We start from the raw sequence: 57,671 nt of genomic DNA, 5'->3' as shown, positions 1-57,671 counted from the left end.
CTTCTGGATACTCTCGGGGATCTTTTTGAAAAGCGGATTAAAGTAATACTTCATCTCGTACGCGTTTGCTCCGCAAAGGATGATCCTTCCTCCCGCGGATACGCTTCCAAGTGATCCGTCCTCGGTCACAACCTGGATGTCGGAAACCTCTTCACCTGTTTCGGCATTTGTAATTTTTCCTGTTTCCTTATTTATGATAAGGCGTCTGCCTTTTGTTTTATCGGCATTCAAAGTATCGGAATGAAGTTTCTCCTCATCACCGGGGCGCGCCTCGTCGTTGTATATGTTTCTTGTTTCTTTTTCGTCTTTCATGTTTACTCTCCGCCCTCAAACTCCTCGAGTTTCGGCTTTACTCTCTTGTTCTTTTCATAGATGATGCGAAGTCCCTGGATCAGAAGGTTCGGATCGTAAATATCGATCTCGTCACATTCCTCGGAAATGAGTCGTCCAAGTCCGCCTGTTGCGACAACCTTGACGTTTTCCAGTTTTGACTCGCGCTTCATCTCATTAATAATATACTTGGCCTGTCCTATCTGTCCGTAAACAAGTCCTGCCTGCATGGAACTGATAGTCTCCTGCGCAAGGATGCTGTCAGGCTTCTTGATCTCAATCTCGGGAAGCTTAGCTGTATCCTGCCAGAGTGCCTTGGCGGAGATTCTTATTCCGGGACTTACGACACCTGCGATAAAATCGCCATTTTCCGTTATAAGTACGTAAGTGGTGGCTGTTCCGAAATCCACAACAATTGCAGGTCCGCCATACATCTCATACGCAGCAACCGCGCCTACCACCAGATCGGGTCCTATCTCTGCAGGATTCTTTGTAAGTATTTTAATGCCTGTCTTGATTCCGGGCCCCACAATGTAAGGCTGCTTTCCCAGATATTTGATCATGGCATTCACCAGCGCATGCATCACATTAGGAACTACGCTGGAAACAATTACTCCGCTGATCTCTTCTTTATTTATCCCATTGTTTCGAAGCATCGCTATGATGTTGTTACCGTACTCATCCGAAGTATGCGCCGTCTGGGACATCATTCGAAAAGATCCTACGATTTTCTTTCCTTTTAAAACACCGAATGCAATATTTGTATTTCCTACATCAACCGCTAAAAGCATATTCACCTCCGCAGCACCAGCTGCCAATACTTTATACTTCTATAGTTTCTTGCACAACGGAATTTATACATATCCATAAAGGCCGCGAACACTGACTTCCCCGGCATTTATCGTTTCTCTTCTTCCATCTGCCAGACTTATCAAAAGAGACCCGTCATCGGTAATCCCTTCTGCCACAGCTTCATACTCACCCTTTGGATCAAGTATCTTTACTTCCTTGCCAATATTTATAAGTCGTTTTTCGTAGCTGTCCTTAAGTGCCGAGAGGTTCTGTCTTTCCACATACTTCTCATAATTGTCCTCAAAGCACTTCATACAACAGGCAACAAGCTTGGACCTGTCCGTCTCTTTTCCTGTCTCTGAAAAAATCGAGCCGGCGGTATCCCTTATCTCCTCCGGGAAAAGCTCTATGGGCTGATTAACATTTATTCCCACACCTATTACAACAAAGTAGTCCTTCTGATCCAGCATCTGGTGAAGTTCCGTAAGAATGCCGCAGATCTTCCTCTTATTAAGCACGATATCATTAGGCCACTTTATAAAGGTGCGTTTCGCATCCTCGCTAATTCCGCCATCACTGACAAGCTTATCAATCGCTTCCGATATGGAAAGCGCCATAACCAGCGTAAGCCCTGCTGCCTTATTCATCGGAATCCCGGGTCTTATCATAAGGCTCATGAAAATGTTGTAGCCCTCGGGACTGACCCAACTTCTGCCGCGGCTTCCTCGCCCGGCGTCCTGTCTGTCGGCCACCGCAAGAAATCCTGACTCACGCCCTTCCATTCCTGCTGCCTTGGCAACGTTATTTGTGGAATCAATCACAGGAAAAAATTCTGCATCCCTTGCTATCCACTCTGTATTTAAGGAACCACGAATTCGTTCCAAATTCATATATTAACTCTCGATTCTGCCTGTTATATTGTAGCGTACATTACCGCCTTGATAGTGTGCATGCGGTTCTCGGCTTCCTCAAAAACTATGGACTGTGAGGACTCGAAAACTTCATCCGTTACTTCCATCTCATCAAGGCCGAAGCGCTCCTTAATCTTTTTGCCGATACCTGTACCAAGATCATGGAAAGCAGGAAGACAGTGCATGAATACTGCCTGCTCGCCCGCATTTTTCATAATGTCGCTTGTAACAGCATAGGCCCTAAGATCATTTATTCTCTCTTCCCAGATCTCATCGGGCTCACCCATTGATACCCAGACATCTGTAGCGATGACGTCAGCACCCTTGGTTGCCTCCATCGGATCTTCAATCTGCTCTATAACCGCGCCGGTCTTAGCTGCAATCTCTTTGCAGGTCTTAACAAGTTCTTCATTCTGCCAGTATTTCTTAGGCGCACAGGTTGTAAAGTGCATACCCATCTTTGCACATGCAACCATAAGAGAATTGCCTGTGTTATATCTCGCATCTCCGAGGTATACCATGTGAATTCCTTTGAGCTTTCCGAAGTGTTCGCGGATCGTCAAAAGATCTGCCAGCATCTGAGTCGGATGGAATTCATTTGTAAGTCCGTTCCACACCGGTACCTTGGAATACTTTGCAAGTTCTTCTACGATTGTCTGCTCGAAGCCGCGATACTCTATTCCATCATACATGCTCGCAAGAACACGCGCTGTATCAGCGATGCTTTCCTTCTTACCAATCTGTGAACCTGTGGGATCAAGGTAGGTCGTTCCCATACCAAGATCGTGAGCTGCAACCTCAAAAGAACATCTCGTACGTGTGCTGGTCTTCTCAAAGATAAGAGCAACGTTTTTTCCACGATATTCATCATGAAGCTCGCCGTTTTTCTTCTTGCGCTTAAGGTCAGCTGCAAGATCGAGAAGATACTCTATCTCTTCGGGTTCAAAATCAAGTAACTTTAGAAAATCTCTTCCGTGTAAATTCACTGCCATGGTATGTACTCCTCCTGCTATATATTTTCTTTTCCTTTTTCATAGGAAAAGCCCAACTGCAGAATCAATCTACAATCAGGCTTTATTTTATCATAAAAACATATTATTGAGTACTGATTACCAGAATACGTGAGCTCCGATAATCTGTCCGTCGTGTCCGCCCGCACGTCTGAAGTGAAGTGCAGTACCACAGGTAGTCTCACCTGCAAGTGCCGCCTGCGCAGCCTGTACACAGCTGTCAGGAATATTTCCTGCGTAAACTCTGTCTACAGTTCCGTTAAGAGCCGGTGTAAACTGACCGGAAGCATATATAACTCCGGAAATTGTGCTCGCATATGCGCTGCTCTTTACACGGTTCATAACAACTGCGCCTACAGCAACCTTACCCTCATAAGATTGATTCCCCGCTTCACAGTATATAAGCGCTGCCAAAAGTCTTGCTTCATCTGCCCCCGCAGAAACAGCACCTGTATTCTGTGTAAGCTTCGCCTTCGCTTTCTTGGCCTCCTCTTCGGCCTTCCGCTTGGCTTCCTCTTCTTCCCTCTTCTGAATAGCGGCCATGGTCTCACCTTCGTCGATTCTGAAATCAGTATCAACATATTCGGCCTGCACATAGCCTGTCTCATCGTTGTAGTCAACGGCAATCCAACCATTGCCAAGATCTTCTACCATATCCACAAAACTGTTATTTGTAATAACACCAAGTACTTCGGCATTTTCATCTGCCTCTGCGCGGATACGAAGTGCATCGCAGTTACTTGTTACAAGCTGTACACCAACTTCCTCTGCGAGTTCCTCTGCTTCTTCGTCAAATAGAAGATATTCGTCATTAGCCCAGCCAACAAGATCTCCTGACTGAAGCTTAGTCCATCCATCCTTTTGCTCGATAATCTTACCGCCGCAGTCCTTATAAAGAACTCCGACCTTCTCAGAGCTGTCATCAGGTGAAATGCGAATGTTCATTACCTGATTAACATTTGCCATAACAAGTTTAGAGGAATCCTCTTCTTCCTGTTCCTGTTCCTCTTCGTCCTCAGCATCTTCTGCCGCTTTATCATTTATATCCTCAGCGACATCATGAGCCTTAGCTCTCTCCTCATCGGAAACCTCAGCTACTTCAGTAGGATTGAGTAAGTTACCAACACCCACATCGTTGCTGTTCAATATATTTGTAGTCCTTGCCTGTACGGTCTTGCAGTTGGAAGTTCCCAGCATGATGATCATCATTGTGACAGCCAGGATTCCACGCATTAACGTGCCTGCTTTTTTCATGTTATTTTTGCTTCCTTTTTAAAATTATTACAAATTGTTAAAACAAAATACTCCACGATTGTAACAAATGAGTGTTATTTTGTCAAATTTTTACACAAATTGTCTAAAAAAAGACTCCCCTAATAATCGGGGAGTCTATGCGGATTCTTCATGTTAATAAATATTTCATATTTTATCGAGCACTTAATTATCCGAATTTCGTATTCAATTTACAATTCTTTGCTGCGCTCAGTAGCTGCCTGGACTGCGTTCATGACAATTCCGCGAAAGCCCATTTCTTCCATAACTTTCACTGCCTCTATGGTTGTACCGGCAGGTGAACACACCATGTCCTTGAGCTCACCCGGATGCTTTCCAGTCTCCAGCACCATCTTCGCACTTCCAAGTACAGCCTGTGCAGCAAATTCATAGGCTTGCTTCCTCGGCATACCTCCAAGTACAGCTGCATCGGCCATTGCCTCTATGAAAAGGAAAACATATGCAGGAGATGAGCCGCTTACACCGGTCACAACATCCATAAGGTTCTCTGTTACTACGTTTGCGGTACCGCAGCTTCTCAAAAGGTCCAAAGCAAGGTTTAAATCGCTATCACTGCACAAATTGTTGGGACATACAGCGGCGCACCCCTCACCTACAAGCGCGGGAGTGTTGGGCATAACTCTTATTGTCTTAACGGGTTTTTCAAATTCCTTTGCAATCCATTCAAGACTTTTGCCCGCAGCTATACTGATAATAAGCTTGTTTTCATCAATCTCATCCATGATGTCAGCAATTGCTACCTTTAAAAACTGCGGTTTAACGGCAAGAAGGATTACATCCGCTTCCCTTGCGACATCAGCATTGTTGTCCTTAGTCTGTATTCCGAATTTTCTGGCAGCGCTGTCCCTTGCAGCCTCCATAGGATCTGATCCGATTATGTCCTGAGGGTCGAAGATTCCCTTGGAGATTATTCCGCCCATGAGTGCCTTTGCCATGTTTCCGAGTCCGATAAAACCTAATACCATAACTGCTCCTCCTATTTCTTTTCTGTAAATTATTATTTTGTAAAGTCCTACTGTCTTCTCTGCCTTGCCGCTTCGAAAGTCAGAATCGCTGCGGAGGTTGCCGCATTCATCGATTCCACCCTACCCAGCATGGGTATCAGAACATACTCAGATGCCGCATCTGCAGCTTCCTTTGTAAGCCCGTTACCTTCATTTCCTATCAAAAAAGCGGACGCTCCCTTATAGCTTATCTCATCATAGTTCTTTGTACCCTTCAGATGAGCAGCATAACTTGTAACGTTGTACTTTTCCCGAAGTTCCTTCACTGTGTCCGGGATAGAATCCACATATATAAAGGGGACTCTCAGGATGGCACCCATTGTGGATCTGACAACCTTCGGATTATAGACATCCGCCATGTCGCTGCTCATTATTATTCCGGTAACGCCAGCCCCTTCACCCGTCCTGAACATATTGCCAAGATTCCCGGGATCCTGAATATTCTCAAGAATAAGAAGAAGCGGTGTCTCTCCCAGGAGATCCTTAAGCTCCCACCTTTTTTCCTTAACAACCGCAAGTACGCCCTGAGGAGTCTGTGTGTCAGCCATCTTCCTCATGACATCATCCGAAACCTCTTCAAAGCTCACTCCGTCATCCTGCTGAATATTCCTGATGAGCGTCTTATCTTCAGGTGAAAGATTCTCCAGGAAATGCCCGGTTACGTACACCTCTCTCATAGCTTCAAGAGGGACTTCCCTGAGCATGCGGATTCCTTCTATTAAGAATACGCCGTCCTTGCGACGGGCTTTTGATTTCTTGCTGTATTCTGCTATCTGTTTAACGCGGGTGTTGTTTGTACTTGTAAGCATGGGGACCTCATCCGGCGCTTCGCGCCACCTTCTCCAGAGGAGAAGGCACTGGTTTTTAATAAAAAGCCTTCCCGGGTTGGGAAGGCTTTTATTTCTTCAAAGCCTGTATGGCTTTAAGTTTCTATTATAATATCTTACTGATCTCGAACTGATACTCAGGAATGGACTTCTTCATTGCAAGAGCCTCGTCGATATCGTAATCAACGAACTGTCCGTTTCTGTATGCAACTACGCGGTTTGTCTTACCTGCTGTAAGAATGTCTGCTGCGTAGCATCCCATCATGGAAGCATATACACGGTCTTTACAGGTCGGGCTACCACCACGCTGCATGTAACCAAGGATAGAAGCTCTGGTCTCAAGACCTGTAGCAGCCTCGATACGACGTGCCATTGATGCTGAGTGTCCGATACCCTCTGCATTGATGATGATGTGGTGAGTCTTACCTTTCTTACGGTTATCAATGATGTTATCAATGATTCTCTGCTCATTGTAATCGTATTTCTCAGGAAGTAGGATGTCATCAGCGCCGTTAGCGATTGCGCACCAAAGTGCGATATAGCCTGCATGACGTCCCATAACCTCAACGATACTTACTCGCTCGTGAGATGAGGATGTATCTCTGATCTTGTCGATAGCATCCATTGCTGTGTTAATAGCTGTATCAAAACCGATAGTATAATCGGTACATGCAATATCAAGGTCGATTGTGCCGGGAAGTCCGATTGTGTTGATTCCCTGAGCTGAAAGCTTCTGTGCACCTCTGTAGGATCCGTCACCACCGATTACAACCATTCCGTCGATGCCATGCTTTCTGCAGATCTCAGCACCTTTCTTCTGGCCTTCCTCAGTTGTGAACTCCATACATCTTGCAGTTCCAAGGATTGTACCGCCTCGCTGAATGATATCAGCTACGCTTCTGCGATCCATATCAAAAATTTCTTCATTAAGAAGTCCCATGTAGCCCTTCTTAACACCCTTAACCTTCAGTCCGTTTGCAAGAGCCTTACGAACAACCGCACGAATAGCGGCATTCATTCCTGGCGCATCACCACCGCTTGTAAGAACTCCGATAGTTTTAATTTCTTTTGCCATATCAGGTTGTACCTCGTTATTGATAAATCTTTGTCACTTTTACGATTTATATATTAGCGCAATTTTCGGCAATCTGCAATTACGTTCCCCCATAAATTTAGCAATTTTTCATAATTTTTTTGAGGGTGGGGACCACCTGGGTGTGATTCTAAAATTGAACGTTTTCGTCTGCGTCGTTATTTTCTAAAACCAAATAAAACACGGATACAGACTTTATACCACTCTAATGTTATCCGTGCCAAACTGTGAGGTGAGGATGGCGAGGGTGTCTTCATTTGCGTTTACTTTGAGTGAAGTAGGCAGTTTCTTTATTTGTTTGGTGTCCTTGAGGTAGACTGCTACCTGGTCTTTGGCGCCGGGGCTTTTGACGGTGGAGAGGAGGGTGTCTTCGAGGAGTTTTGCTTTGGTCTCGTAGTCCTCCTTATTGGAAAACTGAACCCAGAGGGTGCGGGGCACTTCATCAAAGAGTTGAATTTTGGATGCAATGAGTTTTGCATTCTTTTCTTCTTCAGCGCTGACGCGTCCCTGGATGAATACCTTGGCATCTTCATTAAGCCTTCCCTGGTTGCCCTCGTAGGTCTTGGGGAATACGATTACTTCTATACTTCCCACGAGATCTTCTATTGTAAGAAAGGCCATAAGCTGATCCTTCTTAGTGTACTTCGTGGTCTTGGCTGAAATAATTCCTCCGATGGTTACAGTGGAGTTATCCCTTACAACGGTTTCGCCTGTCTCCTCATCAAAATAGAAATCCGTCGTCTTTGCAGTGATATGCTTTTTCCAAAATCCCTCGTACTCTTCAAGCGGGTGTCCGGAAACATAGACATCAAGGACTTCCTTCTCAAATTCGAGAAGCATATCTTTGGGGTATTCACCTACATCCGGCAGTTTTATCTCAAACTGTTCCTTCACCTCCTGAGGTGCGAGGTCGAAGAGCGACATCTGTCCTGCGAAGGTGTTCTTGCTCTTGTTGTGAAGCTGATCAAGAAGCGGTCCGAAGACACACATCATCTGTTTTCTTGTTCCGCCAAGGCTATCAAGTGCACCGGCCTTGATGAAGTTTTCGACAGCTCTCTTGTTTATATCTCCGTAAGGCTCCATCCTTGTAAGGAAGTCGTTAATGCTTTTGAATTTTCCTCCGGCTTCTCTCTCCCTGACAACAGACTCGATAACAGGACGGCCCACTCCCTTTATGGAGGTAAGCGCATATCTTATTGCCTTTCCGCGAAGTCTGGGATCCTTATTCTCATCATCATCCGATGTTTTGGCAACCGAGAATCCCGAATAGCCTTCGTTTATATCAGGCGGCAGAACCTCAATCCCCATACTTCTGCAGGCCATAATATAATAGGAAACCTTAGCCTGAACATCTATAACAGAAGTCATAAGCGCAGCCATAAACTCTACCGGATAGTAGTATTTCAGCCATGCTGTCTCAAGCGCAACCACTGCGTAGCAGGCGGCATGGGATTTATTGAACGCATACTTTGCAAAATCCATCATTGAATCATAGATTTCATTTGCAACATCCTCTCCGATTCCCTTGGATACACAGCCGGGAACATTTTCTTCCGCATTGCCGTGGACAAAGTTTTCCCTTTCAACCTCCATGACGTGCTGCTTCTTTTTACTCATGGCACGGCGTACAAGATCAGCTCGTCCGAGCGTATAACCACCAAGCTGCTGAACTATCTGCATAACCTGCTCCTGATACACAATACATCCGTAGGTCGGAGACAAAATAGGCTCAAGGAGCGGTGTCGAATACGTGATATTCTGGACGTCCGTTTTTCCGGCTATATACTTAGGTATAAAGTCCATCGGTCCCGGACGGTAAAGAGAAATACCCGCAATAATATCCTCGAAGGAATGTGGTTTAAGTTCCTTCATGAACGATGTCATTCCTGCACTTTCAAGCTGGAAAACGCCTTCGGTTTTTCCAAGTCCGAGTGCTCCGAGTGCATTCTGATCATCATAATCGATTTTCTCTATATCAATAAAATCAGGATCGCCCTCTTTTGCTCCTATCGATTCATTAGCAAAAGCGACCGCATCCTTTATTACGGTGAGGGTCCTAAGACCCAAAAAGTCCATCTTCAGAAGTCCCAGTTCCTCACTCGTAGGCGCATCAAACTGGGTTGTTATATTTCCTTCCGCAGATCTTGAAAGAGGAATGAGATCCTCTGCGGGGCTCTGACAGATTACAACTCCGGCGGCGTGAATGGAAGTATGCCTCGGCAATCCCTCCAGTTTCATACACATATCAATCAGGTGATGTACCTGTGAATCCGTTTCATACATATTTTTAAGCTCGGGATTTATTGAAAGAGCCTTCTTCAAATCCATCGCTTCATTTGGAATGGTCGGGATCATCTTAGCAAGGTTATCGCCAAAGCTGTAGGGAAGATCCAGCACTCTGGCAACATCCCTTATTACACCCTTGGCCTGAAGCGTTCCGAAAGTAATTATCTGTATGACTCTGTCTGCGCCGTATTTTCTTGTGACGTAGTCAATAACCTCCTGCCTGCGCTCATACTCGAAATCCACGTCTATATCGGGCATGGATACACGTTCCGGATTAAGGAAACGCTCAAACAGCAGATCATACTTAATAGGATCAATGTTTGTAATATGGATACAGTAAGAAACTACAGATCCCGCCGCCGAACCTCTTCCGGGGCCTACCGCTATCCCACTCTCTCTGCAAAAGTTGATGTAATCCCATACTATAAGGAAGTAATCGACATATCCCATCTTCTGGATTACAGAAAGCTCATAGTCAAGCTGTTTCTTGATGGTTCCGTCATCGTCCGGATATCTCTCTTTTAATCCGTCATCGCAGAGCTTATTTAAATATGTCCAGGAATTATATCCTTCAGGCACATCAAAATGCGGGAGTTTTGTCACGCCGAACTCAATCTCCACGTTACATCTGTCCGCAATCTTCTGGGTATTCTCAATTGCTTCCTGTGCATAAGGGAAAAGAAGACGCACTTCGTCTTCGCTTTTCACATAGTACTGTCCGCCCTCGTAGCGCATACGGTCCTCATCCGTGACCTTCTTACCGGTCTGGATGCACAGCAGAAGATCATGAGCCTCAGCGTCCTCCGCGTTGGTATAGTGGCAGTCATTTGTCACAACCATGGGAATATCAAGTTCTTTGGACAGAGTTAAAATAGCGGAATTCACTGTGTGCTGCTCCGGAATTCCGTGATCCTGCATCTCCAGGAAGAAATTGCCATGCCCGAATATCTCGTCGTACCTAAGAGCTGCTGCCCTTGCTTCCTCGAGGTCACCTCTTGTTATAGCCTTCGGCACCTCACCTGCCAGACATGCGGAAAGGCAGATTATTCCCTCGTGAAACTCTCTTAAAAGTTCAAGATCAACTCTCGGCTTATAGTAATATCCTTCAGTAAATCCCCGGCTTACAATGTGGGAAAGATTCTCATATCCCTTATTATTCTCTGCAAGAAGAACCAGATGATAGTATCTGTTCTCATTAACTCCCATCTCCTTCTCAAAACGGGAACCGGGTGCAACGTATACCTCACAGCCGATAATTGGCTTGATTCCCTCTTGCTTAGCCAGCTTATAAAATTCTATAACGCCGTACATGACTCCGTGATCCGTTATGGCTCCCGCAGTCATTCCGAGCTCTTTTATTCTTTTTACATAATCGGCAACCTTGTTGGATCCATCCAACAGGGAATATCCGGTATGTACGTGTAAGTGTGCAAATGACATGTATATTACCTCATCCGGCACTTCGTGCCACCTTCTCCTTAGGAGAAGGCTTATTTACGCAATCCCTACCTGCATATAAAAATACTTTGCGTAGATTCCATCCTTTTCAAGGAGCTGTCTGTGGTTGCCCCTCTCCTGAATACCTTCGGAATCCAGAACGATAATCTCGTCTGCATTTCTAATAGTAGAAAGTCTGTGGGCAATTGTGATTGTGGTTCTGCCCGCTGCGAGTCTGTCGAGACTCTCCTGTATATAGCGCTCGGATTCATTGTCCAGAGCACTGGTAGCTTCATCAAGGATCAGTATCGGAGGATTCTTAAGAAATACTCTTGCAATAGCAATTCGCTGTTTCTGTCCTCCGGAAAGTCTTGCTCCGCGCTCGCCAACCATAGTGTCATATCCGTTGGGAAGAGAGGATATGAACTCATCAAGGTCAGCCTTTTTCGCTGCATCCATTATATCATCAAAACTGGCTCCCTCCCGTCCGTAGGCGATGTTCTCACGAATGGTTCCGTTAAAAAGATACACCTCTTGCTGTACGATACCAATGACACCTCTCAAAGATTTCTGCGTAAGGCTTCTTACATCCTTGCCATCAATTTTCACAGCGCCCTTGGTAACATCGTAGAATCTCGGAAGCAGGCTGCAAAGGGTGGATTTTCCTCCGCCGGAAGGACCGACTATGGCAACCTTTTTTCCTGCATCAATATGAAGATCTATGTGGTCAAGAACTCTCTCCTCGTCATCATCGTAGGCAAAGGATACATCCTCATAATCCACGTCTCCCTTGCAATCTGTCAGCACTTCCGCATCGGGAGCATCCTCAATCTCCGGTACCACATCCATTACATCGCGAAATCTCTGGAATCCCGCAGCGCCCTTTTGAAGCTGCTCAGTGAACTCGATAAGTATCATGACCGGCCCTATGAACACGTTTATATACAGCGCATAGACCGCCAGATCCTCTACTGACAAGGTACCCTTCGCAATGAAGAGTCCGCCGAAAACAATTACCGCGATATACATGAGTCCTTCAAAGAAATTGTTTCCTGCAAAGAACATTGCCATCGTCTTATAATTTGCTTTTTTTGATTCAAGAAAGGCCTCATTACTCTTTTCAAATTTCGCTTTCTCTATGTCTTCTCCGGTGAAGGATTTCACCACGCGAATTCCGCCGAGAGTGTCCTGGAGAGAAGAATTTATGCCGGCAATCTTTTTCCTGTTATCAAAAAAAGTCCTTCGCATAATTCCGTTCTGCACATATGAAAAAATCGCCATACACGCTACGATTGCAACGAGAATCATCGTCATCGGCACGTTCATTGTCATAAGAATAGTAAACGAGCCCAAGAGCTTAACTGTAGATATAAAGATATTTTCAGGCCCATGGTGGGCAAGCTCCGATATATCAAAAAGATCCGATACAAGCTTACTCATCATCTCGCCTGTGTTGTTCTTATCATAGTAGGAAAATGAGAATCTCTCGAACTGCTCGAAGAGATCACTTCTCATCCCCGATTCCATGCGGGCTCCCATCATGTGTCCCTGATAAGTTACATAGTGCTTACACAGAAATCTCACGATGTACATGATAAGCAGTACTACGGCCAGCTTTATCACTCCTGCAACTATCTTTTCAGGAGCCTCAAGAAAAAGCGTCTGCCGAAGAACCCTCAGCAGCTGCGGAAAGACAAGATCGATCAGTGACAAAATCGATGCCGCCACTAAATCCAGCAAAAATACTCCGATATATGGTTTGTAATATGGGATAAATTTTTTCAGTAAGTCCATATATGTCTCCTTTCGAAAAACATCACCTATTCAATATAACATATAAAACACCCTCTATGCTGATTATCTCAGAATAGAGGGTGCCGTAAATATACTTATTTAATTAAAACAAATTTAGCAAGATTGGCTTATGCGTTAACTGCCTTCTTAAGCTCCTCAGCCTTGTCTGTCTTCTCCCAAGGAAGGTTAAGATCGTTGCGGCCAAAGTGTCCGTAAGCAGCTGTCTGCTTGTAGATAGGACGACGAAGGTCGAGCATCTTGATGATTCCTGCGGGACGAAGGTCGAATACCTTACGAACAGCCTCTGTAAGCTTCTCATCGGAAACCTTACCTGTGCCGAATGTATCAACAAGAATTGATGTGGGCTGTGCAACACCGATAGCATATGAAAGCTGAATCTCAGCCTTGTCAGCAAGACCAGCAGCTACGATGTTCTTTGCAACATAACGAGCTGCGTAAGCACCTGAACGGTCAACCTTTGTGCAATCCTTACCGGAGAAAGCACCGCCGCCGTGACGAGCAGCGCCGCCGTAAGTATCAACGATGATCTTACGTCCTGTAAGACCTGCATCACCCTGAGGTCCGCCGATTACAAAACGACCTGTGGGATTGATGTAAATCTTTGTGTTCTCATCAACCATAGCTGAATCTACAACTGCATCAATAACGTACTTTCTGATGTCAGCGTGGATCTGCTCCTGTGTAACCTTCTCATCATGCTGAGTTGAAACAACTATAGCCTCAAGTCTTACAGGCTTGCCGTTCTCATCGTACTCAACAGAAACCTGGCTCTTACCGTCTGCTCTAAGATAAGCAAGGGTTCCGTCCTTACGAACCTCTGTAAGCTTCTTTGTAAGCTTGTGAGCAAGAGAGATAGCGTAGGGCATAAGCTCCTCAGTCTCGTTTGTAGCATAACCGAACATCATACCCTGATCGCCGGCACCGATTGCCTCGATCTCCTCGTCAGTCATCTTGTTCTCTCTAGCCTCGATAGCCTTGTCAACACCCATAGCGATATCAGCTGACTGCTGGTCAAGAGCTACCATAACAGCACATGTGTTACCATCAAAGCCCTTCTCTGAGCTGTCATATCCGATCTCAACGATTGTCTCTCTTGCGATCTTAGCGTAATCAACAACAGCCTTGGTTGTGATCTCACCTGTGATAAGTGCGAAACCTGTGCATGCAGTTGTCTCGCAAGCAACACGGCTCATGGGATCCTGCTCAAGGCAAGCATCAAGGATAGCATCGGAGATGTTATCACAAATTTTGTCGGGATGTCCCTCAGTAACTGACTCAGAAGTAAAAATAAACTTTTCTGCCATTTTAAATTTCCTTTCTGCGCTCACAGCGCTCAAACAAAAACGTGGACATTTGTTCAAAAAGAACAAATAATAAATCCGCTTAGCTGCGCAGCCAAGCGGACCTGATATCAGATAATCAAATCCTCTTATTGCTCGCAGATCCTGCTGGTATAAATAACTGTAAATCCAGCACTCGATCACTTACTCACTACGCTCAGGTTGGCACCTTCCGGATGTCCGGGGTTGCCGTGGCTTCACAGATCCTATGTATCTCCACCACTCTGAATAAGAGAAATGTCACAATATGGAATTGTCATATCTTTAAGATACACTACTATATTAATTTGATTCTTGCAAGATATTTTATAAAAAAATAAAAAAATTCAACTTATGATTTAAAAAATGAAAAATCTCTCCAGGATAAACAATGTGGCCGCCCAATATTTTATTCCGTTACTATATTACGTTTCCACTTGATATTGTAATAAAGGAGTTCCACAACGCAGCAGCACATCCAACCCACGGGATAACCAAAACCAACCCACTTGGGATCGTTTACGATGTAATGTGTGAGCACGAAAAGATAAATCTGTCTTATTACTACGAAGGTTGCAATCATAATAACCATGGGGCCTCTTGAATCTCCGCGGCCTCTAAGGGCAGCCGCGAGAGTGTGGTTTACACAGTTGGCAATAAGGAAGAATACGTTGGTCTGAATAAAAAGTGCTCCGAATTCAATAACCGACTCATCCGATGAAAAGAGTCTGATGGCGGGTCTTGCAAATATGTACAGCATAAGCGCAATAACAAAAGTAACAAAAGTTGAGAGGAGAATGGCGGTTCTGGTACCGCTTTCTGCTCTCTTTTCTTTTCCTGCTCCGATGTTCTGGCTGACAAAGGTAGTAGCTGCCATAGCAAAGCTTGACATGGGCAGCATAATGAAAGTATCGAGCTTATTGTAGCTGCTCCAACCTGCCATACAGCTTGAGCCAAAGTGATTGATATAGGATTGAACGAACACATTTGAAAAGGCTGTGATAACTGACTGTATTCCGGCGGGTAAACCCACCATGAATATGCTTTTTAAGATAGCTTTATCAAGTGTCAGATCCTTCCATACAAGCTTATAGATATCGTTTGTCCTTGTGAGGAGCATGAGTGTCAAAAATGCAGAAACAAACTGGGAAATGATAGTCGCGTAAGCCACACCTGCAATCCCGGCGTGCAGACCTATCACGAAGAGAAGGTCAAGCACGATGTTCATAAGACTTGTCAGAATGAGGAACATCAGAGGTCTTGTGGTATCACCAACTGCCCTTAAGATTCCGCTTCCCATGTTGTAGATTAGTAGTCCGGAAAATCCAAGGAAATAAATCCGCAGGTAGGTGGTAGCTTCAGGCATTACATCCTCGGGAGTTGCCATGAATTTAAGCATCGGAACAACACCCACGCTTCCGATAATTGTAAACAAAACGCAAAATACGAGTGTTGTTGCAATTGTAGTTTCGATTGCAAGATGAAGTCCTTTTAAATCTTTTCCTCCAAAATATCGGGAGATCAAAACACCTGCACCGATTGAGAAACCATTAAAAAAGAACACCAGCATATTTACGATCATGGTGGTGGAACCGACTGCCGCAAGGGCCTCTTTTCCTACGAAATTACCCACCACGATTGAATCCACGGTGTTGTATAACATCTGAAAAATATTGCCGAACATCAGCGGCATGGAGAATGCAATAATCTGCATTATTATGGAACCGCCGGTCATATCTCTTGTTGTGGTTTTCTGTGACATTTTGCTATCCTTAATGCTGTTTTCAATCTTAAAGGGTTGCCTGTTTTGGCAACCCCTAATATTTTAGACTTTATTTCTTTATCTTCATTGTAAGTCCGATTCTCTGCTTCTTCACATCTACCTCAATTACCTGAACATCAACGATATCTCCGACGCTCACTGCATCAAGAGGATGCTTGATGTAGCGGTCTGTGATCTGTGAGATGTGAACAAGTCCGTCCTGGTGAACTCCTATATCTACGAAAGCACCGAAGTCTACGATGTTTCTGACTGTTCCCTTAAGGATCATTCCGGGCTTTAAGTCCTTCATATCCATGACGTCACTTCTAAGAATAGGTGCGGGCATGCTCTCTCTGGGGTCACGGGAAGGCTTCTCAAGCTCTGAGAGGATATCTGTGAGAGTGATCTCACCTACTCCGAGCTCCTCTGCAAGCTTCTTCTTATCGCCAACTTTCTTAAGAAGGCTTCCTGAAGCTGCTGCATTGCCGCCCTTCTGACCGGATGTTTCCTTTGCTGCAGGTTCCGTATCCTGGCTGAGACTTACCCCGCCAAGAGCTGCTGCCAGCGCAGCACCCATAGCTGTATTTGTATTCTTAACAACAAACTGCTTTTCCTTCTTCTGCTTCGGCTTAGCCTGAGTCTTAGCTTCTGCCTTCTTAGCTTCAGCTTTAGCCTTGGCACTCTTCTTCTGAGCTTCCCTTACATCCTCCATGGTGAGGCCGAGCTTATCCATAAGCTTCTCTGCTGCCTCATAGGACTCCGGATGCACGCTTGTGTCATCAAGGGCATTCTTACCGTCGTGAATACGCAAAAATCCTGCGCACTGCTCATAAGCCTTGGGTCCGAGCTTCGGAACCTTAAGAAGTTCGTCTCTGCTCTCGAATTTTCCGTTAGCCTCACGATAATCAACGATATTCTTGGCAATAACCTTGCTGATACCTGAAATATATGTAAGGAGCGGTGCTGATGCAGTGTTAAGATCAACACCTACCTTATTAACACAGTCCTCAACCACGCCTGAAAGGGCTTCACCAAGCTTCTTCTGGTTCATATCGTGCTGATACTGGCCGACGCCGATGCTCTGGGGATCGATTTTTACAAGCTCTGCAAGAGGGTCCTGAAGACGTCTAGCGATGGAAGCCGCACTTCTCTGTCCTACGTCAAACTGAGGGAACTCCTCTGTTGCAAGCTTACTTGCCGAATAAACCGAGGCGCCTGCCTCGTTTACGATTACATACTGAACGGGCTTATCAAGTTCCTTAATAAGCTCAACGATAACCTGCTCTGATTCTCTGGAAGCAGTACCGTTACCAACTGAAATAAGGTCAACGTCATACTTCTTGATGAGCTTTTTAAGTTCTGCCTTTGCTTCCTCAACCTTATTCTGAGGCGCTGTGGGATAGATAACCTTTGTATCGAGCACTTTTCCTGTAGCATCTACTATTGCAAGCTTACAGCCTGTTCTGAAAGCGGGATCCCATCCGAGAACCGTTTTTCCTGCGATAGGAGGCTGCATAAGGAGCTGCTCAAGGTTCTTGCCAAATACGCCGATGGCGCTGTCCTCTGCTTTTTCTGTGAGCTCATTTCTGATATCACGCTCAATTGCGGGAGCAATAAGTCTGTCATAGGAATCCTTACAAACAGCCTGAAGTACAGGAGTTGTCTCGGGATTATCCTTTGTAATTGTCTTCTTTTCAAGGAAACGAAGGATTTGCTCCTCGGGAGCTGTGATCTTAACTGTGAGGAACTTCTCTGCCTCGCCGCGGTTAAGTGCGAGCACTCTGTGCCCGAGGATCTTATTAACCGGCTCCTCGAAGTTGTAATACATCTCGTAGACGCTCTCTGCCTTCTCGTCCTTGGCATTGGAGGTTACGAAGCCCTGATTCCAGGTCTCCTCACGGATATAGGTACGATAATCGGCATTGTCGGAAATCTCCTCGGCAATGATATCCATAGCACCCTGGATTGCTTCCTGTATATTCTTAACTTCTTTTTCGGCATTTACATAAGGAGTTGCCTCCTCAACAAGGCTCTTAGTAGTCTCCTGAACCCTGATAATATCTGCAAGACCGTCAAGTCCCTTCTCCTTAGCCACAGAGGCTCTGGTCTTTCTCTTCGGTCTGTATGGTCTGTATAAGTCTTCAACGGCTACCATGGTCTGCGCATCAATAATCTTAGCTTTAAGCTCATCAGTAAGCTTACCCTGCTCCTCAATGCTTGAAATAACCTGCTCTTTTTTCTCCTCGAGACCTCTTAAATATGTAAGTCTCTCACCGAGGGTTCGCAGCTGTTCATCATTGAGGGAACCTGTTACTTCCTTACGGTATCTGGAGATAAAAGGAATGGTATTGCCCTCGTCAATCAGCTTTACCGCTGCCTCCACCTGCCATTTCTGTACATTAAGTTCTTCTGTTATTTTCTGTAAAATGTCCATTTTGCCTGTTTTACTCCTTGTGCAATAATAAAATGCTTCCTCCAAACAAAGGTCACTCGTATATTTTACTATGTCAAAGCGAACTTTTCCAATCGAATTTCACCGGAAGGACCGGACCGTCACCGCGCAGTAATTTTACCAATTTTTAATACACTTCTCGGGCTTTTTGCGGTACAATTAACTTGAAGTATTGTCATCTTTTGGTGGCAAAGGAGGAGTTCACAGATTCCTTTTCTGCATACGAATCTGTGAAAATTAAGAAATGACTGAGAGTTATGAGTATAATCAGACCCACAACCCTCTTAATCCAAGGGTTTCATTTGCTACTGTGGCATCCATACTGGGTCTGATCTCAATCGCGCTTATACTAAGCGTGTATTTCTCCATAATACTTGGAGGAATTGCAATTACAATGGCTTTCCTGTCCAGAGAACAGAACGGGAAACTCTACCCGCAGGCCAAAAGGGGAATTATTTTTGGTCTTATCGGGCTTATCGGGGGATACGCACTTATGGTTACCTCCTTCGTGACGGTATTTACCGATCCCGAAGCACACAGGATGGTTAATCAGTACTCGCAGGCTATCAGCGGCGAGAGCTTTGACGACATGGTCAAGGAAATCACTGATAATCTCGGCATCAGTATCGACCTTCCTGTAGAAAGTCAGTAGAGGGTGTGCTTATGAGCGGAATAAGTGGTATCGGATTTAACAGTTCTTATGCATCAGGATTTTTCGGCCCTGCTTTTAACAGCGGCACCGGGACAGCTTCAGAAGCTGCTGCGGGAGCCCTTCAGGGCGAAACGAAAGTCACACTTAATCCCGGCGAATCCGTCGAGAAGAAGCCCGGTATGCGTTCTTCACCGGCTGAATGTGAGACTTGTAAGAACCGCAAGTATATTGACGGTTCCGATGAAAATGTTTCCTTTAAAAGCGCTGCACATATTTCACCTGAAGCAGCACCTTCCAGAGTGCGCGGTCACGAGCAGGAGCACGTAGCCAACGCATATAAAAAGGCCGCCCAGGGCGACGGCAAAGTACTTCAGGCTTCTGTCAAAATTCAGACAGCAGTCTGCCCCGAGTGTGGACGCACCTATGTATCAGGTGGACTTACCACAACTCAGATTATGTATAAAAATGAGGATAATCCCTATCAGAAAAACCGCAAATCAGCCGATGCAGCCAGTGGTCTTATCGGTTCGAGCTTTGATGCGGCAGTATAGGGTCAAATGACAAATGAGACAGACAAAAAACACTAAAACATTGAAAGCCATTGCAAGAGAAAGGCTTCTTGGTAAATACAGAACGACAATAGCTGCAGTTGTACTCTACAGGTTCATAGCCTTCTTAATGATAAATGTCATTACCGCAGCAATTATTCCAACTAATCTAATCACATATTTTGCCTACTTCGGGTCTACCATACTGGTGAACCTTTTCCTCGGCGTGTTCGACTCCGGACTGGCTTATCTTTTTATGAACGTCGTCTATGCGCAATCGGTTTCCATGTCGGATTTATTCCACGGATTTAAAAATCATCCCGACAAGGCAATTCTTCTTCATGTTCCGATTGCTGTAGCGAATACACTAACCATCATTCCGCTGCAGGTTTTGATGGCGATGCTGGTTAAAAACAATAACAGCTCGGTTTCTATCGATCCCAGATACATAATGTTTGCACTGCTTATATCTGTGGTGATGACAATCGCCAATATCTATATTCGTCTCATATTTTCGCAGTCTTATTATATCCTGCAGGATTTCCCGGAAAAGAGAACCTCGGATATCTTAAAAGCCAGCATGAGGCTCATGAAAGGAAGTAAATTCAGACTCCTTTTACTGTATCTGAGTTTCATTCCTCTCGCACTCATCGGAGTACTTGCATGTTTCATCCCGCTCCTATGGGTCGGAGTTTACAACTCGGCATCAATCGCCGTTTTCTATCAGGATCTGATAGCTTCTAAGAACCAAAATACCGACGTCTGAACACGAACTTAATGCGCCATCCATTTTTAATAATCGGATGGCCTTAATATTTTTTAGGGGAAATGTTATGAAAATGGATCTGCTCAATGCAATTAAAGCAATAGATAAAACTCATGAGGATGATGTGCTCCACAGGCTTACCACTGTTTGGGGAGACAATCTGGACAAGGATCATGTCCTCACGGAATATCCCCGTCCGCAGTTCAAGAGAAACAGTTATATCAATCTTAACGGACTCTGGGAGTATGCTTTCTCAAAGAGTGATGTACACCCAAAAGAGATGGACGGACAGATTCTCGTTCCCTTTTCTCCCGAATCAATCCTTTCGGGAGTAGAGAGACAATTGCAGCCTGATGAATATCTTTGGTATAAAAAGGAACTTTCAGGAATCACTCTTCCCGATGAAAAATCCAGAGTTCTTCTTCATTTTGGTGCGATCGACCAGAGAGCCATCGTATTTATAAGCGGAACTCCCGTCGGCGCCCACAATGGCGGATATCTTCCTTTCACCGTTGATATCACGGATGCCATGACTTCATCGCAGTCAGGACTTGCAGGAACACTGACCGTCTGCGTCCAGGATGACAGCGACACCTCTTATCACAGCAGAGGTAAGCAGACTTTAAAGCGCGGAGGTATGTATTACACTGCGCAGAGCGGAATCTGGCAAACGGTTTGGATGGAGATTGTTCCGGAAACTCATATCACCTCCTACAGAATCGTTCCCGACAGAGACCTCGACATGATCTACATAACCATGCATACAAACGGCGAGTGCCCTGTCTCTTTAAAAATATATGACTCAGAGGGGCAGATCCTTATCGCAGAAAATGAGGGCGACACTGTTCACAGAAGTGATAAGACCAGGGACCGCTTTGAGCCCGAGGATTTTTACGGTTCAATTACCCATTCCTCCGACGAGCTCAGCACCTACTCACCCGACATCGAAGGAAAAGGCGCTTCGACTTATGTTTATTCCTGTAAAATTGCGATGCCAAAGCCTCACCTTTGGAGTCCCGAGGATCCCTATCTCTATCAGATTCAGTTAACTGCAGGAAGCGATACCGCCTGGAGTTATTTCGGAATGCGCTCCTTTACAAGGCAGCTTGATGCTGAAGGACATCCCCTCTTTTTCCTGAATGGAGAGCCCTATTTCCTTAACGGCGTCCTCGATCAGGGTTACTGGCCCGACGGATTATATACTGCGCCGAGCGATGAAGCACTCATTTTTGATATAGAAGAGATGAAATCCCTTGGCTTCAACATGCTAAGGAAACATATAAAAGTTGAAGCAGCAAGGTGGTACTATCACTGCGACAGGCTCGGAATGATCGTCTGGCAGGACATGGTAAGCGGAGGATCCTCCTATGCAAAGCCCGTAGTGAGCTATCTTCCCACTCTGTTCCCCGGCGTGTTCGGACACATGCCTGACGGTCCCACAAACTATCACATGTTTTCAAGAGGCTCCGCAGAGGGCCGAAAGGAATGGACTGAGGAGATGGAGGAAACAATCCAGCATCTGATCAACGTTCCGAGTATCTCAGTCTGGGTTCTCTTCAACGAGGGCTGGGGACAGTTCAATGCTTCCGCCGCTACTATCCAGGCAAGGCAGTTTGCCGACAACAGACTTATCGATCAGGCAAGCGGCTGGTTTGATGAAAACGGCGGTGATTTCAGAAGTCTACATAATTACTTCAGACCTCTTGATGTCATAGCGGATAAAAAGCACCGCGCCTTTGTCATCTCCGAATACGGCGGTTACACCTGCTATGTAGAGGGACACAGCAGCGTAGACAGAATCTACGGCTACAAAAGGTTCGATACCGTGGCCGATTTCAAAGCTGCCTTTAACACTCTTATGAATGAAACCATAGAGAATCTTAAGAAGAAAGGCCTTGCCGGTGCGGTTTACACGCAGCTCTCCGACGTTGAGGAAGAAGTAAATGGCATCATGACCTACGACAGAAGACACAACAAACTGAAGATGTGAAAATACTTGAAAAATGCATAATTACCAAGTATCTCGCAGTCTATTTTTATGATACAATCTATAAAACAGATTTTTACGGAGGAGCAACGCTATGAAAAACAAGAAGGCAGTGGTATCACTGGGACACGAAGCTCTTGGCTATACCACCATGGAGCAGAAGGAAGCCGTTCAGGTTACTGCGAAAGCACTCGCAGATCTCGCCTGTGCAGGATATCAGTTAACCATCACACACAGTAACGGACCTCAGGTCAGCATGATTCACAAAGCAATGACCGAGCTGCGCCGAATCTATATCGACTATACTCCCGCTCCCATGAGCGTCTGCAGCGCAATGAGCCAGGGTTATGTCGGCTACGATCTTCAGAATTCGCTTAAGAGTGAGCTCACAAGCCGCGGTGTTTCAACCCCTGTAAGCACAATTCTCACACAGGTTACGGTTGATCCCTACGATGAAGCCTTCTATTCTCCGACCAAGGTTATCGGAAGATATATGTCAAAAGAGGACGCCGATAACGAAGTTAAAAAAGGGAACTTCGTTCAGGAAGTTCCGGGAAAAGGTTATCTTCGTATAGTTGCTGCTCCCAAGCCGATAGATATTGTTGAGATCGATGCCATCCGCACACTCTCCGATGCCGGTCAGATCGTTATCGCCTGCGGCGGCGGCGGAATCCCGGTTATCGAGCAGGGTCATGTATTAAAGGGTGCCTCAGCTGTTATTGAGAAGGATGCCATCGCCGGAAAACTGGCTTCAGACCTTAATGCGGACAGACTTATCATCCTGACCTCCGTTCCCTATGTATACACCGATTTCGGTAAGGACACTCAGGCTCCCATCGAGCGCATGAATGTCTCCGCAGCCGAGCAGTACATCAGAGAAGGTCAGTTTGGAGCTACCGATATGCTTCCCAAAATCGAAGCCGCGATAGAATTCCTTAAGAATAATCCTTCAGGCAGCGTCCTTATCACCTCACTTGCAGAGGTCTCCGACGCCCTCAAGGGTAAAGCCGGCACCTTTATTACCGCCTAACGATGAGCCCCAGCGTATGCTATGGTGTCTTTCAATCTCGTTGCAAAATACGCATAATCGATTGAAATCCACCATAGCATACACTGGGGCTTTTATCTTTCCCTTATCAGTTCTCTGCCGACTTCATCCCAATCCCCTTAAGAACTTCCGTAGTTCTGAGTTCAATCACTGGGCCGCCCTTACCCTTGATATAATCGCCGGTAATGGTAACACTTCCGATATTATCATCCTTCGGAATCTCATACATGATATCCAGCATGAATTCCTCGATAATGGCGCGAAGCGCTCTGGCACCTGTATCCTTTTCCATCGCCTTCTCGGCTATGGCTTCCAAAGCTTCATCGTCAAATTCCAGATTAACCTCATCAAGCGCAAGGAGCTTCTGATACTGTTTCAAGATAGCGTTCTTGGGCTCTTTTAATATCTGAACAAGCATCTCCTTGGAGAGGCCCTTAAGTGTGCATACTATAGGGAGACGTCCGAGGAACTCGGGAATCATTCCGAATTTCTTGAGATCATCAACGGTTACCTTAGTGATAAGGTCGGGATCCTTGTCCCATTTGTCCTTGAGGTCGGCATCAAAACCGATGGAGGTCTGCTTATTCAGCCTCTGCTTTATTATATCCTCCATATCCGGGAAGGCTCCGCCGCATATAAACAAAATATTTCTGGTGTTAACGGTCGCCATTGGAACCATCGCATTTTTGCTGCTTGCACCCACAGGTACCTCAACATCGGCACCCTCAAGGAGCTTGAGCATTCCCTGCTGAACCGATTCACCGCTTACATCTCTCGATGTCGTATTCTTTTTCTTTGCAATTTTATCAATCTCATCTATGAAAATGATACCCTGCTGAGCTTTGTCTATATCATTTCCTGCTGCCGCAAGAAGCTTACTTACAACGCTTTCGATATCATCACCGATATATCCCGCCTCAGTGAGAGAGGTAGCATCAGTGATAGCCAACGGCACATCAAGAAGTCTTGCAAGAGTCTTAACAAGATAAGTTTTTCCGCTTCCGGTAGGGCCGATCATAAGAATATTGGACTTCTCAATCTCAATATCATCCATGGTGCCGGTCTTAACTCTCTTATAGTGGTTGTAAACCGCAACGGATATAATTTTCTTTGCCTGCTCCTGACCTATAACATAATCGTCAAGCTTAGCCTTGATCTTGTGAGGTGCAGGAATATTTTCTATATTGAACTCAGGCTTAACCCTGGTATCTTCCTCTTTTTTCTTTTTGATCTTCTGAGAATTGGGGATTCCGGCGCCTCCGGTAAAATTGGATAAATCCATAAAGTTCAAGCCGGGCATACCGCTATGCTTGTTGAGCTCATCCATAAGAGCCGGGTTGTTCAAAAGATTCTGGTAATCAAACTGGCTGATCGTATCCATCGTCTTGTGCATACAGTCATCGCACACACTTATTCCGTTGGGAAGATGGAACATTTTTCCGGCCTTGCTCTCAGGTCTTCTGCACACAAAGCAAACATCCTCATATTCGCTCTCATTGTCCTTTGACTGCGAGGATGTATTACCTTCTTTAGGAGTCTCTTCCACTGCTGTATCTTTTCTCTCTATAGGACTGTCATCCACGGAGGAATCCATAACCTCCCTGAAGTCCATATCATCATTATCAAATCTATCTGCCATTATAGTTTGTCTCCTCTAAATTCCTCACAAAAATTTATAACTATTATAATATCCTCGCAAACCTATGTCATTAAAAACAGAGCCCCGCCCACTATAAATTTAAGAAAAACTGCCCCTGAGCATCATCGCTCAAAGGCAGTTTGTTCCTAACCTTTTCCTTTTTGTTATTTTTGCCGAGTACTATTTATTTTATATGAATAAGCTTAGTTACCAAAGTCAAAACCGAATCCGAAAGGATTTGAGAAGGGATCGATTCCCTGTTGTCCCTGTTGTCCTTCCTGTCCTTCTTCCTGCTTCGCATCTGGCTGCTGCTCGCCATCATACTTCTGTCCTTGTGTATCATCACTGTCGGACTGAACAGTCTGCTTGGATCCCAGAGTAACCTGAAGCTCCTGTTCCTGATATCCACCTGATGCCTGTCTCTGAACAGTGATTGTTACTACCTCTCCTGCCTCATAATATGCCAGTCTGTTCTGGAGATCGTCCATAGAAGAAATCTCTTTTCCATCAAACTTTGTGATGATATCTTTTTCCTGAACACCTGCTGCCTTAGCGCCGCCATCCTCAGAAACAGCTGCTACATAAACACCGAGAGGAAGTCCGTACATCTCTGATACATCAGAAGTAACGCTGACACCTGAGATTCCAAGATAGCCTCTGTTCTCCTCGTCAACCTTGGCGCGTGTCTTCTCTGTCATAAGCTGCTCAATGATAGGCTTAGCAATGGAAATCGGAATAGCATATCCCATACCTTCAACGGTTGAACCGCCAATCTTGTTGGAGTTGATACCGATAACTTCACCGTTGATATTTAAAAGTGCACCGCCGGAGTTACCGGGGTTGATCTCTGCATTGGTCTGTATAAATGTACCCTGCTTTTCATCATCAAGGTCAATCACACGGTTGATAGCGCTTACTACACCTGTAGTAACTGACTGGCCATATCCGAGCGCATTGCCGATTGCTATTGCGGGCTCACCAAGTGTAAGTGAATCGGAATCACCAAGGGCTGCTATAGCGATAGCGTTTCTGGTATCTGCTGCAAGGTCTGAAAGCTGTACTGCGATTACTGCAAGATCCATATCAGAATCTGTTCCCTTAACCTCAGCTGCTGACTTACTGTCATCTGCAAACTGAACCTCAAGAGAGTCAGCACCCTCAATAACATGGTAGTTGGTCGCAATTAAAAGCTCTGTATCATTTGTTCCTACTATGAATCCTGAACCGGAAGCTGTCTGTTCCTGACTGTACGTCTGTCCGAAGTAGTTATAGGACTGTGTGAAGTTGTTGTTGATGGAAACCATGGCAGGCATTGCCTTGGCAACAACCTCTGTTACATCTGTAACAACTGTTCTTGAACTTTCTACTGTCTCTGTCTGTGCAATTCCTGCATTGTCTCCACTTCCCAGAACAGAATCTGTGCTGCCGGTCTCTTCTTTAGCTGCTACATCCGGCTCGGCAACAGTCTCGCTGTTGTCCTTTTCTATACTCTTTTCCTCTGCCTTAGCCTGATCGTCTTTCTCTGTGGCAGCAGGAATCTGTGAAATTCTGGTCATGCTATAGTAGCCTGCACCGAGTCCCAGACAAAGAACAAGTGCGATAGCTATCGCAGCTGCAACTTTCTTTCCTGTCCCTGATTTCTTAGGACCGTTTCCTCCATTCATACCGGGCTGATAAGAATACTGGTAATTACCATAGGTTCCCTGGTTGTTGTAATTGTAGTTACCGTAGGTATTGTTGTTCTGGCCGTAACCTGAGCCGTTGTTTCCGGAGCCTGTGTAGTTACCGTACGTATTGTTTCGGTTGTATGTCCCCTGACCGTAGGTATTGTTACCACCCTGTCCATAGGTGTTCTGATTCTGTCCGTAAGAGTTATTGCCCTGACTATAGGTGTTTTCGCTCTGTGCGTTGTTAGTTTCAGCTTCCCTTCCAAACCCCGTTTCCTGATTATTTTGTTGCTCGTTATTTTCATTATCAAACATCGTTCATTACCTCTTTTCTTTGATAAATTTGATAAATAAGTTCTCTCATTTGTTTTTTACAAGATTCAGTATAGTTTCAGTTTGTGACGAAATTGTGATAAAAGTATCAAAAAAATATTTCCCATACCTAAATCCAAACTAAATGTTTGTTTCAAGTGTGGGAAATATATTAATCAATAATAGAAGTCGTCCTCTTCGATCACCTGAATCTCCATGTAATCAAACGGAATTTCCTCAATAAATGCATCCTTTGTAAATCTGCATTTGTTATGTAATTGAAAATCGTGAACAGTGGACTTTAGCCATATCGGCTTACTAAGATCCATGTCATAACAGGCTTTCTCGAGAGCATTCATAACCTTGTGAGTTCTGGTGTCCATCGAATTGTCTTCTATGACGGTATCTTTTAAAAGGTGGTTGTCCTCTATAAGTCTTACCCAAAGCCTAAACATGTGTCCTTATTTAATCCTCGTAGCCGTTAGGATTCTGGCTCTGCCATCTCCAGGAATCTTCGCACATCTCACGGATACCGTTCTGTGCCTCCCATCCAAGCTCCTTCTTAGCCTTGTCAGCATTTGAGTAGCATGTAGCGATGTCTCCTGCACGTCTGGGCTGAATCTCGTAAGGGATCTTAACTCCGTTAGCTTCCTCGAAGTTCTTTACGATATCAAGAACGCTGTAACCAACGCCTGTGCCGAGGTTGTAGATTGAAAGTCCGCTGCCGGGCTCAAGTTTCTTAAGAGCCTTAACATGTCCTACAGCGAGATCAACTACATGGATGTAATCGCGGACACCTGTCCCGTCAGGTGTATCATAGTCGTTACCGAATACATTGAGCTTAGGAAGTCTTCCTACAGCAACCTGTGTAATGTAAGGCATGAGGTTGTTCGGTATACCGTTGGGGTTCTCACCCATAGTACCGCTCTTGTGAGCACCGATAGGATTGAAGTATCTGAGAAGAACCACATTCCATTCCTTATCAGCAAACTGAATGTCTGAAAGAACCTGCTCAAGCATTGACTTTGTCCATCCGTAAGGATTGGTGCACTGTCCCTTAGGACACTCCTCAGTAATCGGAATAAATGCGGGATTGCCGTAAACAGTTGCTGAAGATGAGAAGATGATGTTCTTGCAGCCATGCTTTCTCATTACATCAACAAGAGTAAGTGTTCCTGTGATGTTGTTATCATAGTACTCCCAAGGCTTCTGAACTGATTCACCTACTGCCTTAAGTCCTGCGAAGTGAATAACGCTGTCGATCTTTTCCTTTGTAAAAATCTCCTCAAGGCCTTCTCTGTCGCGGATGTCTGCCTTATAAAAAGAAACCTTTTTGCCTGTGATGGCTTCAACGCGCGCAAGAACCTTCTCGCTTGCATTGGCAAGGTTATCCATAACAACTACGTCATATCCTGCGTTCTGAAGCTCTACTACTGTGTGGCTTCCGATATATCCGGCACCACCTGTAACTAATATTGCCATACTCTATCCTCCCAAATGTTTATAACTCTATGTTATTCTTCTTGCACAACTCTCTTGCTGATTCAACCGAATCCTTACCTGTCTTATTCTTGATAGGTGCGAATTCTTTCTCACGAACAACCTCGTAAGGTACGCAGCTGTCAAGCTCGTGGATCATATCAAGAACCAGCTGCTCGAACTTGCATCCGTTGGGTGTCTCGGGCTTAACAAGCTCGCCGTTATCATTTATGAAAGGAATCTTCTTCTCAACAACGTGAAGAGGAAGTTCATTCTTTGCGATTCTCTCAAGCGCAGGTACATTGAAGAGGTAGTTAAGGATAACACCGTAGTTGTATGCGGGATCTCCTGCCTCGTCCTTGGCATCCATCATCTCCTGTGTGAGCTCATAGTACTCAACGATTGAAGGCTTGCCATCCTCAAGACACATAACACCAACGCCCTCATCGGGAGCATTTTTCTTAACAACCTTAGCACCAACCTCTGCCTTCTGTGCGATTGTAGCACCTACGAAGCAGGGATCTGCGATTCTCTGAAGTACGTTGTCAACTGCGAAGATGTTAACCCACTCGATACCTTCTGCGTGAAGTGTCTTATCAAGACCTGCTTTAATCATAGAAGAAAACCATCCTGCATTACCGTTGGGTGATGTAGAGATGCGTCCCTTCTCTTCCATATAAACCTTACCTTCGTAATCTGAAGCGGGAGCCATGTCCTGTTTGAAGAAGGTAACCTTGTCAGCCTTATATCCGAAGAAATTCTTCTCTGTAAGGAAGTTAACTGTCTTCTCGTGATTCTTCTCACTTGTCATAATGAAAAGATGGATCCATGAACCTGTTGCATTAACAACATCAAGAAGGTTCTCTATAATTCTCTGGAAAATGAATACTTCCTTTGTAAGACCGATGTTGTACATTCCCTTAGGATCATCGGAGCCGAGTCTTGTACCCATACCGCCGGCAAGAAGACATGCAGCAACCTTACCCTGCTGAATTGCCTCTGTACCGATCTTATTAAACTCATCTTTTCTCTTCTCAATCTCTGAAAGCTGCATGCATGCAAGAGGCTCGAATTTTCCTCTCTCTGAACCATGACCTAAATTCTTTGCATTTTTCAGAACTTCGAAATCAGTCTCATCAATCTGCTGAAGAAGAGCTGCCTTCTCAGCATCTGAAAGCTCATCATAATACTTGAGGACATGCATCTGTCCGTTTGCTTCAAGTTTTTTCTTAGCTTCTTCAAATGTCATAATACATTCTCCTTTACTACAAAATAAGCGCTTCTATAATAATATCTCACACCATGAATAAAAACAATCCAAAAAACGCGCTCACTATTCCATTTTTCCCTATAACATGCGAAAATATATAGGGTTTATAGCCACTGACGGTCAAATATACATAGAAAGGACAAAAATCATGAAAATAGTAGCAGCAGAAATTGACAGCGTGGGAAATGATCTTGATTACACCGAGTTTTCAAAAATCGGTGACGTTACATATTATAAGAACAAAGTGACAGCAGACAATGCCGCAGAGCGCCTTGCAGGAGTTGAGGTCCTTTGCATCAACAAGTCAAAGATAACCACGGAAATTCTCGATAAAGCTCCGGATTTAAAGCTCATCTGCGAGTTTGCAACAGGCTTCGACAACGTCGACATCAAAGCCTGTGCAGAGCGCGGTGTGAAGGTCGCTAACGTTGCGGGATATTCTACTATGTCCGTTGCTCAGCATACCTTTGCACTTCTCTTTTATCTGATGGAGAGCCTCAAGGACTATGATGAGTTTGTGAAAAGCGGCGAATATGCGGCTCAGGAATACTTTTGCAAGCTTGACATCCCCTATCATGAAATCGACGGTATGACCTGGGGTATCATCGGAATGGGTAATATCGGAAGAAAAGTTGCCCAGATAGCAACTGCCTTCGGAGCAAAAGTTATCTTCTACTCCGCTTCAGGAAGAACCGAGCACAAGGATGAGGACAAAGCTTACGAGATGGTAAGTTTTGACGAGCTCTTAGAGCGAAGCGACATTCTCTCTCTCCACTGCCCTCTCACAGACAGCACACGAAATCTTATCGATGCAGCTGCATTTAAGAAGATGAAGAAAACCGCATATCTCATCAACGTTGCAAGAGGCCCCGTAGTTAACGAGGATGATCTTGCAAATGCAATTGAACAGGGTGAGATCGCAGGCGCCGGCCTCGACGTTCTTACTGTAGAGCCTATGAAAAAGGACAGCCCGCTTCTTAGAATCAAGGACAGTCAGAAGCTCTTTGTTACACCTCACATGGCCTGGGCCAGTGTTGAAGCCAGAATCCGCTGCGTCGATGAAGTAGCTAAGAACATAGCCGCTTTTGAAAAGGGCGAAAAGAGAAATATCGTAAATTAAGACGATGTGAGAAATTTTATCAGATTATGAAATGGCAGAGACCATTTTGCGGAAAGGATCAGAAACATGAGAATTACTCTTAACAACAATGTGATTGTCGCTGAGATTGAAACTGCCGGTGCCGAGTTAAAAAGCATCAAAAAAGGAGATAAGGAATATATGTGGTGCGCAGATCCCGCTTTCTGGAATCGCACCTCACCCGTACTCTTTCCTTTTGTAGGTGCTGTTGCAGACGGCAAATACAGGGTTGACGGCCACGAATATCCCATGGGACAGCACGGCTTTGCAAGAGATATGGAATTTGAGCTTGAGGAAAAAACTGATGACTGTGCAGTTTTCTCCCTTACTTCAAATGAAACAACCCTTTCAAAGTACCCCTTTGATTTTAAGCTGACCATCTCCTACAAACTTGATGGCGACAGTATTATTGTGGGATGGAAGGTAGAAAACACAGGAAAAGAAGACATGCCTTTCGCAATCGGAGCTCATCCGGCATTTAACTGCGAGCTCAGCTCTGAAGGCACATTGAAAGGAAATTCCGTAATATTAAAAACAGATAAGGATGTCCTCACCGTGAGAAAGTTCCATGATCCTCTCGCTGCAAACGAGACCTATGAACTTACTCTGAAGAGTGACAAATCCTTCGAAGTCGATGAGCACACCTTCGACGGCGGCGCGATCATTCTGGAAAACAGCCAGGTTAGCGGTGCCAGCATCAAAAATGCAGAAGGCGATGTTTTCGTTGAGATGACCTTCGATGCTCCGCTCCTTGGAATCTGGTCTCCCGTAGGTAAAAATGCTCCCTTCATCTGCCTTGAGCCCTGGTATGGAAGGGCTGACGCAGAGGGATTTTCAGGTGAATTAAAAGACCGCGACTTTGAGCAACTGCTTAATCCGGGCGACTCTTTTGACGCAGAGTATCGCGTTTCTTTTAAATTATAGTTGTATCTGAGTTTTGAAGATAATTGTGATAACAGATTACGATATCTGACCTCCGGATATAATATCGTGATCTTCGAGCACGCGGCTCAAAGCTTCCTCATCCGCTACTATACTCACATTATTGTGAAGCTGTAAGATGGATGCGGGAACCGCCGGTGTTATCGGACCAAACAATGACTCATAAAGGGCATCCGCTTTTCCCTCTCCGGAGGCGATGAGCAGGATGCTTTTTGCTTGCATTATATTCTTTATTCCCATGGAATATGCATATCTGGGGACGTCTCTCTCCGATGTAAAAAACCTGGCATTTGCCTTGATTGTATTCTCGGTAAGAGCCACGCAGTGAGTAGTTTTGTCAAATGAGATTCCGGGTTCGTTAAACCCAATATGGCCATTACTTCCTATTCCAAGAAGCTGCAAATCAATTCCACCGCATTCGTTTATGACGTTGTCATAACGAGTGCACTCTTTTTCTGAATCCTCTTCAAGGCCATTAGGAATATTGGTGTTTTCCGGTTTGATATTAATATGATCAAACAGATTGGTGTGCATAAAGTGATAATAACTCTGCTCATCCTCAGGACTGAGACCCTTGTATTCATCGAGGTTTATCGTCTTCACCTCCGAAAAATCAAGGTCACCCTTTTTATACCAATCGATGAGTTGTTTATAAGTCCCAATGGGAGACGAACCGGTTGCAAGGCCAAGAACCGCATCCGGCTTCATGATTACCTGCGCAGAGATAATGTTCGCAGCTTTTCTACTCAGGTCATTATAATCTTTTGCTCTGTAGATTCTCATGCATAACCCCCTCATTATTTGGCATTAGCATTTTCAATATCTACATCCATTATAAATCTGTTTTCAGGCACAAAAAAGCCGCAGATGCGTACCTTATGGTAAACATCTGCGGCCTATTATTTTTCCTAAATAATCACTTAGTAATTAAGCGAAAGGGTTCTCTGTAGGATAAGGAAGTGATGCAGGCTGGTTGTAGCCGATTACTTCTGCTCCAACATACTTGAATACCTCAAAGAGTGCCTTTCCGAAGTGACCGAATGCTACTGCACCGTGATGAGGGAAGTTGTGCTGGATAAGAATGTGTCTGTAGAATCTTCCCATCTCCGGAATAGCGAATACACCGATACCACCGAAGGATCTTGTAGGAACATTGAGAACCTCACCCTGTGCAACGTATGCCTTAAGGTGGTTATCAGATGTGCTCTGAAGTCTGTAGAATGTGATGTTGCCGGGAGCGATATCACCTTCAAGTGTTCCCTGTGTAACTTCCTCAGGAAGGTTTCTAGCCATGATTCTCTGGAACTTCATCTCGCAGCTAGCAAGCTTGCTTGTGCAAGTATTTCCACAGTGGAAGCCCATGAATGTATCTGTGTGCTTGTAGTCGAACTTGCCCTTGATGGACTCTTCGTACATATCAGCAGGTACAGAGTTGTTGATATCAAGAAGTGTTACAGCGTCATCAGAGATGCATGTTCCGATGAACTCTGAGATTGCACCGTAGATATCTACTTCGCAGGATACCGGAATTCCGCGGCCTGTAAGTCTTGAGTTTACATAGCAGGGAACGAATCCGAACTGAGTCTGGAATGCAGGCCAGCACTTACCGGCGATACATACAAACTTCTTGCCACCTCTGTGCTCCTCGATCCAGTCAAGAAGTGTAAGCTCATACTGAGCAAGCTTAGCAAGGATTTCAGGCTTCTTGTTGCCTGCGCCAAGATCCTTCTCCATGTCTGCAACAACTTCAGGAATTCTCTTGTCATCAGCGTGCTTGTTGAAGCTCTCGAAAAGATCAAGCTCTGAGTTCTCTTCGATCTCTGCACCCATGTTGTAGATCTGCTGAATAGGTGCGTTACAAGCAAGGAAGTTCATCGGACGAGGACCAAAGCTGATAACCTTGAGCTCTGAAAGTCCGTAAAGTGCTCTTGCGATCGGAACGAACTCGTTGATCATCTTAGCGCACTCATCTGCTGTTCCAACAGGATATTCAGGAATATATGCCTTTACATTACGAAGGTGAAGGTTGTAGCTTGCGTTAAGCATTCCGCAGTAAGCATCTCCTCTGCCGTCGATAAGGTCATTCTGTGACTCCTCTGCTGCTGCGCAGAACATTACAGGGCCACCGAACTTCTCAGCAAGAAGTGTCTCGGAAATCTCGGGACCGAAGTTACCAAGATATACGCAAAGTGCGTTACAGCCTGCCTTCTTAACATCCTCAAGAGCCTCAAGTGTCTGAGTCTCGCTCTCGATGATGCAAACAGGGCACTCATAAATGTCGTCTTTGTTGTAAAGCTTTGTGTAGCTCTCTACAAGAGCCTTTCTACGATTGATTGCAAGTGATGCCGGGAAACAGTCACGGCTTACTGCAACTATACCAATTTTAGCCTGGGGAATGTTATTCATCCTTAAATCCTCCTACCCTTAAAATAATTGTTTTTGTTAAAATGTGTGTACGTTCACACACTCATAAATCATAAGTTTTGGTGCCTTTTTTGTCAACGGGGCATATTTCACAGAAATAAAGGCAAAAATCTGTTAACTATTCCTCCTGCCTCCCCCCTTGGGGGCGCACGACGTCCGGGGGACGTCGGCTTTGCGCGGACCGGAGCGGAGCGGAGACAGGTGGCGCGTAGCGCCGGATGAGGGTCTACAAATTCTGTTCAATATGTATACTCAGCTCCGTATAATTCACCTTCTTAGGCACTGTGCCATACGCCAGATAATTAAACAGAATCTCCAGCGAGAGTTTACCCTGCTTCTCGGGCTCCTGACAGATCGTCGCGGTTATCATTCCCTTGTGGAACATCTCATACTGCACCGCTACAAGGTCATTCGTGATAATCCTTATTTTTCTCTGCGGATCCTCTGCTGCGATAAGCCTGCAGATATCGTAATCCCTCGGGTTGATGACATAAACCACGTTGGTCTCGGGATACTTAATAAGCATCTCTCTGACTGCCCGCTTGTTCTCCTCTCGGTCAAGGGATATGCTCCACTTTCCGAGAAGCTCCATATCGGGATAGCGCGAGTTCATCTCATTTGAGAAGCCTCTGATACGCTCGGTTGCACTCTCCTTGATGCTGTCGTACTCCGTAAAGAAGCATACCTTTGCATCCTCTCCTCCGGCCATTGCAGAAAGTCCTGCCGCAAGCCTTCCGGAAGCGATATAGTCACAGCCCACATAGGCCAGATGCTCTACGCCGTCAAGTCTGCTGTTGTAGAAAACCAGTGGTATGTCACGCTTTTTCTGTTCTTCAATTATCAGATCATTTACGGGAGAAGTGGTGCCTGTGATGCAAACACCATCATACTCTCCGATTGTTTTCTTAAGCGATTTTAACAGGCTCGCCTCTTCCTTCGCGCTGTCGGGATACTCGACTATATCCGTTGTTGCAGCATAGGCTTCCAGGGATTTTGCCTTTTTCTCGGCACTCTCCCTCACCGGAATAAAAAACGGGCTGTACTGTGTCTTGGGAATCATAAAAAGAAACTTCAGCTTCTTTTTCCTGACTGCAAGTCCCTGTGCCACACGGTTGGGTTCGTAGTGGAGTTCCTCACACGCCTTTTCGACGCGTTCTCTGGTCTCCTGCTTGACGTAGCCTCTGTTGTGAAGCACGCGGTCGACAGTACCGATTGAGACACCGGCCTGCTTCGCTATTTCAGTTATTGTTGCCATTTTCCCCTCAAATGAGTCCTGCGATATCGATGTTCTCTCCTGTTATGCCTTCGTATGCACCGTCAGCGATCTCAGAAGCATCCTTGTGTGCAAGAAGCCACTTGTTTGTAGCGAAAAGTGTTCTGTCATCAAGGTTCTTGCCTGCTGTCTCGGTAGTTCCTACGTTTGTTCCCTTGGGAAGTGCGATGAGAACCTTGAAGCCCTTGGAAGCATCTGCGTGGCAGGGTGCATAGTGAAGAGTTGAAGCATAAACCTCAACAAGCACACCCTTAGGGCACTTGAATGCTACAACCTTTGAAGAATCAAGCTTGCCGTCCTCGATGTCGCTGAGCTTAGCAAGAAGAAGGATGAAATCCTCTGTTCCAAGGTTGAACTCGCTGTCTCTGTGGTACTCCATGCAGTTCATCTTTGTGTTGTGTCCGTTGCAGTAACCAAACTGGAAGGGCATGCCGCCGAAAAGGCTTGTGCCAAGATCCTTGGTATCTGCTGAAGCCATGAGCTTAGGCTCCTCAGCCACATAAACAACACCCTCCGGACAAGGTGTGTCATTCTCAAGTGTCTTAAGAATTTCAGCTACGCTGTATCCCTCAACAACTCTGCCGTACTCTTTGAACTCTTTGTCTGTTACACTTTTGATTACCATTTTTCTCCTACCTTTCTTTATTGTTATTGTGCTTTGTTTTTCTCAAATCATCTAACGAATTACGATTTCCGTTAACGTACACACATTATAGGTGAAAAGATGGTGTTGTTCAATTATCAGATTTATACAAAATTACGGGGAAAGTTTTTGACACTATTTTCCTATAGAAGCCCCAACTCTTTCTGCAGATACTCTGCAGCTTCTTTTATAACATCCTCTGAAAATGCAGGTTTAAGACCAAGTGCGGATATAGCATCAAAGTAATCCATGCTCCCTCCGATCCGGCCAAGCTTCATAAATATATCTGTTCCTCTTCTCTTATCCTTCATAAACTCGTTCGCAATATAGATTGCAGATAAATCGCTTATGGAATATGAGATCAGGTATCTTGGAAGGCCTATAGCCTCTACATTTCTATATAGTCCTGCTCCCTTGTCAAGAAGTTCCGGATGCATTTGAACTACGCCGGGTTTATATTGTCTTGTGAGCTCATTGAATTTATCTATGCGCTCCTGCTTACTTGCCCCAGGACAGCCGTACAAAAAAGTTTCAAATTCATGAAATAAACAATACCCTGCAATTTCATCAAGAACTGACGTCAGATGACCTTTTCTGTACTTATCTGCATCCTCACCGAAAAACTTCTCTGCGTAATAATGAGATATAAATTCCATGGACTTGGATGGTATCTCCACCAAATCCTGCACAGGATCCTGAAGCTCCTGGGGCTCCAGCGAATCCATTGACAGCATGGTCTGCATAGCATGACCGCTTTCATGTATCAGATCATTAACACTTTCGGCATCATCAAGAAAGTTTCCGTAAATAAAAGGAACTCTCATTTCGGGTATCCCTACAGTGAACGCCAGCCCTGTTATCCTGGTATCCGTTGACTTAATATCAACATAGCCGTTCTCATTCATTTTTCTGAAAGTATCGCCAAGTACAGGATCCATATCATCATACATTTCCTGCACCTTTTCTCTTATGAACTTCTCATCCCCAAGCGGCTTTGCATTTCCTTCAGCAAAGAATATGTCACTGTCATAGGACGTAAACTCTGAAAGTCCCAGCTCTTTTTGTAATTTCTTATTACTCTTTTCCAAAACAGGGAGGATATATTTCTTTACATTGTCGCAAAACTCTTGGAGCTCATTCTCTCCATAAGAAAATCTTCCTCGCGAAATATTCTCATAATCAAGATAATTCTTAAATCCATTAGCCTTTGCAAGCTTATCCCTTACTTCAACTAACTCTCCTATGAGCTCACCGAATCTCTCACCATTCTTGGCAAAAGCTTTTTCCACGGAATAGCGGGCATTATGTCTAACCTCTGTGTCGGGGGATTTTTTCTTGAATCCTATTTGAGATGCGGAAACCATCTCCCCGTTATATTCATACTTAAGTTCAGACAGACATTTGTGGAGCTCAGTCACAAGCTCGTTTTCTCTGATCAGGAATTCCTCGCCCGCTTCATACAACTTTTTTTCATTTAACTGTTTCTTTATCAGAAAGGCTCCGTATTTTTCTTCAAAAGCCTCGCGATATGCACTGTTTTCGACAGCTTCGTAAATTCTCTGTTCACCTGCTACAGCCATTTTTCCGAAAACATATGCCTTCTCTGCATTATTCTCCTCATCAGTCCCGTCAAGATAACTTCTGATGTTAAGAATCAGAGCCATGGTGGCACTATGAGCAACTACCTTCTGATATTCTTTGTACACCTCGTCGAATTCTTCAAAGCTCTCCCCGTTTTTTGCTGCTGTGACTGCCTGACCGATTTTAGCCTCCAACAAATCAAAATCCGGTCTCTCATACTGAATCTCATCAAACCTTTTCATCCCCAAAAATCTCCTTCGTTATTTGATTTCCCTCGTAATATTCTTAATCCATCCCTTGCTCATATAATGATGGATTGCAAACGGCATCTTGGCAAATTCATCCGTACACATAAGAATATAAACCGTAAGCGGCGGAAGCTTCAACACAAATGCGCTGATCAGTCCCAGCGGAACCGCAAACGCCCACATACAGGTGATGTCCAGTACCATTCCGTACTTGGAATCGCCGCCGCACCTGAAGAGCGACGCAATGAGCACGGTGTTTATTATCTGCCCCATCTGATAGACCACGTTTATGTACAGCATTATTCTCAGATAATGCGCTGCGGTAGCGGATATCTTCACAAGTCCCGGCACGAATGGACTTATTGAAAAAAGCACGGCTCCCGAGACAATTCCCGACAATATGGTAACTCTCAAAATTGAAGAGGCATCTTTTTCCGCGTCCTTGAGTCGATTTTCACCAATCTCTTTTCCAAGCATAATTGATGCCGCACCGGATATTCCAAAGCCCACGACAGTAACCAGATCTCTGGCCACGGAGACAACTGAGTTTGCTGCCACTATGTCGGACCCGAGATGTCCCATGATGATAGAGTTCATATTAAAAGCAAGTCCCCACATCGCATCATTTATAAATGCAGGAAGTGAATACTTTCCGAAATCCACGATAAGGGCCCTGGGTATTCTGAACATGTTAAGCACATTCTTCGGAAGCTCTTTTTGCCTGAAGAAATCAAAGATACAGACAGTCAGTCCGATTCCCCAGGATATCGAAGTTGCAAGCGCTGCTCCCGCTATGCCCATCTGCGGAAAAGGACCTATTCCGAAAATCAAAAGCGCATTGAGAATAACGTTTATAATCAGTGTCGATGCTGACAGGATAGTTGAAAAAAGTACCCTCTCACAGCTTTTCAAAATAGTAAGAAACGGCTGCGCGATTCCGAGGAATATGTAGGAAAGTGCGGCATATCTAAGATAAATTGCTCCGGCATCAATCAGTTCAGGCACATTCGTCCACACCCTGATGACGTGATATGGGAAGAAAAATGCCAGAATAGCCACATTCACAGTCACGACAAGCGAGATAATAAGGCCTATTCCGAGTATCTTGGAGATGACCTTCATATCCCTTTTGCCCCAGTACTGGGCTGCCAAAATTGTCAGCGCAGAATTGAGTCCAAAAAACAGGACATTTAATAAGAACATCACCTGCCCCGCAAGGCTTGATGCAGATATAGAAGTCTGGTCAACTCTTCCAAGCATAACTACATCTGCCATGCTCACCGCTGACGCTATTAAGTTTTGCATTACGATCGGGATTACAAGTCTGAAAAGTTCGCGATAGAATCCCTGTCTTGCTGATATTAGTTTTTTCATAGTAAAAAATGTCTGTAGTCCTGTTTATTTCTGTCGCCTTTCATAATTCTGTTATGCAATTTTAGTTGCACTTAATTTTATCGTATATAAAAACTCAAATCCATTATTTACATTTCTAAATTTATATGATATCGTATTGAACGTTTCAAGGATATTCATCCAAGTATTCCATTTTGGTTTTGATGATTTGTTTGAAAGATTTTTTCTTATGATGGGGTCCATTTTTATACTTATTTGCTGTTGTTGTAGCATTTTCATGTAAAAACTTACTAGAATACTATCTACTTAAGTCTAAAGAGAAATTTCCTGCAAGGCAGCTAGTTTTACAGAAAGGATCACAATGACTGATTATTTTTATACAAGAAAAGAGCAGCTCGAAAAGCTGCTTAGTAAGTATGAATTTGAAGCATGTAAACTTCCCGACGGGACGCTTGCCATATACAACAACGGAGCACGATGCTATCACCACACTAAAACCAAGGAAGGAAAAAGCACACGTTCTTATATCCCAAAAGAAAACTATGATTTAGTTCGAAAACTTGCAAGAAAAACACTATTACTCGACAACATCCGCGATGCAAAAAACGAACTAGCTGCAATCAAAGCATATCTTAAGGTGCGTAAGAAATGCAGATATAATGATATCCTTTCTAAGAATTCACCATATTTACAATTTCTTTCACCCCAATTTGCCTGGCTGGATGATGATGGCTATGAATCAAATCCCAATCACCCCGAAGCACTTATTATAAAAGCCCCCAAGGGGCAATTTGTCCGCTCAAAGTCAGAAGCCATTATAGCTTATGCTTTATTTGAAAACCATCTTTCTTACCAATATGAGGCAAAGCAGATAATAGACAATATTATTGTGTATCCTGACTTTTCTATCAGGCATCCTGGTAATGGAAAGACTTATATATGGGAGCATTTTGGACTTGCAGATCAAATAACCTACCAGAATAGCATGACTTCTAAGATCAGGAATTACATAAACGCTGGATATGTGCCAGGTGATAATCTTATCTTAACCTTTGAAACCAAGGATTGCCCTCTTGATATAAGCTATGTTCACACACTAATCCAATATCACTTTGGACCTTTTGAAAACAGAATATAACCTTTGATTTTCACAAAAAGCTTGTACTATTATTTTTGTTACTCTTTTTCAGTGATTTTCAGGCTTATAAAGGCGCAGTTTTTCGCAATCTAAATAATTAAGAGCATTTGTTACTCTTAATGGCTACTATTGGGAGTAACATTCTGATGATTTTGGTCTATTTGCGAATTTTCCCTAAGCAAAAACATGATTTTACACCCAAAAAGAGTAACAAACTTATTTTTTACTCTGGATTTGCGAAGTCTCAAACAGGAGAAGGATCGACGAATCACCGAAAATATAACAGCACAAGGCCCAAGCTCATAAGTTTAGCATATACATAACCACAGAAAAAGCGCCGCAGCAAGCCCCCTCGGCAAGCCACAGCGCCTCTTATAATGTTTCTTATCTCTGCCGAATTGTCTCCACATGAACAACCAGTTCTGTCATGAAATAGGAAACAATTCCACAAACAAATTACTGTGCGGAACCAATTCGCACGAGTGCACGGTAAAGCTTGGCTTCAGCGCGTACTCTTGCTTCCTTGGTGAGCTGCGCATCCTTCAGCGCCTCCTCTGCCCTGGCTTTAGCTGAACGCGCGCGTTCCACATCTATCTCGTCGCTCCACTCCCAGGTGGTTGGCAGCACACGAACTTCTCCATCCATAACGGAAAGCATTCCGCCGATGCAGGCTGCTCTGCGCTCCTGTCCATTACCAAGGGTTACGTGAGCTGTACCCATACCTATGCCTGTGCAGTAATTGGTATGTCTTGCTAAAATCTCAACATCACCGTCTACCGTGCGTAGCATGATCTTCTCAACTTCGCCCTCATATTCCAATCCATCCAGGGATACGACCTGTAAATGATAAGTAGCCATAAATTAACCTCATCCGTTCTTCTTAGCTTTTTCGAACACTTCATCAATTGTTCCGACAAGCAGGAACGCTGACTCCGGAAGATCATCACACTCACCGTTAAGAATCATCTTAAATCCGCGGATGGTCTCCTTGAGCGGAACGTATTTGCCCGGAAGTCCTGTGAACTGCTCAGCAACTGAGAAGCTCTGTGACAGGAAGTTCTGAACCTTACGTGCTCTGAATACTGTCTGCTTATCCTCATCAGACAACTCATCCATACCCATGATTGCGATAATATCCTGAAGTTCGCGGTATCTCTGGAGAACCTGCTGAACACCCTTTGCTACCTCGTAGTGCTCTTTACCAACTACGTCGGGAGAAAGGATACGGCTTGTGGAATCCAGAGGATCTACTGCCGGATAAATACCCTTCGATGCAATATCACGGGACAATACGGTGGTAGCATCCAGGTGCGTGAATGTTGTTGCAGGTGCAGGGTCAGTCAAGTCATCGGCAGGCACGTATACGGCCTGAACTGATGTGATTGAACCCTTCTTTGTGGAAGTGATTCGCTCCTGCAAAGCACCCATTTCTGTTGCCAGTGTAGGCTGATAACCAACGGCTGAAGGCATACGACCAAGCAGCGCTGAAACCTCTGAACCGGCCTGTGTGAAACGGAAGATATTATCGATGAAAAGAAGCACGTCCTGATTCTTAACATCACGATAATACTCAGCCATTGTAAGTCCGGAAAGGGCAACTCTCATACGAGCTCCCGGAGGCTCATTCATCTGTCCGTAAACCAGTGCAGTCTTGTTAATAACTCCACTTTCCTTCATTTCACCGTAAAGGTCGTTACCCTCACGGGTACGCTCGCCGACACCGGTAAATACTGAAATACCACCATGTGCCTTTGCTACGTTATTGATAAGCTCCATGATGAGGACAGTTTTACCAACTCCCGCACCACCGAACAAACCGATCTTACCACCCTTAGCATAAGGGCAGATAAGGTCAACGACTTTAATACCTGTCTCAAAAATCTCAGTTGCAGGAACCTGATCTTCGAACGACGGAGCAGGTCTGTGAATAGGCCATCTCTCCTGCGTTGTGGGAGCAGGCTGATTATCAACCGGCTCACCGAGAAGATTGAAAATTCGTCCGAGGCACTCGTCACCTACCGGAACTGAGATGGGAGCAGCTGTATCAACCGCATCGATTCCACGAACAAGTCCATCCGTGGAACTCATGGCAATACAACGAACTACGTCATCACCAATCTGCTGTGCAACCTCTGCAACAAGAGTTGCATCACCATTCTGAATCTCAATGGCACTATGCAGATCCGGCAGCTCACCCTCGCCAAAACGAATGTCAAGGACAGGTCCTGTTACCTGTATAACCTTTCCAACATGTTTTTCACTCATTGTGAGTTTTCTCCTTTATGGTTCTTCTGCACCGGCAACAATCTCAGTAATTTCCTGAGTGATGCTTGCCTGTCGTGCTCTGTTATAGTACAAACTCAGTGTTTCTATCATTTCTTCTGCGTTGTCGGTAGCTGCTTCCATCGCAGTTCTTCTCGCTGCAAGCTCACTCGCAACGGAGATGTTGATACTCGAATAAAGCACTCCCGCCAAATACTCCGGAACAACTGTATTGAATACAGTCTCACTGTCCGGCTCGTACAGAATCAGCGATTTCGACTTTTTGGCTTTTCCCTCTTCCGCCTTCAAATCAGACAGCGGCAGGATGGGGCTTGCCTTGGGAACCTGTGACATCATTGATATAAAATCGGTGTAGCACAGGAAAATATGTCCGAATTTTCCTTCTTTATAGGCCTCACAAAGGATCTTCGCTACAGAGAAGCACTCTGAAATGGTTACCTTGGCAACCTCCGCAAATTCCTCGGTGAAAATCTGAACATTTCTGTGTTTGAAGTACTCAACCGATTTCTTACCTATCGGGAGTACTTCGATGTCACGTCCCTTTGTCTCGCTCTCCATGAACTTAAACAGGTTGGAGTTGTATCCTCCCGCAAGTCCTCTGTCACCGGCGATTACAACGTAGAGCCACTTATCACTCGTTCCCACCTTTGTGTAGGGAGACTGAAAATCGTGGTTTCCGTTTGCGATGTCCTGAAGTGTTGCAAGCAGTGTCCCCAAATAGGGTTTGGAGTTATCTGCTTTCTCCTTCGCTTTTCGCAGCTTACTTGCCGCAACCAGCTGCATCGCTTTTGTAATCTGCATGGTGCTCTGTACGCTTTTTATCCGGAGTTTCACAGCTTTCATATTAGCAGCCATGTGTATTTCCTCCAAAAAGTGTTATCAATGGACAACTTCAGCTATCTCAGCCTTTCTTACTTAAGAAGCTCTCTGTATAAGCCTTGAGCACGTTCTTCATCTTCTCTTCAGTCTCAGCCTCGAGTTTTCCTGTCTCGCGGATAGTCTTCATGACTTCGCTTCCGTCAGGATTACTGTCAAGGTAATCGAAAAGTCCTGCCTCGTACTCGGCAATATCAGTAACAGCAACCTCTGTAAGCACGTTATTGATAACCGCATACAGAATGGCAACCTGCTTTTCAACGGCTACAGGTGAGCTCTTGTCCTGTTTAAGAACTTCCACGATTCTTTCACCCTGTGCAAGACGTGACTTGGTATCTTCGTCAAGGTCAGAACCGAACTGAGCAAAGCTCTGCAGCTCTCTGTACTGTGAGTAGATCAGCTTCAGGGTACCGGCAACCTTCTTCATAGCCTTGATCTGAGCATTACCACCTACTCGGGATACGGAGATACCGGGGTTAACCGCAGGCATGATACCTGAATGGAAAAGCTCGGTCTCCAGGAATATCTGACCATCTGTGATGGAGATAACGTTTGTAGGAATGTATGCCGATACGTCGCCGGCCTGGGTCTCGATGATAGGAAGTGCGGTAAGTGAACCGCCGCCGTTTTCATCAGAAAGTTTAGCTGCTCTCTCAAGAAGTCTTGAATGCAGATAGAATACGTCACCGGGATATGCCTCACGTCCCGGAGGTCTTCTGATCAAAAGTGAAAGAGCACGATAAGCAACCGCATGCTTTGAAAGGTCATCATAGATAACCAGCACGTGCTTACCCTTGTTCATAAAGTACTCACCCATTGTGCAGCCTGTGTAAGGTGCGATGTACTGCAGAGGGCTGGGCTCGGAAGCCGTAGCTGCAACGACGATGGAATACTCCATAGCGCCTGCGTTCTGCAATTCAGCAACAAGTGAAGTGACTGTTGATCTCTTCTGACCGATTGCAACATAGATACAGATAACATCTTTACCCTTCTGGTTGATGATAGTATCGATCGCAATTGTGGTCTTACCTGTCTGACGGTCACCGATAATAAGCTCACGCTGTCCGCGTCCGATCGGGATCATGGAGTCGATAGCCTTGATACCGGTCTGCAAAGGCTCTTTAACGGGCTGTCTCTCGATGATGCCCGGTGCCTTGATCTCAACAGGTCTGTAATCATTTGATTCGATAGGGCCTGCGCCGTCAATCGGCTGACCGATCGCGTTAACAACACGGCCTATCATTGCATCGCCTACCGGAACGGAAACAACGCGTCCAGTACGCTTAACGGTCTGTCCTTCGCTGATACCAACATCTTCTCCGAACAGAACCGCGGATACTACTGTCTCTTCGAGGTTCTGAGCCATTCCGAATGTGCCGTTCTCAAATTCGAGAAGCTCTCCCGACATACAGTTCAAAAGTCCTGAAACTCTTGAAATACCGTCGCCGACGGTAAGAACTGTTCCGGTCTCATTCTGAATGATCGCATTTTGATAGTTCTTGATCTGGCTTCGAATCACCTCGGATATTTTTTCTGGTTTTAATTCCATTCTAAAAGCCTCCGTGGGTTTTATTCCTTACATGACTGTCTCGTCAACCTTTTTGCGGAGTTCATCAAGTCTGCCCTGTACTGTTCCATCATAGAGCTTGCCTTCGATCTCCACCCGGATTCCTCCGAGAACAGCTTCATCGGTTTTTTCAGTTAGCAGAATCTTCTTTCCGCTGACAGATTCAAGCTTTGATTTAAGTGCGCTAAGCTGTGATTCGTTAAGCTTGATCGCACTGGTCACGGTTGCCTCGGCAATGCCGTGATCCTTGTTGTAGCTCTCTTTAAATCTTCTCGTACATGCTGAAAACTGTCTCAATAACCCTCTTTCAATAAGGATCTTGATAAAGTTAAGCAGATACGGCTGGAGCTGTCCGTCAAATGCTTCATCTACCAGTTTCAGTCTCTCTTTTCTCGGAACCGAGGGTTCTGATAAAAGAGTAATATAATCGGGATTCTCCTTGAAAATCTCCTTGACCGATTCCATCTGACTTAAGATATCATCCGTAAGGTTTTCCGAAAGCGCCAGATCATACAGACTCTGTCCGTATAAATCTCCAGCCTTGGTCATGACGCCTCCCCTACATTGTTAATGAATTCGTCAATAAGTTTCTTATGATCGTTCTCGTTGATTTCCTTCTCAACGACTTTTCCTGCAATATCCATTGCAAGTCCGCCGATGGTGTCCTTAGCCTCGTTAATGGCTTTCTTCTTTGACTGTTCGATATCAGCCTCTGCTCTCTCCATGAGACCCTTGGCCTGCTGCTCAGCTTCTTTAACGATGTTGTCAGCCTTGCCCTGAGCTTCCTTCTGTGCCTTTGCAACAATGTCTGCTGCCTCGGCCTGTGCGGAAGATAAGCTTGTCTCATATTCCTTCTTCATGGATTCAGCTTTTTCCTTGGCTTCACGAGCTCCCTTTATTTCGTTCTCGGTGAGCTGTCTTCTCTTTTCAATTACCTCGTTGATAGGCTTGAAAAGGAATTTCTTGATGAGCCACATCTGAATGAAGAGGTTGCAGATCTGAGCTATGAACGTCCACGGAACGAGTGTTACTAAGTCCTGTGTGCCCATTCGTTTACCTCCATAATTTCTACTGCGGGGCTTAAACTACTCTGAAATGATTAGTTCAGGTAGCCCATGAATGTGCCGGGTGCAACGAAGATAAGCAGTAGACCTGTAACGAAACCATAGATACCGGTTGTCTCTGCGATCGCACAACCAAGAAGCATGGTACTTGTTACGTCACCCTTACACTCGGGCTGGCGTCCGATTGCCTCAAGAGCCTTTGAAACGGCATTTCCTTCACCAATACCGGGTCCGATACCGGCGATCAGTGCACATCCTGCACCGATACCGCATCCTGCAAGTGCAATACCTTTTGCTAAAATCTGAAAATCACTCATGTTGAAATCCTCCTAAGATTTTTATTATGATTTTTCTTATTTAATTTTCCCCTCATCCGGCACTTCGTGCCACCTTCTCCCCAGGAGAAGGCATATAGATGAATTAACCCTCTGCTGCGTTTGCGATATACATAATCGTCAGCATTGAGAAAATAAACGCCTGCATACATCCTGTAAACCAGTCAAAATATACGCCCAGGATTGCCGGGAGACCGACGCTCAGGATCGGAATTTGGGAAAGTACATCACCCACAGCGCCCGGTATGAGTCCGAATAATGCGGAAGACGCAATGGCAAGTGCTGCATAGATCAGTCCGTCAATAACAATACCGGAGAGTATGTTACCGAAGTGACGGCAAGCCATACTGACAGGTGTTGCCAACTCGGATAGAATATTGAACGGTGTCATAACAGCGATGGGAGTTGTAAATCCTTTCAGATACCCAAGGAAACCTCCTGCTTTAATCTTGCATGCAGTGATGATAACAAATACGACAATTGCCCATGCCGCTTCTGTCGAAAGATCGGCTGTCGGACTTCGAAGTCCCACAAGGCATATAAGGTTCGACACTATACTCGTGGCGAATATCGCGGATACCAGCGGAATCAGCCAGTCAAACTTGGTGCCACCGGTATTACTTCGAACCAGATTGTGGGCCGCTTCAACGATCATCTCTGCAACCGCCTGGCGCTTTGAAATATTCTCGACCTGAAGGTTTCTCGTCAGGAAGATACACAGCAGCGTTATGATTGCCATTACTATCCAGCTGACAACCAGAGTCTCGGTAATATTGAAATCGCCCAGAATCGGTATGCCGGTGTGGATGGAGTAATATATCTTACTGCCGGCTACTTCAAAGTTCATACTTTATTTTCACCTTCCTTTCCTCGCAGTTAGAATCCCGCGAATTTTTATTAAAATACTGGGAATAAAAAGAGGTATCACACCGGTCACAAGATTGATTGCCGGTACGAAGATAGACAGAATCACCCATAAGAGCTGCATCATCGTGCGATACCGAAGGCTCACTGCCATGGTGCTTCTGGCTCTGTCTGTCTCCTCCTCACTCATCCCCGTGATCTTCTGCACTGTGAGTCCCATCCAGAAGAAGTTACCCACTGCAACGATAGTTCCACCTATCGCACCTAAGAAGACCTTATAATCAAAAGGTACCGTATAGCCAAAAGGCGCATCACTTGGTACCACTTGATGCAAAATAAAAAACAATATTATAACGATAAGGCTGGCCACCGCTGTCCCCACAGCAATAAAAGTGGTCTCCTTTTTGACTGCGTCCTGAATTACCATAAAACTTTCTCCGTCCCCCTCGCCCTTTAAATATGCTTATTAAAACTCACTTCGTTGTCCGGGCGTTTTTTCTTTTCGTTCTTCTTATCGACTTCCAGGTACACCTTGTAGGCTGTCATGGCTGATCCGCCAAGTCCGAAAAAGAAGCCGATAATGTAGACCCAGCCGCCGACTTCGAGCTTCGTAGTCAGCAGATAGCACACAAAAATACAGATGAGGAGCGGTGTTACAAGTGATAACCCAAGCTGCCCCACCATTGCAAACTGCGTCATAAGTTTTGAAAAATCTGTCGTTTTCTTAATCATCTATGCTTTTTCTCGAAAATTATGCCTATTTCTCTCTTATTTTTCGCCATTTTTATGTTTTATGAGGTATCATTTCTGAAAGTTTAAAAATAACCGAAATACCGCAACATATATCTCAATAATACAAGTATTTATCAGAAAAAACAATCAGTTATGGTTAATTTTACAAACATTTTACAAAAAGCCAAGAATGCTTTTATAAGCAATTCCCGGCTTTTTAAGCTGATTATAAAATCAGTACAATATTTTTATTTCTTGGAAATCTTTTTTGCTGCTTTATGAACTTTATCGTAGGCAGCATATCGTTCTACCATCTCATAAATTACTATGTCGGGATCGTAGCATTCCACCCAGGAATCAAACTTCTTTCCGACATCATTCCAGACCACAAGGGTCTCTCCGAAGCTCTCGGCGAAATCCTCTTTCAAATAATTAACAATAAAGCTGTTTCCGACTATCATCACCTTGCAGTCATTTCCTGCTTTATTATTTATAAAGTGATAGGTCTTAATGCCCTCAAACTCCGAATGCTCTTCGTCATAATTCTCATCCATTACAGCATTTGTGACCTTTCTTTCAAAGTTCTCGGAAACATTTTCCCTTCTGACTCCGCCGTAGAAGCTCATTCCCTGGTCGGTCATGTCTATATCAAAATCCGATTCCGCAAGGACACTGAACTTATCCTCCCGGTTTTCGTTTAGCTTTTCCATGACCTTGGTATATCCGATAAAGGCACCTCTCTGAGTCCAATGCACGGGATCCCCGTATTTGCTGTAAACCTCGTAGTTACTCTTTTCAGCTACAAAATCATCCTTTAGAGGAATCACCGGTACATCCGTCCTTGTCTCAAGGGTTTCCAGGAACTGGTCAGTCCTTGAATAATCTCCGTACTGATTAACACTTGTTGGGAAGTACTCGGGATAGATTGTCTGCTTATCCCAGCACTGCATATAATAAAACTCGCAGTCCCTACCCTTTAAATAATCCGATATAGTTTGGAAATCGGAGGCGATACGGTCCTTTTCCTCGTCGGTGAACAGATTGAAATGCTGATAGGTTTCCACCATATCATTTTCAATTATATTGAACTCACCATCAGGTCCCAGTCTGTATCTCTTGCCGTTTTCCATTCTCCCGAATACATGGTACTGCATCAGAGCATTCATAGAGATTATCTGATCTCTGAAACCTAGTCTATCGTTCAGGTAATTCTCTATATCTGTGGGAAGCTCCTTATTAAAACCGCCATCCTTTCTAAGCTGCGGAAAACCTGCAAGCGTTCTGTTCTCCTGCTCAGAAATGGCATCCTCATCCCTGTTAATAAAAATCAGAGGGAGAAGGAGCATCACGGCAAATCCGATTATGTATATTTTCTCTAAAAACTTATTTTTCATAATCATCCTTATTCTAAAACTGGAAATATATGAACGGATTATAGGTTCCGGACATAACCCTCATAATTGCAAGAAGGAACATTCCGTACACCGCTGCCAGCTTTACAACGCTATATGCTGTGCCTGACATTCTGGCATCACAAAATTGTTTCAGGCGCGTAAATCCGCCAACTATATCAAATATTGCAATAGCCATCACAACCAGAACCCAGTTATTTACATACCAGGAGATCTTAAATCCGGGCATTCCGGATAATCCGATTCCGAACATTGTGCCCAGATACTTCATGGCCAGAGCAAAGTTATCCGCTCTGAAGAGCACCCACCCGGTATTGATAACAAAAAGCGCATATATGTGTCTTAAAATATTTTTACCTATTGCATTCTTTTCATCCACAGAAGCGCTCTTGCCGCGGCCTCTAAGGAGTCTCTCCACAACAATAAAGAACCCGTTCCAGGCGCCCCAGATTACAAAGTGCCAGGATGCACCATGCCAAAGACCTGTCAGCATGAATACGATGATGAGGTTCCTGTAAAGGTGCTTCCTGTTTCCGCCAAGAGGAATGTAAACGTAGTCCCTGAACCAGGAAGACAGCGATATGTGCCATCTCCTCCAGAACTCGGTAATATTCCTGGAGATGTAAGGTCTGTCGAAGTTCTCACAAAAATGGAATCCGAGCATCCTTCCTATACCGATTGCCATGTCACTGTAGCCCGAGAAATCATAAAATATCTGCAGCGAATACGCGATACTTCCAAGCCAGGCAATCGCCACTGTGTTATTGGATATTCCCGCATCCCATATGGTATCGACCACCTCAGCCATCGTATTTGCAATTATGGCTTTCTTAGAAAGGCCGATTACAAACCTCGTAATACCTGCAGAAAAATCTGCCATTCCCGGATTTCTGTTATCAATCTCATTTTCTATATCGATGTATCTGACAATCGGTCCGGCAACAAGCTGCGGGAACAGAACAATATAAAGGGCAACCTTGAGCGGGTTCTTCTGAACCCTGACATCACCCTTGAAAACATCGATCACATAACTCATACCCTGGAAGGTAAAGAAAGAAATACCGATAGGCAGGATTATCCCTCTTAGAGGAATTGATATCCCAAAGGCATCATTTAATGTCTGAATGGAAAAATCCAGATACTTGTAGTAAAAGAGAAGCAGCAAGTTACAAACAACTGCCAAAAACAGAACCTCCTTCTTTTTATGTTCAAACAGACTCATAAAAAGAGCAGACAGATAATTGATTATGATACTTGCCACAATGATCCATAAATACCGGGGCTGCGACCACCCAAAGAACACCAGACTCATGATAAGAAGCCATGCATTCCTATAGGTCTGACTTCTTATGATGTAGCAGCCGATCAGTGTCAGCGGCAAAAAACAAAACAAAAAAACTGTAGAACTAAAGACCATAAAAGCTCCATCTCTTGAAAAGAGGTTCCGACAAAGCGGAACCTCCTACATTTTTTTATTCCTCTACAACCGTTTTGATGTGAAGCTCTTCGAGCTGCTTCTCGGTAACCTCTCCGGGAGCACCCATCATGATATCCTGGGCGTTCTTGTTCATCGGGAAAGGAATAACCTCTCTGATTGTAGGCTCGCCTGAAAGGAGCATGATCATACGGTCTACACCGGGAGCAATTCCTGCATGCGGCGGTGCACCATAGCAGAATGCATTGTACATTGCAGGGAACTTAGCCTTAACATCCTCTTCGCCAAGGCGTACAAGCTCAAATGCCTTGATCATGATCTCGGGATCATGGTTACGAACAGCACCTGATGAAAGCTCGATACCGTTACATACAAGGTCATACTGGTCAGCCATGATATCAAGAGGATCCATCTCACCTCGCTCAGCCTTAAGAAGTGTCTCCATACCGCCTGTGGGCATTGAGAAAGGATTGTGGCAGAACTCAAGCTCGCCTGACTCCTCACCGATCTCGTACATCGGGAAATCAACAATCCAGCAGAAGGAATACTGCTCCTTGTCCATGTGTCCGGGAACAGCAGCACCGAAAGTCTTAACAACTACGCCTGCTGTCTTCTGTGCCTGAAGAAGTTTGCCTGAGCTGAGTACCACAAGATCACCGGCCTTAAGTCCAAGTGCGGATACAACAGCGTCCTTGTTCTCCTGAACGAACTTGGCGATACCGCCGACTACTTCGTTATTCTCATCTATTCTGAACCAGTAAGGCTTAACACCTGCCTGAACCTCAACGTCAGCGATGGTCTTATCGATGAACTTGCGGCTCTCCTTGAAATCAGAGATAACAACTGCCTTAATTCTTACATCCGTATCGCTTCCGTCTTCAGCCTTGGTAGCAAAAGGACCAAATCCGCAATCCTTAAGAACCTCTGTAGCATCCTGAACTGTCAGGTCGATACGAAGGTCCGGCTTATCTGAGCCATACTTCTCCATAGCTTCGCGATAAGGAATTCTTGCAAACGGAGCGCCTGATGCTCTGTCATATGTGCCATATTTTGCAAAGATCGGAGGAAGCACATCCTCACAGATCTCAAATACATCTTCCTGAGATGCGAAAGCCATCTCCATATCAAGCTGATAGAACTCACCGGGACATCTGTCACCTCTTGCATCCTCATCACGGAAGCAGGGTGCGATCTGGAAATAGCGATCTATTCCGGAGGTCATCAGAAGCTGCTTGAACTGCTGAGGAGCCTGGGGAAGTGCATAGAACTTTCCGGGATGCTTTCTCGCAGGAACAAGGTAATCTCTTGCGCCTTCGGGAGATGACACCGTAAGAATAGGTGTTGTGATCTCCATGAAATCATGCTCGATCATAGATGCTCTAAGAGCAGCAATGACATTGCTTCTAAGAATAATATTCTTTTTAACCTCAGGATTTCTAAGATCAAGATAACGATATTTAAGACGAGTTGTCTCATCTGCCTCGCGGCTTCTGTTTATCTCAAAAGGAAGCTCGTTGTATCTGCAGCGTCCGAGAACCTCTATCTTCTCGGGAACGACCTCGATATCACCTGTCTCCTGCTTGGGGTTCTTGGAGCTTCTCTCCCTAACTGTACCCTCAACGGAAATTGTTGATTCCTTATTGATTGCCTTAACAACCTTCATCATGTCCTCGGTCTCGACGACAATCTGTGTTGTTCCATAAAAATCTCTCAATACTACAAAGCCGAGCTCAGCTCCGACTTCACGAAAATTCTCAAGCCAGCCTACAAGCTTAACTTTATTTCCCACGTTCTCGGCTCTAAGTTCGCCGCATGTATGTGTACGTGACTGCATTTCTAATACTCCTTAACTAAACTACGCATTTGGCGCGAAAATATACCAGAAACCATTTTAGCACAAATAGCTCACCTATGTTATTAATTTTTCAGCTCATCCCGTCTGTTTCATAGGCAAGCACGTAGCCTTCATGGCCGCTTCTTGCATCCCACGCCGCATAGATTCTGTCTATAGGAGTATGACCGTTTTCTTCACTTATGTCAGTAAGTATCAATATTACCTGGTTTTTGCCGTTCGGCGCTATAACATCATTACTTCGGAGGTTATCGGTAAGTACGTCGATAAGGATCTGCATTACTTCCTCGGCGACTTCTCCGCCGTCCTCTCTTGTAACAATAAACTGCACAATCCAGACATTCACAATGGTTCTCTTCGCCATTCTGGAAAAGAGTCTGTAGACCATCTGCAATTTATCGAGATCTACAAGATATGCGCCTTTCTGACTTCCGCGCTCCTCGAGAAGCATCTTTATTCCGGCAACGCCGTTCGCTTTGAGTTCGCTTTGATCGTTGCCATTCATGCCGCTGCTTCTGAACATATCATATCCGTGTTTTCCGTTTTGCTTTACATTATAAAGCGCTTTATCGGCTTTTCTGAAAAGCTCCGAATAATCCGTTCCCTCTTCAGGGGCACAGACAGCTCCGATGGAGACACCGAGCGGTATTCCCATCTCCTTACCCATGATATCTTCTCCGGATTTCAGTATCTGTTCGTTCAGATATTTTTCTTTCTCTGAAACCGCCAGCTCATCATTGGCTCCTTTTATAAAGGTCACAAATTCATCTCCGCCGATTCTGCCCACAAAATCATCATCACGAATGCAGGACCTGATTAGTTCCGCAAATTTAATCAGAACCTTATCACCAGTCTCATGTCCGAATACATCATTAACAAGCTTGAAATTATCAAGGTCAATTACCATCAGGATACCATCAGTATTCTTGCACATTTCTTCCAGTGCCAGCTGAGTATATCCCTTATTCCAGAAGCCTGTCATCGGGTCTATCTTCGCTTCCTTTTGCCATCTCTCGAGGCTGTTAATACCGAGGCCGATTCTTCCTATCATCCAACCGATGAAGATTACAAAGAGGGTGCATACCGTAAAGAGATATGCTTTGAAATAAGCCCTTTCAAAAATCTGGGATTCCTTCATAACATGGAAGCTTTCCTGTCGTATTACATTTTTTCCTGCAGAGTCATATACCTCCACATTTAATTTGTAATCTCCATAAGGAAGGTTCATGTAGCTAAGAGGACTTATCTCCCTTTGAGTGCATATTATGCCTTCGTCTCCGCTCCCCTCAAGTACTATGTGTACAATAGGATTGGATAGAGTAAAATTCAAAACGGCAACATCAAAGGTTACCCTGCCTGAGGTAGCGGGAATTAAATAATTTCCGTTTTCGTCAGGTTGAATTATTTCATTGTCCGCTGTAAGCTTTCCAACCTTTATAGCATAGTTCTTTTCCTCAAAAGTCTCACCGTTAATGCCTATTCTTCGTACGCCGTCAGTACAGCATAGATACAAATTCCCATCGTAAACAGCGTTGCGGGAATTGGCCGTAAGAGTTGAATAAAGTCCCTTACTCTTATTAAAAAGCGTATAGCCCATGTCCTCGACATTATTTATCAGATCTTCTCTTTCCACTATATAGATTCCGGCACTGGAGGTTATCCACACCCTTCCGTCGTCGGTAAACTGTACATCATAATTGTTTTTGTACGGGAAATTCGTAAGTCTGGTTACCTTCTGATCCTTGTAATAATAGAGCGCATTACTGGTAACATAGATATATTCCCCATCTCCGCAGGGAACGATCTTCAAAATAACAAGGGATTCCATACCATCATCCTTGGCATAGCGATATATAATCTTTCCCTCGGAAATAATAATTATACCCCCGCCGTCTGTTCCGACAAGCAGATCTCCGTTTGCAATTTCAACCATAGTAAGAACCTGAGTTGTCAGCCCATCCTCTTCACCCATGGTTCTTTTTACAACACCTTTTCTTATAAAATTAAGTCCCGTACTGGTAGCTGCTACAATTGTGCCATCCTCAAGTTCCGTGACACATCTGAATTTACCGCCTAAGGTTCCCCTGTTTCTCTCATTATAGGTCTCTATTCCGCCGTCAGTTTTTAATTCTATAAGTCCGTGCTTCCCATAGGTGCATGCCCATATATTGCCCTGTGAATCCTCCATGAGGTCACGTATTCTTACATTCTTGAAGTAGTTTGGATGATCAATAGGAACTGCGTAATAAGTCTTTAAATCTATGGTAACAAGCCCGCTGTTGGTTCCCACATACAAAAGGCCGTCCTTCACAAGGACGCAGTTTACAACATCCTTATCAACGTTCGCTCTGGCAAAAATGTCCATGAAAGGATTCCAGGAATATCGAAGTATTCCCTGCTTATTGGATACAAACCACACGTTCCCCTGATAATCCACAGTTATATCCGTAATAGAGCTGGAAAAATCGGCAACGGACATACTCGTACTTATTCCCTCTTTGGTCATAAAACCGTTGCCCTTCTCGCAGCAGTAAAAGTACCCATTATTTTCCTCGGAATAATATATCTTGTTAAAATATTCAGCGTCATCCACCGAATACCTTCTGCCCTCTATTACCTGCTTATTTACTACGGTAACACACACAACAAAATCAGAGGTTGTGCCTACAAGAAACTCATTATTGTCTCCTGTTCCGATTGCGGAAAAAGATGCCATATCTTCCTTCAGCTTCATCTTGTTTATGAGCTGATCCCCCTCTGTAAAGAAAAGCTCGCCGCCATTTGTAACACCTCCCACTATGCCATGATCGTTACATACCATAGAGCGCACACCGTTTATCTCCTCATCCGGATATTCCTTGATCCTTCCATCTGTTCCCACCATGCAGAGTCTTGTTGCAGTCGCAACAAACATATTTCCGTAAGGGTCTTCACAGAAGTGTCTTACGGAATTTGAGGACAGACCTTCATAAACCGTATAGAAAAGAATCTCCCCGTTATTAGGGTTATACTTTGCCATTCCGCTGTCATTGGTACCGATCCAGAGACATCCCTTTGTATCCACGTACAAAGTCATGACGTTACTAATTCTCTCATCAAGTATAACTTCCTCGAATTTATTTCCGTCACATCTGAACAGCCCGGCATAGGTTCCCGCCCAGACATACCCATCTGGTGTCTGTGCTATCGCATTTATCTCCATCGTAGCCAGTCCGTCATCGGTATCATAGATAACAGCTGCATATTCTGACTTCATATCAAAAGCTTTTACCTGTATGGAAAACACAAGAGAAGCAAGCGGTATCAGAGCCAAAAGAAGCATACTTCCGGAAACAGTCCTTTTCCTTCTATCCGTAATACTCATATGAATGCGCACAAACAGTGTTGCGATAAGAACACTTAATACCTTATCAGGAACATTTACAAATGCATCTCCAAGAAATGACCATACTACCGGAACATTTACGTCCCTGGATATCATGTCTATCAGTCCGTCGCCCCAGATATTTCCCGTCCTTCCCTCATAAAAATGAAGACTTAGGGGCGTCGAAATACACACCGATAAAAGTCCGCAGAACATGGCTGTTGCCAGCACTCTGAATAAGGAATAGTTTCTTGATTTTGAAAAGATGATACCTGCTGCTATTCCTATAGCAATAGATACCAAAGCATACGCAAGATTTATCGGATTTTCAAATGCGGTAATAATATTCAGACTTGCACCACAAATAGCTCCGCCTACAGGGCCGAGCTCAATTGCTGCAATAATAGTACCAATCGCATCCAGCCAGAAGGGCAGCTGAAGCGCGGTAGCTATATATCTTCCAATTAAGTTGACGAGAATGCAGACAAGCATAAGCACATACGTCTGCCATCTCTTTAGCTTTTCCATTATGTCCCCTTCACAAGCCTTTTTGTGCAAGTATACTGGTCGCAATTTTACAAATTAATTCTATCACTGAGTCTTATTTGCACTCAATTAAGCATATGAAAAGAGACAATTAAGAAATTATAAAATATCCTTCTTCTTGGTGCCAACGCTCTCAACAACGGAATCCCCGATGAAAATTTTATAGGTCTTCCCTAAACTTTTCCCAGGCATCCTCATGAGTTACAAAATATCTTGGGCACTCCTTTCCGGTCACGTCATAGTGCCTTATGACGTGATTTTTCTTTAGTCCGAATTCCTTCATGAGCCATCTTGTAAGCTTCAAAAGTGATTCATAGGAAGCGTCCGTGAACTTTCCGGTATCGTCGGGATGGCTCACTTCTATTGAGATGGTATCGTGATTTCTGTCGTTACTTGCTGCAGATCTCTCGTTCAAAGGAAGGCACATAATGATTTCACCTTCCATTCCCACAACAAAATGAGAGCAGACATCGGAATCCTCGTGATTGAAAAAATCCCTGTTCTGCTGTGCTGTCGTCCCGGGATTACCGACATAGTGGATTACAATATCATTTATTCCATCCAGTAAAAGTCCGGTTCTCGAGGGATTACCCTCATCTATCAGTTGAACATCAATCCATTCCGGAATCTCTACCGTTTCCGCATACTTCACATAATCAATCGGTTTGAAAGTTTTGTATACTATGAAACCGAGTATTACTACTACGATTAATTCGATCAGCAAAATAACTGTACGCGCTTTTTGCTTTTTTCTTCTTTGGGCGACCATCTTTTTATGCTCACTTTTAATTTATAGAATATAATTATTTTACTATAAACAATAATATTTGAATTGAATATAACAATAATAGTCATATCACACAATGATATTTGTATCATTTTTCAATAACGTTCAATAATGT

The 57,671-nt window shown here is 44.6% G+C and carries 47 protein-coding genes and 1 riboswitch (1 of these 48 only partly in view); of the genes, 8 read left to right on the top strand and 39 right to left on the bottom strand.

Annotation, left to right across the window (positions count from 1 at the left end):
- From BMW61_RS22400 to BMW61_RS05640, 13 genes are all read right to left on the bottom strand, one after another.
- Nucleotides 1-312: the 5' portion of a DUF6145 family protein gene (locus tag BMW61_RS22400; protein WP_242876634.1), read on the bottom strand. 255 nt of this gene lie to the left of the window's left edge; only the first 312 of its 567 coding nucleotides appear in the window; it begins with the start codon at nucleotides 310-312; the stop codon falls past the left edge of the window.
- Nucleotides 313-314: 2 nt separating this feature from the next.
- Nucleotides 315-1,121, bottom strand: a complete 807-nt coding sequence (locus tag BMW61_RS05695; RefSeq protein WP_022762250.1) for a type III pantothenate kinase — start codon at nucleotides 1,119-1,121, stop codon at nucleotides 315-317.
- Nucleotides 1,122-1,184: 63 nt separating this feature from the next.
- Nucleotides 1,185-2,012, bottom strand: coding sequence for a biotin--[acetyl-CoA-carboxylase] ligase (locus BMW61_RS05690; protein WP_091820271.1), 828 nt, complete (start codon nucleotides 2,010-2,012; stop codon nucleotides 1,185-1,187).
- A gap of 23 nt (nucleotides 2,013-2,035) precedes the next feature.
- Nucleotides 2,036-3,019 (bottom strand): ornithine carbamoyltransferase, encoded by a 984-nt coding sequence (argF, locus tag BMW61_RS05685; protein WP_091820296.1) that lies wholly within the window; start codon nucleotides 3,017-3,019, stop codon nucleotides 2,036-2,038.
- Between the two features lie 123 nt (nucleotides 3,020-3,142).
- Nucleotides 3,143-4,297 carry a cell wall hydrolase gene (locus BMW61_RS05680; RefSeq protein ID WP_022762253.1) on the bottom strand — a complete coding sequence of 385 codons (1,155 nt, stop codon included), beginning with the start codon at nucleotides 4,295-4,297 and terminating at the stop codon, nucleotides 3,143-3,145.
- Nucleotides 4,298-4,506: 209 nt separating this feature from the next.
- Nucleotides 4,507-5,301 (bottom strand): pyrroline-5-carboxylate reductase, encoded by a 795-nt coding sequence (gene proC, locus BMW61_RS05675; protein ID WP_022762254.1) that lies wholly within the window; start codon nucleotides 5,299-5,301, stop codon nucleotides 4,507-4,509.
- A 47-nt stretch (nucleotides 5,302-5,348) separates the two neighbouring features.
- Nucleotides 5,349-6,149, bottom strand: a complete 801-nt coding sequence (locus tag BMW61_RS05670; protein WP_026499087.1) for a TrmH family RNA methyltransferase — start codon at nucleotides 6,147-6,149, stop codon at nucleotides 5,349-5,351.
- A 124-nt stretch (nucleotides 6,150-6,273) separates the two neighbouring features.
- Nucleotides 6,274-7,242, bottom strand: coding sequence for a 6-phosphofructokinase (gene pfkA, locus BMW61_RS05665; RefSeq protein WP_022762256.1), 969 nt, complete (start codon nucleotides 7,240-7,242; stop codon nucleotides 6,274-6,276).
- Between the two features lie 213 nt (nucleotides 7,243-7,455).
- Nucleotides 7,456-10,986: a DNA polymerase III subunit alpha gene (locus BMW61_RS05660; protein ID WP_091820269.1), complete on the bottom strand. Its 3,531-nt coding sequence runs from the start codon at nucleotides 10,984-10,986 to the stop codon at nucleotides 7,456-7,458.
- Nucleotides 10,987-11,040: 54 nt separating this feature from the next.
- A complete protein-coding gene (locus BMW61_RS05655) occupies nucleotides 11,041-12,777 on the bottom strand; it encodes an ABC transporter ATP-binding protein (RefSeq protein ID WP_026498551.1) in 1,737 nt (578 codons plus the stop codon).
- A gap of 128 nt (nucleotides 12,778-12,905) precedes the next feature.
- The gene (gene metK, locus BMW61_RS05650) at nucleotides 12,906-14,102 is read right to left on the bottom strand and encodes a methionine adenosyltransferase (RefSeq protein ID WP_022763377.1); all 1,197 of its coding nucleotides are present in this window, start codon (nucleotides 14,100-14,102) and stop codon (nucleotides 12,906-12,908) included.
- A gap of 177 nt (nucleotides 14,103-14,279) precedes the next feature.
- A riboswitch (SAM riboswitch) is annotated at nucleotides 14,280-14,373 on the bottom strand.
- Between the two features lie 153 nt (nucleotides 14,374-14,526).
- Nucleotides 14,527-15,879 carry an MATE family efflux transporter gene (locus BMW61_RS05645; protein WP_091820267.1) on the bottom strand — a complete coding sequence of 451 codons (1,353 nt, stop codon included), beginning with the start codon at nucleotides 15,877-15,879 and terminating at the stop codon, nucleotides 14,527-14,529.
- Between the two features lie 70 nt (nucleotides 15,880-15,949).
- Nucleotides 15,950-18,313 carry a Tex family protein gene (locus tag BMW61_RS05640; RefSeq protein ID WP_091820266.1) on the bottom strand — a complete coding sequence of 788 codons (2,364 nt, stop codon included), beginning with the start codon at nucleotides 18,311-18,313 and terminating at the stop codon, nucleotides 15,950-15,952.
- 262 nt (nucleotides 18,314-18,575) lie between these two features.
- Here BMW61_RS05640 and BMW61_RS05635 point away from each other — a divergent pair, with 262 nt between their 5' ends.
- The 5 genes from BMW61_RS05635 to arcC all read left to right on the top strand — a co-directional run bounded on the left by BMW61_RS05635 (nucleotide 18,576) and on the right by arcC (nucleotide 23,314).
- Nucleotides 18,576-18,983: a hypothetical protein gene (locus BMW61_RS05635; protein WP_022763371.1), complete on the top strand. Its 408-nt coding sequence runs from the start codon at nucleotides 18,576-18,578 to the stop codon at nucleotides 18,981-18,983.
- An 11-nt stretch (nucleotides 18,984-18,994) separates the two neighbouring features.
- Complete coding sequence (locus BMW61_RS05630) at nucleotides 18,995-19,534, top strand: hypothetical protein (protein WP_022763370.1); 540 nt, start codon at nucleotides 18,995-18,997, stop codon at nucleotides 19,532-19,534.
- A 13-nt stretch (nucleotides 19,535-19,547) separates the two neighbouring features.
- The gene (locus BMW61_RS05625) at nucleotides 19,548-20,297 is read left to right on the top strand and encodes a DUF975 family protein (RefSeq protein ID WP_091820264.1); all 750 of its coding nucleotides are present in this window, start codon (nucleotides 19,548-19,550) and stop codon (nucleotides 20,295-20,297) included.
- Nucleotides 20,298-20,364: 67 nt separating this feature from the next.
- Nucleotides 20,365-22,287 carry a glycoside hydrolase family 2 protein gene (locus BMW61_RS05620; RefSeq protein WP_242876632.1) on the top strand — a complete coding sequence of 641 codons (1,923 nt, stop codon included), beginning with the start codon at nucleotides 20,365-20,367 and terminating at the stop codon, nucleotides 22,285-22,287.
- A gap of 91 nt (nucleotides 22,288-22,378) precedes the next feature.
- Complete coding sequence (gene arcC / locus BMW61_RS05615; protein WP_091820263.1) at nucleotides 22,379-23,314, top strand: carbamate kinase; 936 nt, start codon at nucleotides 22,379-22,381, stop codon at nucleotides 23,312-23,314.
- Nucleotides 23,315-23,420: 106 nt separating this feature from the next.
- Here the strand turns inward: arcC and clpX are convergent, their stop codons facing one another.
- The 5 genes from clpX to BMW61_RS05590 all read right to left on the bottom strand — a co-directional run bounded on the left by clpX (nucleotide 23,421) and on the right by BMW61_RS05590 (nucleotide 29,678).
- Nucleotides 23,421-24,971 (bottom strand): ATP-dependent Clp protease ATP-binding subunit ClpX, encoded by a 1,551-nt coding sequence (gene clpX / locus BMW61_RS05610; RefSeq protein ID WP_091820261.1) that lies wholly within the window; start codon nucleotides 24,969-24,971, stop codon nucleotides 23,421-23,423.
- Nucleotides 24,972-25,174: 203 nt separating this feature from the next.
- The gene (locus BMW61_RS05605) at nucleotides 25,175-26,953 is read right to left on the bottom strand and encodes a S1C family serine protease (protein ID WP_091820260.1); all 1,779 of its coding nucleotides are present in this window, start codon (nucleotides 26,951-26,953) and stop codon (nucleotides 25,175-25,177) included.
- Nucleotides 26,954-27,126: 173 nt separating this feature from the next.
- On the bottom strand, nucleotides 27,127-27,405 hold the full coding sequence (locus BMW61_RS05600; protein ID WP_091820258.1) for a hypothetical protein: 279 nt from the start codon (nucleotides 27,403-27,405) through the stop codon (nucleotides 27,127-27,129).
- A gap of 10 nt (nucleotides 27,406-27,415) precedes the next feature.
- A complete protein-coding gene (galE, locus tag BMW61_RS05595) occupies nucleotides 27,416-28,432 on the bottom strand; it encodes a UDP-glucose 4-epimerase GalE (protein ID WP_091820257.1) in 1,017 nt (338 codons plus the stop codon).
- Between the two features lie 19 nt (nucleotides 28,433-28,451).
- Nucleotides 28,452-29,678, bottom strand: coding sequence for a UTP--glucose-1-phosphate uridylyltransferase (locus BMW61_RS05590; protein ID WP_026498544.1), 1,227 nt, complete (start codon nucleotides 29,676-29,678; stop codon nucleotides 28,452-28,454).
- 169 nt (nucleotides 29,679-29,847) lie between these two features.
- On the opposite strand from BMW61_RS05590, the gene BMW61_RS05585 reads away from it, so the two are divergent.
- Nucleotides 29,848-30,819, top strand: a complete 972-nt coding sequence (locus BMW61_RS05585) for a D-2-hydroxyacid dehydrogenase (RefSeq protein ID WP_026498543.1) — start codon at nucleotides 29,848-29,850, stop codon at nucleotides 30,817-30,819.
- 66 nt (nucleotides 30,820-30,885) lie between these two features.
- Nucleotides 30,886-31,761 carry an aldose 1-epimerase family protein gene (locus BMW61_RS05580; RefSeq protein ID WP_091820255.1) on the top strand — a complete coding sequence of 292 codons (876 nt, stop codon included), beginning with the start codon at nucleotides 30,886-30,888 and terminating at the stop codon, nucleotides 31,759-31,761.
- A gap of 36 nt (nucleotides 31,762-31,797) precedes the next feature.
- Here BMW61_RS05580 and nagB read toward each other — a convergent pair whose 3' ends face one another.
- From nagB to BMW61_RS05550, 6 genes are all read right to left on the bottom strand, one after another.
- Complete coding sequence (gene nagB / locus BMW61_RS05575; RefSeq protein ID WP_091820254.1) at nucleotides 31,798-32,562, bottom strand: glucosamine-6-phosphate deaminase; 765 nt, start codon at nucleotides 32,560-32,562, stop codon at nucleotides 31,798-31,800.
- A 144-nt stretch (nucleotides 32,563-32,706) separates the two neighbouring features.
- On the bottom strand, nucleotides 32,707-34,185 hold the full coding sequence (locus BMW61_RS05570) for an L-fucose/L-arabinose isomerase family protein (protein WP_022761149.1): 1,479 nt from the start codon (nucleotides 34,183-34,185) through the stop codon (nucleotides 32,707-32,709).
- Nucleotides 34,186-34,429: 244 nt separating this feature from the next.
- Nucleotides 34,430-35,458: a LacI family DNA-binding transcriptional regulator gene (locus BMW61_RS05565; RefSeq protein WP_022761148.1), complete on the bottom strand. Its 1,029-nt coding sequence runs from the start codon at nucleotides 35,456-35,458 to the stop codon at nucleotides 34,430-34,432.
- Between the two features lie 7 nt (nucleotides 35,459-35,465).
- Nucleotides 35,466-36,101, bottom strand: coding sequence for a DUF4867 family protein (locus BMW61_RS05560; protein ID WP_091820252.1), 636 nt, complete (start codon nucleotides 36,099-36,101; stop codon nucleotides 35,466-35,468).
- A 161-nt stretch (nucleotides 36,102-36,262) separates the two neighbouring features.
- Nucleotides 36,263-37,942 (bottom strand): M3 family metallopeptidase, encoded by a 1,680-nt coding sequence (locus BMW61_RS05555; protein WP_091820250.1) that lies wholly within the window; start codon nucleotides 37,940-37,942, stop codon nucleotides 36,263-36,265.
- An 18-nt stretch (nucleotides 37,943-37,960) separates the two neighbouring features.
- Entirely contained in the window at nucleotides 37,961-39,322 is a 1,362-nt protein-coding gene (locus BMW61_RS05550) for an MATE family efflux transporter (protein WP_091820249.1), read from the bottom strand.
- A gap of 340 nt (nucleotides 39,323-39,662) precedes the next feature.
- Between BMW61_RS05550 and BMW61_RS05545 the strand changes: the two genes are divergently transcribed.
- Complete coding sequence (locus BMW61_RS05545; RefSeq protein WP_022761143.1) at nucleotides 39,663-40,439, top strand: hypothetical protein; 777 nt, start codon at nucleotides 39,663-39,665, stop codon at nucleotides 40,437-40,439.
- 456 nt (nucleotides 40,440-40,895) lie between these two features.
- On the opposite strand, the gene atpC is transcribed toward BMW61_RS05545, so the two are convergent.
- The 15 genes from atpC to BMW61_RS05470 form a co-directional block, all read right to left on the bottom strand.
- Nucleotides 40,896-41,297, bottom strand: coding sequence for an ATP synthase F1 subunit epsilon (gene atpC / locus BMW61_RS05540; protein ID WP_022761142.1), 402 nt, complete (start codon nucleotides 41,295-41,297; stop codon nucleotides 40,896-40,898).
- Nucleotides 41,298-41,306: 9 nt separating this feature from the next.
- Nucleotides 41,307-42,704, bottom strand: coding sequence for a F0F1 ATP synthase subunit beta (gene atpD, locus BMW61_RS05535; protein ID WP_022761141.1), 1,398 nt, complete (start codon nucleotides 42,702-42,704; stop codon nucleotides 41,307-41,309).
- A gap of 15 nt (nucleotides 42,705-42,719) precedes the next feature.
- Complete coding sequence (gene atpG, locus BMW61_RS05530; protein WP_091820245.1) at nucleotides 42,720-43,577, bottom strand: ATP synthase F1 subunit gamma; 858 nt, start codon at nucleotides 43,575-43,577, stop codon at nucleotides 42,720-42,722.
- Nucleotides 43,578-43,623: 46 nt separating this feature from the next.
- Nucleotides 43,624-45,147 (bottom strand): F0F1 ATP synthase subunit alpha, encoded by a 1,524-nt coding sequence (gene atpA, locus BMW61_RS05525; protein WP_022761139.1) that lies wholly within the window; start codon nucleotides 45,145-45,147, stop codon nucleotides 43,624-43,626.
- A 27-nt stretch (nucleotides 45,148-45,174) separates the two neighbouring features.
- The gene (atpH, locus tag BMW61_RS05520) at nucleotides 45,175-45,714 is read right to left on the bottom strand and encodes an ATP synthase F1 subunit delta (RefSeq protein WP_022761138.1); all 540 of its coding nucleotides are present in this window, start codon (nucleotides 45,712-45,714) and stop codon (nucleotides 45,175-45,177) included.
- Nucleotides 45,711-46,214 carry a F0F1 ATP synthase subunit B gene (atpF, locus tag BMW61_RS05515; protein WP_022761137.1) on the bottom strand — a complete coding sequence of 168 codons (504 nt, stop codon included), beginning with the start codon at nucleotides 46,212-46,214 and terminating at the stop codon, nucleotides 45,711-45,713. The genes atpH and atpF overlap by 4 nt, the downstream gene beginning before the upstream one ends.
- Before the next feature lie 50 nt (nucleotides 46,215-46,264).
- Nucleotides 46,265-46,546 carry an ATP synthase F0 subunit C gene (atpE, locus tag BMW61_RS05510; protein ID WP_022761136.1) on the bottom strand — a complete coding sequence of 94 codons (282 nt, stop codon included), beginning with the start codon at nucleotides 46,544-46,546 and terminating at the stop codon, nucleotides 46,265-46,267.
- 103 nt (nucleotides 46,547-46,649) lie between these two features.
- Nucleotides 46,650-47,411, bottom strand: coding sequence for a F0F1 ATP synthase subunit A (locus tag BMW61_RS05505; protein WP_022761135.1), 762 nt, complete (start codon nucleotides 47,409-47,411; stop codon nucleotides 46,650-46,652).
- 9 nt (nucleotides 47,412-47,420) lie between these two features.
- Complete coding sequence (locus BMW61_RS05500) at nucleotides 47,421-47,855, bottom strand: ATP synthase subunit I (protein ID WP_022761134.1); 435 nt, start codon at nucleotides 47,853-47,855, stop codon at nucleotides 47,421-47,423.
- Between the two features lie 26 nt (nucleotides 47,856-47,881).
- Nucleotides 47,882-48,160: an AtpZ/AtpI family protein gene (locus BMW61_RS05495; RefSeq protein WP_091820243.1), complete on the bottom strand. Its 279-nt coding sequence runs from the start codon at nucleotides 48,158-48,160 to the stop codon at nucleotides 47,882-47,884.
- A gap of 248 nt (nucleotides 48,161-48,408) precedes the next feature.
- Nucleotides 48,409-49,554: an alginate O-acetyltransferase AlgX-related protein gene (locus BMW61_RS05490; protein WP_091820241.1), complete on the bottom strand. Its 1,146-nt coding sequence runs from the start codon at nucleotides 49,552-49,554 to the stop codon at nucleotides 48,409-48,411.
- Nucleotides 49,555-49,567: 13 nt separating this feature from the next.
- Nucleotides 49,568-50,989 (bottom strand): MBOAT family O-acyltransferase, encoded by a 1,422-nt coding sequence (locus BMW61_RS05485; protein ID WP_091820239.1) that lies wholly within the window; start codon nucleotides 50,987-50,989, stop codon nucleotides 49,568-49,570.
- Between the two features lie 55 nt (nucleotides 50,990-51,044).
- Nucleotides 51,045-52,841, bottom strand: coding sequence for an aspartate--tRNA ligase (gene aspS, locus BMW61_RS05480; protein WP_091820237.1), 1,797 nt, complete (start codon nucleotides 52,839-52,841; stop codon nucleotides 51,045-51,047).
- A 91-nt stretch (nucleotides 52,842-52,932) separates the two neighbouring features.
- Nucleotides 52,933-56,751 (bottom strand): ligand-binding sensor domain-containing diguanylate cyclase, encoded by a 3,819-nt coding sequence (locus BMW61_RS05475; RefSeq protein WP_091820235.1) that lies wholly within the window; start codon nucleotides 56,749-56,751, stop codon nucleotides 52,933-52,935.
- Nucleotides 56,752-56,929: 178 nt separating this feature from the next.
- The gene (locus BMW61_RS05470) at nucleotides 56,930-57,538 is read right to left on the bottom strand and encodes a peptidoglycan recognition protein family protein (RefSeq protein WP_091820234.1); all 609 of its coding nucleotides are present in this window, start codon (nucleotides 57,536-57,538) and stop codon (nucleotides 56,930-56,932) included.
- Between the last annotated feature and the right edge of the window lie 133 nt (nucleotides 57,539-57,671).

This window comes from Butyrivibrio sp. ob235, from assembly GCF_900109475.1.
Classification (GTDB): domain Bacteria; phylum Bacillota; class Clostridia; order Lachnospirales; family Lachnospiraceae; genus Butyrivibrio.
This window is presented reverse-complemented; position numbering and strand designations above follow the sequence as displayed.

What these genes read in the sequence shown, in the direction of transcription:
- BMW61_RS05695 (WP_022762250.1), bottom strand. Translation starts at nt 1,121, where the DNA reads ATGCTTTTAGCGGTTGATGTAGGAAATACAAATATTGCATTCGGTGTT.
- BMW61_RS05690 (WP_091820271.1), bottom strand. Translation starts at nt 2,012, where the DNA reads ATGAATTTGGAACGAATTCGTGGTTCCTTAAATACAGAGTGGATAGCA.
- BMW61_RS05680 (WP_022762253.1), bottom strand. Translation starts at nt 4,297, where the DNA reads ATGAAAAAAGCAGGCACGTTAATGCGTGGAATCCTGGCTGTCACAATG.
- proC (WP_022762254.1), bottom strand. Translation starts at nt 5,301, where the DNA reads ATGGTATTAGGTTTTATCGGACTCGGAAACATGGCAAAGGCACTCATG.
- BMW61_RS05670 (WP_026499087.1), bottom strand. Translation starts at nt 6,149, where the DNA reads ATGCTTACAAGTACAAACAACACCCGCGTTAAACAGATAGCAGAATAC.
- pfkA (WP_022762256.1), bottom strand. Translation starts at nt 7,242, where the DNA reads ATGGCAAAAGAAATTAAAACTATCGGAGTTCTTACAAGCGGTGGTGAT.
- BMW61_RS05660 (WP_091820269.1), bottom strand. Translation starts at nt 10,986, where the DNA reads ATGTCATTTGCACACTTACACGTACATACCGGATATTCCCTGTTGGAT.
- BMW61_RS05655 (WP_026498551.1), bottom strand. Translation starts at nt 12,777, where the DNA reads ATGGACTTACTGAAAAAATTTATCCCATATTACAAACCATATATCGGA.
- metK (WP_022763377.1), bottom strand. Translation starts at nt 14,102, where the DNA reads ATGGCAGAAAAGTTTATTTTTACTTCTGAGTCAGTTACTGAGGGACAT.
- BMW61_RS05645 (WP_091820267.1), bottom strand. Translation starts at nt 15,879, where the DNA reads ATGTCACAGAAAACCACAACAAGAGATATGACCGGCGGTTCCATAATA.
- BMW61_RS05640 (WP_091820266.1), bottom strand. Translation starts at nt 18,313, where the DNA reads ATGGACATTTTACAGAAAATAACAGAAGAACTTAATGTACAGAAATGG.
- BMW61_RS05635 (WP_022763371.1), top strand. Translation starts at nt 18,576, where the DNA reads ATGACTGAGAGTTATGAGTATAATCAGACCCACAACCCTCTTAATCCA.
- BMW61_RS05630 (WP_022763370.1), top strand. Translation starts at nt 18,995, where the DNA reads ATGAGCGGAATAAGTGGTATCGGATTTAACAGTTCTTATGCATCAGGA.
- BMW61_RS05625 (WP_091820264.1), top strand. Translation starts at nt 19,548, where the DNA reads ATGAGACAGACAAAAAACACTAAAACATTGAAAGCCATTGCAAGAGAA.
- BMW61_RS05620 (WP_242876632.1), top strand. Translation starts at nt 20,365, where the DNA reads ATGAAAATGGATCTGCTCAATGCAATTAAAGCAATAGATAAAACTCAT.
- arcC (WP_091820263.1), top strand. Translation starts at nt 22,379, where the DNA reads ATGAAAAACAAGAAGGCAGTGGTATCACTGGGACACGAAGCTCTTGGC.
- clpX (WP_091820261.1), bottom strand. Translation starts at nt 24,971, where the DNA reads ATGGCAGATAGATTTGATAATGATGATATGGACTTCAGGGAGGTTATG.
- BMW61_RS05605 (WP_091820260.1), bottom strand. Translation starts at nt 26,953, where the DNA reads ATGTTTGATAATGAAAATAACGAGCAACAAAATAATCAGGAAACGGGG.
- BMW61_RS05600 (WP_091820258.1), bottom strand. Translation starts at nt 27,405, where the DNA reads ATGTTTAGGCTTTGGGTAAGACTTATAGAGGACAACCACCTTTTAAAA.
- galE (WP_091820257.1), bottom strand. Translation starts at nt 28,432, where the DNA reads ATGGCAATATTAGTTACAGGTGGTGCCGGATATATCGGAAGCCACACA.
- BMW61_RS05590 (WP_026498544.1), bottom strand. Translation starts at nt 29,678, where the DNA reads ATGACATTTGAAGAAGCTAAGAAAAAACTTGAAGCAAACGGACAGATG.
- BMW61_RS05585 (WP_026498543.1), top strand. Translation starts at nt 29,848, where the DNA reads ATGAAAATAGTAGCAGCAGAAATTGACAGCGTGGGAAATGATCTTGAT.
- BMW61_RS05580 (WP_091820255.1), top strand. Translation starts at nt 30,886, where the DNA reads ATGAGAATTACTCTTAACAACAATGTGATTGTCGCTGAGATTGAAACT.
- nagB (WP_091820254.1), bottom strand. Translation starts at nt 32,562, where the DNA reads ATGAGAATCTACAGAGCAAAAGATTATAATGACCTGAGTAGAAAAGCT.
- BMW61_RS05570 (WP_022761149.1), bottom strand. Translation starts at nt 34,185, where the DNA reads ATGAATAACATTCCCCAGGCTAAAATTGGTATAGTTGCAGTAAGCCGT.
- BMW61_RS05565 (WP_022761148.1), bottom strand. Translation starts at nt 35,458, where the DNA reads ATGGCAACAATAACTGAAATAGCGAAGCAGGCCGGTGTCTCAATCGGT.
- BMW61_RS05560 (WP_091820252.1), bottom strand. Translation starts at nt 36,101, where the DNA reads ATGGTAATCAAAAGTGTAACAGACAAAGAGTTCAAAGAGTACGGCAGA.
- BMW61_RS05555 (WP_091820250.1), bottom strand. Translation starts at nt 37,942, where the DNA reads ATGAAAAGGTTTGATGAGATTCAGTATGAGAGACCGGATTTTGATTTG.
- BMW61_RS05550 (WP_091820249.1), bottom strand. Translation starts at nt 39,322, where the DNA reads ATGAAAAAACTAATATCAGCAAGACAGGGATTCTATCGCGAACTTTTC.
- BMW61_RS05545 (WP_022761143.1), top strand. Translation starts at nt 39,663, where the DNA reads ATGACTGATTATTTTTATACAAGAAAAGAGCAGCTCGAAAAGCTGCTT.
- atpC (WP_022761142.1), bottom strand. Translation starts at nt 41,297, where the DNA reads ATGGCTACTTATCATTTACAGGTCGTATCCCTGGATGGATTGGAATAT.
- atpD (WP_022761141.1), bottom strand. Translation starts at nt 42,704, where the DNA reads ATGAGTGAAAAACATGTTGGAAAGGTTATACAGGTAACAGGACCTGTC.
- atpG (WP_091820245.1), bottom strand. Translation starts at nt 43,577, where the DNA reads ATGGCTGCTAATATGAAAGCTGTGAAACTCCGGATAAAAAGCGTACAG.
- atpA (WP_022761139.1), bottom strand. Translation starts at nt 45,147, where the DNA reads ATGGAATTAAAACCAGAAAAAATATCCGAGGTGATTCGAAGCCAGATC.
- atpH (WP_022761138.1), bottom strand. Translation starts at nt 45,714, where the DNA reads ATGACCAAGGCTGGAGATTTATACGGACAGAGTCTGTATGATCTGGCG.
- atpF (WP_022761137.1), bottom strand. Translation starts at nt 46,214, where the DNA reads ATGGGCACACAGGACTTAGTAACACTCGTTCCGTGGACGTTCATAGCT.
- atpE (WP_022761136.1), bottom strand. Translation starts at nt 46,546, where the DNA reads ATGAGTGATTTTCAGATTTTAGCAAAAGGTATTGCACTTGCAGGATGC.
- BMW61_RS05505 (WP_022761135.1), bottom strand. Translation starts at nt 47,411, where the DNA reads ATGAACTTTGAAGTAGCCGGCAGTAAGATATATTACTCCATCCACACC.
- BMW61_RS05500 (WP_022761134.1), bottom strand. Translation starts at nt 47,855, where the DNA reads ATGGTAATTCAGGACGCAGTCAAAAAGGAGACCACTTTTATTGCTGTG.
- BMW61_RS05495 (WP_091820243.1), bottom strand. Translation starts at nt 48,160, where the DNA reads ATGATTAAGAAAACGACAGATTTTTCAAAACTTATGACGCAGTTTGCA.
- BMW61_RS05490 (WP_091820241.1), bottom strand. Translation starts at nt 49,554, where the DNA reads ATGAAAAATAAGTTTTTAGAGAAAATATACATAATCGGATTTGCCGTG.
- BMW61_RS05485 (WP_091820239.1), bottom strand. Translation starts at nt 50,989, where the DNA reads ATGGTCTTTAGTTCTACAGTTTTTTTGTTTTGTTTTTTGCCGCTGACA.
- aspS (WP_091820237.1), bottom strand. Translation starts at nt 52,841, where the DNA reads ATGCAGTCACGTACACATACATGCGGCGAACTTAGAGCCGAGAACGTG.
- BMW61_RS05475 (WP_091820235.1), bottom strand. Translation starts at nt 56,751, where the DNA reads ATGGAAAAGCTAAAGAGATGGCAGACGTATGTGCTTATGCTTGTCTGC.
- BMW61_RS05470 (WP_091820234.1), bottom strand. Translation starts at nt 57,538, where the DNA reads ATGGTCGCCCAAAGAAGAAAAAAGCAAAAAGCGCGTACAGTTATTTTG.